This window comes from Ruegeria sp. AI3 (assembly GCF_056541245.1).
The window spans coordinates 110,125-167,795 of sequence record NZ_JBQFYA010000012.1 but is presented as its reverse complement, the minus strand read 5'-3'; the positions used below and the strand labels follow the sequence as shown (position 1 = coordinate 167,795).

Sequence of the window (57,671 nt, the reverse complement as noted above, 5' to 3'; positions counted from 1 at the left end):
GGTCCTGGCATCGATCCAGAAGGCGACGACCCTCCTCCGTCAAGCGCACCTGGCGCGTCGTTCGCTCAAACAGTTTGGTGCCCAGATGGTCCTCTAACTCTGCAATCCTTCGGCTGACACGGCTGAGCGGGATCCCCAGACGCTCCGCAGCTTTGGAAAAGCTGAGATGGTTTGCGACGACGGTAAACAGGGCAAGGTCGTTGTAGATCATTATTCTATTTTTGGGATTATTCCTTCCGATATCAACTATTATCATTCGATAGCGTGACTACTACCTTCTGCGCAACAGAAGGAGACAGATCATGCCTTTCGCTATTGAAATCACCCAGACCGGTAAACCAGATGTTTTGCGCGAAACCAACCGTGCGACCCCGACCCCGAATGCCGGGGAAATCCTGATCCGCAACAAAGCCGCGGCAGTCAATTTCATCGACACAATCATCCGTCGAGGTGAAATGCCCGAGGGGATGATGCCTGAGCTACCTCATGTGCCCGGGGTCGAGGGAGCCGGAGTGGTTGAGGCGCTGGGCGAGGGGGTCGAAGGATTCTCTGTCGGGGACCGCGTGGCGTGGATGGGGCCGATTGGTGCCGGTGGATACGGCACCCATTCCTTGATCGGTGCGCCCTATGTTTCCCGGTTGGCCGATACTGTCGAGTTCGAAACCGCAGCCGCAATTCCCGTCAATGGGATGACCGCCCACCACATGCTGGTCAATCTGGGCGGCGCGGCAGCTGGCAAATCTGTACTGGTTCACGCTGCGGCCGGGGGTGTTGGCACCATGGCGCTACACATTGCCAAGCAACTGGGCATGACAGTGATCGCTTCGACCAGCACCGACAAGGTTGGGTATGCAAAGGATCAAGGTGCCGATCACGTCATCGACTATCGCACCGAGGATGTCACCGAGCTGGTGATGGACCTCACCGAAGGGCGCGGCGTTGATCTGACGCTCAACCCGATCTCGGGTGAAACCCTCAAGTCAGACCTCGACGCTCTGGCGCCTTTGGGCACTGCAGTTCTGTTTGGTTTCCTTGCCGGTCCGCCCGCAGGCAGTTTTGCCGAGGATTTGGCGAAGCACTTTCAGAAGTCGGTCTCGGTCCGGGTTAGCGACATATACAGCTATTTCGTCAACCGCCCCGATCAGTTCAGCGCAGATATGGCCACGGTGTTTGAATTGTTGCAAGCGGGTGTTCTGCGCCCGCAGGTGAGCATCCTACCCATTGCCCAAGCCGCCGAGGCGCACCGTCGTTTGGAAGCCGGTGAAACCACCGGCAAACTGGTTCTAAGCATAGAGTGATCGAGCCCGGCAAGAACGAGGCACGGAAAGGCGTTTGGATCTAATTGAAAAAGACCTTTAGCCCCACATAGGGCCCTTGCTGCGTGACATCATAGGCGAACGGGCCGGTTGACGTTGAATCACTGTAGTCGACACTGAAATATCGATAGCCAAAGGTAATCGCGGTTCGATCCCACGGCTGATAGTCAAAGCCGATATTTGCGCCGACTTGCAGATCGTTGCCTCCGGCTCCGAACCCGCCAAGTTCCAGCGATGCGATGGTGGTCCACCGGTCGTTGAGACGCCACATGCCCCGGGCACCCACAACGGGCTCAATCCAGCCTTCGTCACCGCCTTGGGTGGGCGGGTTCGTCGGCCCCGGAGTCGTGAACCTGATTTCCTGCCGGATCGAGTTGTAGCGAATGCCGCCTTGCAGATCGACGGCGTATCGCTGGTTGTTGGCACCATAGGTCCCATCCGCCACGCGATAGGCACCCATGACCGCAAACCATTTTTGGCGCACATCTACATCCACTGCAGTGGCGGCGGGGCCGGGGAGAGTGGTGTCCTCTCCGATGCCTACATAGTTGGCGTCAACGATGATCCCAAAGTCTCCGTTCCAGGCCTCATACCGCCCGGCCGCTGCGAAATCGAGAACATCCAGCACGTCGCCAAGATCGAGGTCGATATCGGCTGAAACGCCCGAGACGGTTGACGTTCCATGCGTGCGGAGCGGGGTGAACAGGTAAAAGCCAAGAGTGTGTCGCCAGCCCTCTTCGGTCTGACCCGGTGCAGGCAGGGACTGAGCGTATGCTGCGCTCGACAATAGACAGGACAGGGCCGTGGCGCCCGCTATCGCGGCAGTGGATCTGATTGCCATAGGTGAATCTCCTTACTTTCAAATTTCGCGACGACCTTGCTTCAAGGCGTCAGTGTCCGGATATACGATCATCTGCCAACAGAAGACTGTTTGAGCAGAAAGGCCTCGACAGCGGCTTCGGTTTCAGGTCGCAGGTTTTCGATGCCTTCATAGGGAACACCACGGGCTGGTTCGATGTCTGGATACTTTTCCTTGCGTTTTAGATGACGCCCCAGAATGCGGACAAACTCTTGCCCGCCCCAAGCTCCAACCTCGGTCGACACCGGGTATTTTTCGTGGGTATCGCGGTAAACATCGAAGAAATCGGCTAGAATCGCGCTCTCTCCGGCTCCGGGAATGCGCAGCTTTAGTTGATCCTTGATGACCGCGCGGGGTGTGTGGACGGAATAGACGATCAGATGATCGCGCCGTCCTTTTGTCTCGCCCAACAGCAGCAGCGAGGATTGGTCGACCCCGTCCACCAACCGATCCCGAGGAATACCGCTCTCGGCCCCGGCGAACCGCGCGAGCGTGGTATAGAGATCCGAGACGTGTACGATATCTCCTACGATGCCGTCGGCCTCGATCATGCCGGGCCAGCGGATGAAGCTGTCGACCCGAATGCCGCCCTCGGACACATCACCTTTGCCACCGGCGAAAACCATCGGGGTGAAGCCTGATTGCGGCGAATACTTGGTGAAATGGCCGTTGTCGCCCATCACGATGACAATGGTGTTGTCGGCCAGGCCAAGCGCCTCCATCTCGTTGAAGATATCGCCGAGCCAGCTGTCGAGCTGCTGCATCTTGTCGACATAGAGCCCTCCGTTCGGCGATTGCGGCCCCGAACGACCTGCGCGCGTGTTGTCCAGCGGAATGAGTGGCCAATATTGCAGGAAGAAAGGCGCGTCCCCGCCAGCCAGCTCGCGCATTTTTTCAAGCGTCTGGCCCTGGTAGCGCTGGTTCATTTCGTCATATTTTTCGGCGGTCCAGCGCTCGCCCGCGGTCATGTCAACTTCGCGCGCAAGACCCCCGCGTTCAGCTTCAAGGCCGGTGACCATCGCGGCAGGGTCGGGGCGAAAGAAGTCGTCCAGAACGAAACGGTCATCGAAATCCGCGATCCCGACCGAGACCTGTTCCTTGATCGCATCGTCGTTGTAGATGGTCAGTTGGCCCTGCTGATGAACCGGGAACCCCGCCCAATCGAAGCCTTGGTTATGGGGCCAGGCCTCGGGGATATCGCCCATGTGCCACTTGCCCACATGCACAGTCGCATAGCCCGCATCTGACAGGATCTCGGCCAGCGTAACTTCGTCGGCGGGCAGGCCGAACCCGGCGATATCCACGGTGGTGTCGCCCATGCCCATCCGAACCGGAAGCCGCCCGGTCATCATCGCAACCCGTGTGGGTGTGCAGGAGGGTTCGGTATACATGCGCACCATGCGCATCGCTTCGTCCGAGAAGGCGTTGATATGAGGCGTGGAATACCCGCGAACTGCGTTGAGTTCAGGGATACCAAGATCGCCAAAGCCGATATCGTCAATCAGGATATTGATGATGTTGGGTGGCTTGCCGTCGTTCGAGCTTCGGAAGTCTTCGAGCAACTGGTCAACCTCGGCATTGTCCTCGGCCCATTGTTCGGCATTCTGCGCTTCGAGGATGTAGTACTCTGCATCATGGATGATCGGCGCGTCCTGAGCAGTTGAGATCGTGGCCGATAGACAGAGCAGCACCGACATTCTGGATAGGGTTTTCATTTCAACAATCCTCATTCGCTTTGGGCGGGGGTCTGGCGGGGGTCAGGTGTGGTGTGGGACGGGCCGGAGCGGTTGATATCCGTGCCGGGGAAGAACTCGACCCAGACATGCCAGAACATGCCCGATCGAAGGGTCTCAACGCGGGTCAGTTGACCGCAATCCGCGTTTCCGAAGAAATCGACATGGGTGATGGGCGCGCCGCTGTCATTGTACCAGACGCCAACGCTTTCATAGATTGGGTCGTAGGAAACCACGACGTCACGCCCGCCAACCGTGGCGTTGATCAGCCCTTTATTTTCGGCCAGGAAATCATCGGTCCAGCAAACTGCGTCGTCACCGATCGTGATGCCCCAGACATAGGTTTTGTTGGGCAGACGGTTGTCGCTGTGGCTCATGTTGTCCATGACGGGCGCTTCTTCTTGGTGCTGCTTGGCGATGCCCGAGGAGAAAACGGTTTCAGTAAAGGTGTCGAACAACCTGAGAAGCGGGTTCGAGGAGGGCTTGTTCAGAAAGACCTCACCATCTGGATAGGCCTTTTGAAATCCCCGAAAGCTCATCCGAAAGGTGGGCCATGGCTGCATTGCCGCTGTTCTCGAGGCGTCGCTGTCGAAGCGGCCATAGATCTGCTGGATCGGCTCTCCGGTGGTGTTGTCGCGCAGTATCAGGTTGTTGCCGTGCTGGGCCATCACCTCAAGATCCAGACGTTTGCCGCGGATCTCGGGTTTGTAGGCCTGCCCCAGATTGGCCATGGCACAATAGGTCATGACGATGTCATCGCCGCCCAACCCCTTATCGTTTCCGGCCAGATGAGGGCGCATCAGTTGGGCGTCGGAATGCGCCCGCGCGTGGCCGTTGTTTTCGATCACGAGAACACTGGCGGATGGGTTGATGAATTGTTGCGCTTCGGAGATCGGATAGTAGCGGGCGGTGTTTTGCTGGTTGCGCAGGCCGATATGGACCCAAACCCATGGAAACACGAACAGGAATACGATCACCAGAGTCACTGCAGGCACGCCGAGGAAAAACAGCCAGCCGGGACCGCCGCCAAAAAAATGCCCGACAAGCATCAGCGCAAGCCCGGCGAATCCGGCGGCAAGATAAGTGTTCTCATTCCGGATAAAGCGGATCATGTTATTGCGCTTGACCTTCAGCACCATCTGGCTGACGTCACCGAGATCGCGGAAATACATGAACCCGATGGTCAACGACATGATGAGCCCGACGTAGAATAGAAGATTGGCCAACATTTGAATCGCCTTTTTTGCGTCTTGATTAGCCCTCGGGCGGGGTCGAGTGGGACGAAAGGTAAGTTTTTATTTCGTCCTCGAGCCCTCGGAGGCTGTCGATGAGATCAGAATTTCTTGGGTCACTTGCATCGCAGGGAAGAAGAGCAGCCAGGCTTTCAAAGTCAGCGCAGATTTGCGCAAAGACCGTGTCCGCGCTTCGCAGGCGCCGGATGTCATTCGCCTGATCAGGAAAGTGTATCGACAAGCAAGCCATCATAAGCCTCACGGTGTCTGAACCCAGTTGTGCCCCCGCGATGAGGTCCGTTCCCCTCCTTTGCTAATCATTGTGTCCGAAATTCATTTACACATTCAGGTATCTTAACGTATGTTACGGGGTAACATGTTATTTTTCAAAGACTTGAAACCAGTCAGCGGTTAACGAAAGCGATGTCAGACGCCAGCGTAAAGTCAGAACCAGCCCAAAAAACGCTCTCGGATGAAGACATTCAGCGGGCACTGAAGGCGGTCCTGGACAGCCCGGAATTCGATGGGGCCGAGCGACTGCAGTCTTTCCTCAGTTACGTTGTCGACAAGCTTCTGGCAGGCCAGTCCGAGGATATCCGCGCCAAGTCGATCGCCGAGGATGTTTATGGAAGGGCGCTGGATTCTGGGGGTGACCCCATGGCCGTCGTGCGGGTCGATGCAGGGCGCATGCGTCGGCGATTGGCGAGCTTCTATTCGAACTCCGGCAAGGATCAGAGGCTGCGCATCCATGTAGATCCGGGTGGTTATGTCCCCCGGTTTGAGGTTTTGGACATCGATATACCCTCGGACCGAGCGCGTCCCTCCAAGATGGTCTGGGTCTCAGTGGCGGTTTTGGGCGCGTTGGCTATCGCAGGCGGCTTGATGCTCTTCTCCCGATCGCCCCAGTCACCGCCCAGCCCGATCGCCGTCTCAGCAAATGCCAATCAGGAACAAGCCATCAGAGAGGCGCTGTTCTCGACAAACCCGACCAAGCTACAAGCCGTTAATCTGGCGACTGAGGCGCGCCTGCTGATGTTCCCGGTTCTGGACCGCGATAGGCTGCAAGCCGTGCGCGGCATGTTCGAACGCGCCATGGCGCTTGATGAGACGTATTTTGGCGGCTACGCCGGTTCGGCGCAGGCGATCAGCATCCTTGCCTTAACAACCCCGCCCGGAGCCGAAAAACAGGCGCTTTTGGTCCTTGCTAAAACTCGCGCGCAGCGGGCACTAGAACTGGCGCCAGACGAAGGTTGGAGCCATTCCGCCCTTGCCCTGGCTTCATTTTGCTCGCGCGAGCATGAGGCAGCACTTGCACAGTCCACGCGCGCAACACGGCTTGCCCCTGATGATATCCACGTCACGAATTTTGATGCCCTGTTCGCGCTGTTTGGTGGGGATTTCCAGCGCGCTATAGCGTCCGCCAATCGGGCGCGGGGTGCCAATACGACAAACGGTAGATTTCCCTATCGCAGCGTGTTGGCCTCCTCCAGCTATCACTTGGGGGATTACCAGGCGTCGGTAGACCAGTTCAACGAGGCGGTCAGGCTGGGTGATCCGGTCAGCGCGATCTCGATCGGTTATCTGGCGGCAAGCTATCAAAGGCTCGGAGACGATGAGCGCGCGCGGGCCACAATTCTGTTGTTGGACGAAGCCTGGCCCGGCTACCCTCTGGCGGCGCTGTTCCGGACTTTGTTTGCCGATCCGGATCATGCCGAAGACATCATCAGCGCGCTTGACGAAATAGCGGCTTTGCAATCCGACTAGGGTACGGGATTAGAGAAAGAGGCTATTCCCGGATTTCCGACGGATCGACGCCCCAGAGGTTGGCTTTCAGCGTCCACCCCTTGTAGCCCCCCGCCGAAATGCGACACCAGTCCAGCGAGCACGCGCCAAGACGGGCGACCACTCCGGTTTCGAAATGCGCGTTGACGGTCGAGTTCGGATCGGGTCGGGCATAAACGGGCAGCATCTCGGATTCGATCAGCACCGTGCGCACGCCAGACAGCAGGGCGTAGTGAACCCAACCTCCGGCCCCGTCGCGATCCTGTACCTTGCGCCAGTTGCCGTATTCCGCAGTGATTTGCAGCGGCATACCGCGCCGCTTGAAGACCCAATCGATTCGGTGGGTCAGGGACGGACCGCGGCGCACATTGCCTTCGGCTGCCTTCATCGAGACATAGCGCGGAAGGGGCAGGTTGGTGACCGGGCCGCGCACGTCTTGGGCTGCGACCGGCGCGGAGCCGAACGCAATGAGATACGCGGATAGGATCGCCAAACAAAGGCGTTTCACCGGTAGAAGACCACTCACTGACTGCCTGCTCTTGTGCCTGTTGATCTGCTTTCGAAAAAAGGTCGACTCAATGCCTTTGGGGTTCTTGTGCCCCGCCTTATCCTGCGCCACGATGCCATGACGCAAGCGCGTTTGCAAAGCAGTGGGAGGGCGGAAGTGCCAAGAGAACGTCTGAGTGTTGTTGTTACGCGACGGTTGCCGGAAGCAGTGGAAACGCGACTGAGTGAGCTGTTTGATGTTCGCCTGCGCGACGATGACACCCCCATGACTCGTGAGGAACTGGTCGCTGCGGTGCAAGAGGCCGACGTGCTGGTGCCGACGGTGACCGACACAATCGACGGTGGTTTGCTGGGGCAAGCTGGTGAAAAGCTGCGCTTGATAGCCAATTACGGGGCAGGGGTCGACAATATCGACGTCTCAACCGCGCGTCAGCGTGGCATCCTGGTCTCGAACACTCCGGGTGTTCTGACCGATGATACGGCCGACATGACCATGGCGCTGATCCTGGCGGTGACGCGTCGTTTCCCTGAGGGCGTTGCGCTGATGCAGCAGGGCGATTGGTCCGGCTGGGCTCCGACCGCTTTGCTTGGTGGCCGGATCGGAGGGCGCCGTCTGGGTATTCTGGGCATGGGCCGGATCGGTCAGGCTGTCGCGCGCCGTGCCAGCGCGTTCGGTATGCAGGTTCACTACAACAACCGCCGCCGGTTGCGCCCCGAGATTGAACAGGATCTGGATGCCACCTATTGGGAAAGCCTTGATCAGATGGTGGCACGGATGGATGTGATCTCGGTTCATTGCCCCTCGACCCCGTCGACTTTCCACCTGCTGAACGCGCGGCGGCTGAAGCTGCTGAAGCCCTCGGCTGTGGTCGTCAACACGTCGCGTGGTGAAGTGATCGACGAAAACGCGCTGACGCGGCTGATCCGGTCCGGGGATATCGCGGGTGCCGGGCTGGATGTGTATGAACACGGCACGCAGGTGAACCCACGCCTTCGCAAGCTGCCAAACGTGGTGCTGCTTCCGCATATGGGATCGGCTACACTGGAGGGGCGGATCGAGATGGGTGAGAAAGTTATTATCAATATCAAGACCTTCGAGGATGGGCACAGACCGCCGGATCAGGTGGTCCCATCCATGCTGTAACCTTTCCCAGGAGCACATTATGCGTATCAACCGGGTTTCAGGACTACTTCTGTCTGTCATGGCCTTTACTGTTCCGGGTTTTGCCCAGGAAACAGCGGACTCCGTGGCCCCCGAAGGCGCGAGCGAAGGTCAGGTGCAGGCTCTGACCGATGAGTTAATCGCGGCGCTTGAGGCCAAAACAAATGGCGTGCCCGTACAGTCCGAGAATTGGATGGTCGCTGCGGCCAACCCCTTGGCAGTTGAGGCCGGGGCGAAGATCCTTCGGGCGGGTGGGTCCGCTGCGGACGCCATGGTCGCCGTGCAGGTTGTTCTGGGCTTGGTCGAGCCGCAATCCTCGGGCCTTGGGGGCGGGGCGTTTTTGGTCTGGTACGATGCCGCCACCGGACAGCTCACGACACTGGATGGGCGCGAAACGGCCCCATTGGACGCCACGCCGATCCTGTTTCAGGATGAAAACGGCGAACCTTTGCAGTTCTTTGATGCCGTCGTCGGAGGGTTGTCCGTTGGCACGCCCGGCACGCCTGCATTGCTGGAAGAGGCGCACCGCCGCTGGGGCCGCTCGCCGTGGCCCGGTCTTTTCACCGATGGTATCCGGCTGGCGGATGACGGGTTTTTGGTCTCGCCTCGTCTGGCCAGTTTGGTCGCAAACGACGCCGAGCGCCTGTCGCGATTCCCTGCAACGGCTGAATATTTCCTGCCTGAAGGTGAGCCACTGCAACAGGGTCAACGCCTGATGAACCCGGCCTATGCGGATACACTGCGCGCTCTGGCCGAGGACGGTGCCGCCGGGTTCTACGGCGGGCAAATCGCGTCAGATATCGTTCGGACCGTCCGCACCGCGCCGGGCAACCCCGGCGTATTGTCGGGAACCGATCTGGCCCTTTATCAGGTCATTGAGCGCGATCCGGTCTGTGCGGCTTACCGCGTCTATGAGGTCTGCGGAATGGGTCCGCCTTCGTCCGGGGCACTGACCGTTGGGCAGATTCTGGGTATGCTGAACAGCTATGATCTGGCCGCGATGGGGCCTGAGAGCATGGAGGCATGGCGCCTGATCGGCGAAGCGTCACGCCTCGCCTTTGCGGATCGGGGGCGGTACATGGCCGATAGTGATTTCGTGCCGATGCCGACCATCGGGCTGGTCGACCCGGACTATCTCGCGCAGCGTGCGGAGCTTTTGAATGCCGAGGGCGCACTGACCGAGGTCGCTCCGGGCAATCCCGAGTTTGATCATGCGATGCACTGGGCTGATGACGAGTCATTGGAGCTGCCTTCGACCTCGCATATCTCGATCGTCGACAGCTACGGCAATGTCTTGTCGATGACGACGACGATTGAAAACGGCTTTGGCTCGCGCCTGATGACGAACGGGTTTTTGCTGAACAACGAACTGACTGATTTTTCGTTCCGCACCCATCGCGACGGTGTGCCCATCGCCAACCGTTTGGAGCCTGGCAAGCGCCCGCGTTCGTCCATGAGCCCGACCATCGTCATGCAGGACGGCGCGCCGGTTTTAGCCATCGGGTCACCCGGAGGCAGCCGTATCATTGGCTACGTTGCCAAGTCGATCATCGCTTGGGCGGATTGGGATATGGACGTACAGCAGGCGATCTCGCTGCCGCATCTGGTCAACCGGTTCGGGACCTATGATGTAGAGGTGGACACTGCGGCCGAAGGCTACGCAGACGCGCTAATCGAGATCGGGTTCGAGGTGAACCCCCGCGATCTGACCTCGGGCCTGCATGCGATTGAGATTGGCGAAACTCTCAGCGGTGGAGCGGACCATCGGCGTGAAGGGATCGCGCTGGGCGAATAAAATCTGGGTCTTGCCCGGCTCGGGCGGGTCTATTCGACACATTGGGAAGGGCCCGTGCAACTGGCGGGCAGAAAAGGGGTAGCATGGTTCAGGCGACGGCTTTGCCGAGAAATGAGGCCGGGATTGGAACGGCGCTCGGCATCTTGAAGCAACAGTTTGGGGATCGTCTCCAAACCGGTGCAGCCATCCGCGAACAGCATGGCCACACCACAACTTGGATCACCAATCAAAGCCCCGACGCGGTGGTGTTTCCCCACACCACTCAGGAGGTCGCAGAGGTCATCAAAACCTGTGCCGCGCATAAGGTGCCGGTGATCGCGTTTGGCACGGGCACTTCGCTTGAAGGGCATGTGAACGCGCCTGCCGGTGGGGTGTCGGTCGATCTGACCCAGATGAACAAGGTGCTGGCGGTGCATGCCGAGGATCTTGATTGCGTCGTGCAACCCGGTGTCACACGGGAAGATCTGAACAGCCACCTACGCGATCAGGGCCTGTTCTTTCCGATCGATCCCGGTGCAAATGCCTCACTCGGCGGGATGGCTGCGACCCGCGCGTCCGGAACCAATGCGGTGCGCTATGGCACCATGCGGGACAATGTATTGAGCCTTGAGGCGGTGATGCCCGATGGGCAGATCATCCGGACCGGCAATCGCGCCAAGAAATCCTCGGCAGGGTACGATTTGGCGCGGCTGTTGATCGGGGCCGAAGGCACGCTGGGCATCATCACCGAATTGACCCTGCGCCTGCATGGTATCCCCGAGGCGGTTAGTTCGGCCCGCTGCTCTTTCCCAACCGTCGATGCCGCCTGCCGGGCGGTGATGATGACGATCCAATACGGCGTACCTGTCGCGCGGATCGAATTGCTGGATGAACTATCCGTCAAAGCCGCCAATGCTTATTCCGGCCTGACCTTGCCCGAAACGCCACTGCTCCTGTTAGAGTTCCACGGCTCGGACGCAAGCGCAGCCGAACAGGCCGAGACCTTTGGTCAGATCGCAGAAGAGTTTGGCGGCACAGACTTCGCCGCAACCTCAACCACGGAGGAACGCAACAAGCTCTGGCAGGCGCGTCACGACATGTACTGGGCCAGCCTTCAGTTGCGACCGGGCGCCAAGGGGATCTCGACCGATGTCTGCGTACCAATATCCCGTCTGGCGGAGGCCGTAGGGGCCGCTCAGGACAAAGCGGCCGAGCTTGACCTACTTGCGCCTATCGTTGGGCATGTCGGCGACGGGAACTTTCACACGCTGCCCCTGATCGACATGGACGACGCCGAAGAAGTCCACCGGGCCGATGAGTTCGTCGGTTGGCTCAACGATCTGGCCATTTCGATGGAGGGCACTTGCACAGGCGAGCACGGCATCGGGCAGGGCAAGCGCCCCTATCTTGAGAAAGAACTGGGGCAGGCAACACACTACATGGCCGCGATCAAGGCGGCGCTGGATCCCGACAACATCATGAATCCGGGAAAAATACTGGCCGATCACACCTAGCAGTTTCCGCGATCTTGTCCGCTTTGTGCCCACAAAACGTCTAGGTGATGTGGTGTCATGCGGCGAAAGACGAACAGGTGATCGACATGAGTGCAAAATATCTGGCGGGCTTTGTTGCGGTGGCCGGGCTGGCGGTTGCGGGGCTGGACTACTATCAGAAAGCCAAAGAGTCGGGTGACGGGCTCAGCGCAAGCGACTATATCGCAGCCTTCACTGGCGGGTCCGAGGATGAACCCGCAAGCGTTGACAGCACACCGAAAGCTCAGGAACCCGAAGCCACTGAACCGCCCGGCAAGCTGGTCTGCAAGACTGTCGGAAACACCAAGCGGTGTCGCTCGGAAGGCTGACGGCTGTTTCTAAGTCGCCATTTAACGACCTGCATCTCCCGTGCGGGTCGTTTTTCTTATATCACTGGTCGGATGGCTTCCGCGATTGATTTCGGAATCAAGCCATATGGTGGCAACAGATTCCAAGGGGAGACACCCGGTTATGAAAACCCAAGTCAAAGCACTGGTCGTTGGCGGCGGCGCCGTCGGAACCTCGATTGCCTATCACCTGGCCAAAGCGGGCTGGGATGATGTGATGTTGATCGAGCGGGACGAGCTGACCTCGGGCTCGACCTGGCACGCGGCTGGCCTGCTGCCGCTGTTCAACATGTCTTACGCGACAACCCACATCCACAAGTATTCGGTCGACTTCTACAAGCAGCTTGAAGAAGAGACCGGCCTCAACGCGGGCTTCGCCGTGGTCGGCAACCTGCGCATGGCGCAGACGCAAGAGCGTATGGACGAATACATGCTCTATGCGTCTACAGCTGAGACCTGCGATGTGGCTTACGAATGGCTGACACCCGAGCAGATCAAGGAACGCTGGCCGCTGATCGAAACCGGCGACCTGAAAGGTGCGATCTATCACACCGAAGATGGCTATATTAACCCTGCTGACGTGACCCAAGCGATGGCCAAAGGTGCCCGTCAGCGCGGCGTCGACATCGTTCGCAAGATGCAGGCGGATGCCTTCCACTGGAACGGCACTCATTGGGAAGTCACCTGCACCAAGATGATCGAGCAGGGCGGCAACCTTGTTCCCTCCGACGAGCAGGTGGTGATCACCGCCGAGCATGTCGTGACCGCATCGGGCAACCACGCGCAGCGCACCGCCAAGATGTTGGGCATCAAGATGCCCGCGATCCCGGTTGAGCACACGTTCATCGTCATGGACAAAGACCCTGAGCTGGTCAAATGGCGTGAAGCCGGTAACCCCGAGCACCCTGTTGTGCGTGACGCCGACAACGAGTCTTATGCACGTGAAGAACGCGGTGGCTGGATTCTGGGCATCTACGAACACGGCGCGCCAGCACGCTTTGAACATGGCGTGCCGGACAGCTTCCGGGCTGACCTGTTCCCGCTGGATATTGACCGGATCGCAGACCAGTACATGGCGATGGCTGAGCGCGTGCCCTCCTGCGCCGAATCTGGCCTGAAAGACGATTTCAACGGCCCGATCTGCTACACCCCAGACGGCAACCCGCTGGTCGGCCCCGCACCGGGGCTGCGCAATATGTGGCTGGCCGAAGGCTTCTCGTTCGGGATCACCGCCGCGGGCGGCACCGGCTATTACCTGGCGCAGATGATGGTCGATGGCGAAGCCGAGATCGATATGGCCTCGCTGGACCCCAAGCGCTACAGCAGCAACTGGATGACCACCGAATTTGCAGCGCGCAAGAACGAAGAGTGCTATGAACACGTCTACATCCTGCACCACCCGGATGAAGAGCGTGAAGCCTGCCGTCCGCTGCGGACTGTTCCGGCCTATGACCGTCAGAAAGCGCGTGGCGCGCAGTTCGGTTGGGTGAACGGTTGGGAACGTCCGAACTATTTCGGCCCTGTCGATGCGCCGGACAATTTCGACAAGGAAAGCCGTTCGTTCCGCCGTGGTGGCTGGTGGCAATATGCAGTCGAAGAAGCCAAAGCGGTCCGTGAAGGCGTTGGCCTGATCGACGCGTCGGCCTTCACCAAGCATGTCGTCAAAGGTCCCGGTGCGACCCAGTTCCTGGATTGGTTTACGTGCAACAAGCTGCCCAAGGTCGGTCGTATCAACCTGACCTACGCGCTGACCTCGCATGGCACCACCCGCACCGAGTACACCATCGTCCGCAACGGCGAGAACAACTACTACATCGTCTCTGCCGGTGCCTGGACCGAGTACGACGCCGACTATCTGCGCAAGGCGGCCGAGGACAAGATGGAGGAGTTCGGCTACATCGAAATCCAAGACGTGACCACTCAGTGGGGCGTCTTTGCCATCGCCGGACCCAAGTCGCGTGACGTTCTGAAAGAGGTCATCAAAGACGCCGATCCGGAAACCGCGCTGTCCAACAAGCGCTTCCCGTGGCTGTCGGCCCGCCAGATCGAACTGGGCATGTGCCCGGTCAACGCGATCCGCGTGGCCTATACTGGTGAGTTGGGTTGGGAATTGCACCACCCGATCGAAATGCAGAACTACCTGTTCGACCTGCTGGAAAAAGCCGGTGAGAAACACGGTATGAAGCTGGTCGGCGCCCGCGCCCAGAACTGGCTGCGTCAGGAGAAATCCTATCGCGCCTTCGGTACCGAACTGGGCCGCGACGCGACCCCGCTGGAAGCCGACCTACCGCGCTTTGTCGACCTGTCGAAAGACTTCCACGGCAAGGCCAAGCTGGAAGAGACCGGTGTGCGCTTCAAGTGCTGCACCCTACTGATCGACGGACCAGACGATTCCGACCCGTGGGGCCGCGAGGCGCTGTACACGCCGGCAGGCGCACGCGTGGGTCGTCTCACCTCGGGCGGTTACTCGGTGGCGTTCGAGAAATCCATCGGCATGGGCTATGTGACGCCTGATCTCGCGGTTGAAGGCACCAAGCTGAAGGTCAAGATTCAGGACAAGCTGTGGGATGCGGTCGTCACCTGCGACAGCCCCTACGACCCGAAGAACGAAACCATCCGCAAGGACGGCTGACATCTTGGGGAACTCCGGCGGCGCGAGTGAATGCGCCGCCTGCGGCGACACATGCCTCCGGCGGAGGTATTTTCAAACAGAAGAAGCGGGGGCTGGTGCAAGATCCAGCCCCCCTGCTTTTGGCAAGGGGGGCCTTCTCCTGTTGCGGTCATCGGCGCCTCCGCCTGTACCGCAAATCGACAGTCGCATATCAGAGTTAACGGTCGGTTACTTCTTCTGTTCAAAAATACCTCCGCCGGAGGCAAGCCTGCGCCAGCAGGCTTTGATCGACCCAATCGCTGGTCAGGTTTTCGGTCTTTGAGCAACAAACGCCAGATTGTTGGAGGGCATTTCGACCAAGTGAAGCAGTTGCAGACCGTAGCGCTGTAGGCAGGCTTTGATCTCTGTGTCGTTCTTGTACCCGATCTCTGGATCTTGTGAGACCAGAGCTTCGTGAAATTTCTCGTCACCTGGGCTGGTCAAAGCGCCGTCTCGCTTGAAGGGGCCGTAAATGATGAGGCGACCTGCCGGACTCAGAGCCTTTGAGGCCTCGCTGAGAAACGTGTCAGCTTCTGGCCAAGAGATCAGGTGCAGCAGGTTAATCAGAATGATCAGGTCCTGCTCTTGGAATGCCGCGCGCCAGCCTGCGGAGGTTGCATCCAGATCGGTGGCGGGAAGGATATTGGAGACGTCCGTCGCATAGGCGTCGATGCTGGCGCGGCGTTCGGGGTCGATTTCTGTGGGTTGCCAGACCAAGTCGGGCAGTGTCTTTGCAAAGGCGGCAACATGCTGGCCGGTGCCGCTGGCGATTTCCAGTGCGCGGCCCGTGGCAGGGGCCATCTTGGCCAGCAAGGCGCATAGCGCGTCCGAGTTGCGGCTTGCGGCTGGGGCGATCATTCGAGCCCCATCGCCTTGTGTCGCGACGCTGGCATTCGAAGGCAGAGCGCGTTTGGTCATTATCGCAACCTTTCCACATGCAACTGATTGACAATGTCCTGAGGCAGTTCAGACGGCGTGCACGTCACAAGGCTGGTCAGATGGGACGAGGCAGCCGGCGATGTCTGGAACCCGTATCCACCCTGACCCGCACACCAAATGAACGAGCGGTCCTGCGGGTCTGGCCCCAGCACCAACGTGCCATCCGCCACGAAACTACGCAGACCGGCCCAGTTCGCCTCGAGCCGCGTGACAGGGGTTGTCACCATCGCCTCATACCGCGCCAGACCTTCTGCAAGAACCATATCGTCGGCATAGGCGTCATGAGGCGTTGTCGGCTCGGCTTCGGAGGGCGAGACCAGATACTTCCCCGCATCAGGCTTGGCGTACCAACCTTCCCCCGGACCCATCAGCATGGGCCAGTTGGATACGTCATGCCCTCCGGGTGCGGGAATGCGCGCGATGGAGCGGCGTTTCGGCACGATGCCAATAGGCGGCAGACCAGCCATCGCGGCGACCTCATCCACCCAAGCGCCAGCTGCATTGACCAGGTTCCGGGCCTCGAACACATCGCCCGCCTGAACGACCCAATGGCCGGTTTTGCGGATATCTGTGACGGCCTGGCAGGTCAGGACCGCGCCGCCATTGCCTCGGATCACGCGCGCGAAGTCCTGCATCAGGCGGTCGGTATCGATGTCGAAGGCGTCCACACTGATGGCGGCATGGGCCAGAACGTCCGGGTTCAGGATCGGGACTTTGTCGATGGCTTGCTGCGGTGAAATGGAGCGTACGTTCAATTCTTCGACGTCTTTGGCAAACAGGTCAGCCTGATCGTGGCCTGCAACCAGCATGAGGCCTCGGGGGGTCAGGTAGCCTTCGTTCGCTGATCGCAGGTAATCGACCCCGGCCCGATTGAGCGCAACCACCGAGGGCGGGCCGTAGTTTTCCTCGAACATCGCAGCCGAGCGACCCGATGAGTGATAGCCCAGAGCGTCCTCGCCCTCGAGAACAGTGACAGAGCCATGAGCAGACAAACGCGCGCCCGCGCTGAGGCCCGCGATGCCGCCGCCGATGATTAGAAAGTCGATCATCGCAGGGTGACCGGGATGGATTGTGATGAAGCAGATGTCATAAGGGTCTTGGTGCTTGTTATAAGAATATGCTTGGATTTCGGGAGACTATAAGCAGGCTTGAATTTGGCGATCAACCCGGCCAAAGACGCATCATAGAAAAGAAGGAGATTAAGGTGACTGCAGCGGACCTCCATCCCATGGCCACGGGACATATCCCAAAATATGTCGTCGCAGCCGATGGGAGCGACTACCTCTTTTCGGCAATGGTCGTGTTTTTTGTCGTTCTGGTTGTGTTGATTGGTGTCGGATATCTGACGCTGCATTCGGTGCCCGAGAAAATGGCGCATGAGAACAATCACCCTCAGTTCCAGTTGGTAGGAATTTTGGCGCTTCTGGCGCTGTTTACACATAACGGCATTTTCTGGGTTGCAGCCGTTCTGGTTGCCGGTTTCCAATTCCCAGATTTTGCGACCCCGATGCGAAACATAGCGGATGCCATTCGCTCACTTGGACAGTCTCTTGCGCCTCAGGCACCTGCTGAACTGACGCCTCCGGCACCGCAAACCTCTACGACGTCGGAGCAGTAAGTCATGATCGAAACGATGCTCTGCGCCCTGATTACGGTGCTGCCGGATTTCCTGTTCCGACGCTTTGTCCAAGGCAAGCGGATCGGGCATGAGATCACCCTTTTCACCATGTGGTACGAGCTGCGCTGGGGCTTGACCACCTGTGCCATTCTGGCGCTGTCCGTGATCACCACGCTGTTCTACTTTCATCCGGCCTCCAGCACGGCGGCCTCGTATTTCCGGACGGTCACGATCCTGCCGCAACTGGGCGGGCGGGTGTCTGAGGTCTATGTCAGCAACAACGATACGGTGACAGCGGGCCAGCCGATTTTCCGGATCGAAGATTTCACCCAGCAGGCGCAGGTTCAGGCCGCCCATGCACAGATCGCGCAGGTTCAAGCCTCACTGAAAGTGGCCGAGACGGACCTGGCGCAGGCGGATGCCGGGATCGCTGGTGCGCGCGCGGCTTTGGCGCAATCGGTCGAAGACCTAGAGCGTAACACCACACTGCGCGACGAAGGCTCCAGCGCGGTGCGTCTGGCCGAGATCGAGCGGTTGGAGAATCTGGTGGCTGAGCGCGAAGCGCAGGTCACTGCCGCCCAGTCACAACGCGCCGCCGTGGTGCAGCAGATTGAGGAGCTGATCCCAGCCCAACTGGCCAGTGCCAATGCGCAGCTGGATGCGGCCCTGACCGAGCTGGACAAGACGGTGATCAGCGCGGGCGTTACAGGTCGGATCGAACAGTTCGGTCTGCAGGTTGGTGACTATGTCAGCCCGCTGTTGCGCCCGGCTGGCATTCTGGTGCCTTCGCACTCGGGCCATGATCGTTTTCAGGCTGCGTTCAACCAGATGTCTGCTCAGGTCATCAAACCTGGAATGATTGGAGAACTGGGTTGCATGACCAAACCCTTCACGGTGATCCCGATGGTTGTGGTCGAGGTGCAGGACGTCATCCCCTCAGGTCAGATTCGTCCAACAGACGAGTTGCGGGACGTCCAGCACAACAAAGTGCCGGGTTCGATTCTGGTGTATATGGAGCCGTTGTATAAAGGCATGGCGGATGACATCCCTCCGGGCAGCAACTGTCTGGCGAATGTCTATACCGACAACCACCACAAGCTAGAGGATGAAAGCCTAGGGTTCTGGAACAAGGCGTTCCTGCATGTGGTCGACACGATTGGAGTGGTTCATGCGGCCGGTCTGCGGTTGCGTCTGATCCTGATGCCGGTGAACACCTTGGTGCTGACGGGGCACTGAGGTTTCAAACCTTGATCTGGGCAATGTAGCCCAAAAAAAGGCCCGCTAAATGCGGGCCTTTGGTTTTTCGATACGCCCTGCAGCTTACTGCGGGATCTCGCCTTCCAGACCTTCGATGTAGAAGTTCATACCTGCCAGCGTTCCGTCATCTGCGACCTCACCTTCGGCCAGCCAGTCGCTGCCGTCCTGCTTTTTGATCGGGCCGGTGAAGGGGTGGTATTCACCTGCAGCCATGGCCGCTTTCAGCGCCAGAGCCTCTTCTTTGACATCAGCGGGAACTGCATCCGAGATCTCGCCGATTGCGACCATACCCTCGCGGATGCCGTCCCATGTGTTGGCGCTTTCCCAGGTGCCATCCATGACAGCTTTGGTCCGTGCGATGTAGTAGGGTGCCCAGTCATCGATGATCGAAGATACGCGCGGGAATGGGGCGTATTCGCTCATGTCCGAGGCTTGGCCGAACGTGACAACATTGCCCGCCTCTTGCGCAGCCGCCTGAGGCGCGGTCGAGTCGGTGTGCTGCAGGATCACGTCTGCGCCCTGTTCGATCAGAACGGTCGCGGCGTCAGCCTCTTTTGCAGGGTCGAACCAAGTGTAGGCCCAGACGATCTTGAACTCGACATCCGGGTTCACCTTCTTGGCATGCAGATAGGCCGAGTTGATGCCACGGATCACCTCAGGGATCGGATAGGAACCGATATAGCCGATGATGTTCGACTTGGTCATCTTACCCGCGATGTGGCCCTGAACGGCTCGGCCTTCATAGAAACGGGCCGAGTAGACAGCGACGTTGTCGGCGGTTTTGTAGCCGGTGGCGTGTTCGAATTTCACATTCGGGAATTTCTTCGCCACGTTAATGGTCGGGTCCATGTAGCCGAACGAGGTGGTGAAGATCAGGTCAGCGCCTTCCAACGCCATTTGCGTCATGACGCGCTCGGCATCCGGGCCTTCGGGAACGGATTCGACAAAGACGGTTTCAACCTTGTCGCCGAACTCTTCCTCAACCGCCAGGCGGCCTTTGTTGTGTTCATAGGTCCAGCCGCCGTCGCCCACCGGGCCGACATAGACGAAGCCGACCTTGGTCTTGTCGTCGGCAGCCATGGCCCCCGAGGCCAGACCCAGCGCCATGGCGGCGCTTGCCAGAAGTGTCGTGAATTTCATGTGTTACTCCCCAAGTTGGTTCAGTTGGCCCCTAGTGCGAGGCGTGGAAAATCCGGCCCAGTGAGGCAGGTGCGCTGCTCTTGTCGGCCGAAAGGATCACAAGCACAAGGATCGTGATGATGTAGGGCGACATTGCCAGATACTCGACAGGAATGGCAACGCCCGCTGCCTGCAAATTAAGCTGCAACACGGTGATGCCGCCAAACAAATAGGCACCCAGCAAGGCACGCCATGGCTTCCAGCTGGCGAACACCACTAGCGCCAGAGCGATCCAGCCGACACCGGCGGTCATACCCTCGGTCCACTGCGGGACCCGGATCAGGCTGATATAGGCGCCGCCCAGCCCGGCGCATGCCCCACCGAACAGGATCGCCATGATGCGAATTTTGATGACTTTGTAGCCCAACGCATGCGCCGCATCGTGGTTTTCACCCACCGCGCGCAGGATCAGACCGACGCGCGTGTATTTCAGTGTGGCCCAGACACCCGCCGTCAAAGCGATGCCGACATAGAGGATCGGGTCATGCTGGAAGAAGATCGGCCCGATAACAGGGATATCGCTGATCAGAGGGATATGAATATCCCCCATGCTCGGCGGTTTGACCCCCACATAGCTTTGGCCCAAAAGGGCACTGAACCCAAGGCCGAAGAGCGTTAGTGCAAGGCCACTGGCCACCTGGTTGGCCAAGGCAACCTGCGTCAGCAGTACGAACAGCAGAGACAGTACAGCCCCACCGATCGCTGACGCGATAAAGCCAAGCCAAGGCGAGCCGGTCTCGACTGAGATCGCAAAGCCGCTGATTGCGCCCACGATCATCATGCCCTCAACGCCGAGGTTCAGAACGCCTGCTTTCTCGACAACAAGCTCTCCGATCGCGGCCAGCAGCAAGGGGGTCGCGGCAACCATGAGCGAGGCGACCAGAAGGACGGGATTGATTTCACCAAGATCCATTACGCTACCTCGCTACGGGCCGCACGGATGCGGTAGTTTGTCAGAAGATCGAATGCCAGCAGGAAGAACAGGAGCATCCCCTGGAACACCTGAATGGCAGCGGCAGGCAGGCCGAGCTGAGACTGCGCGATTTCACCGCCGATATAGGTCAGCGCCATCAAGCCACCGGCCAGCAGGATACCCACCGGGTGCAGGCGGCCAAGGAAGGCCACAATGATCGCGGTGAAGCCATAGCCCACGTTAAAGTCGATGCTGACCACGCCCGAGGGGCCCGAGACTTCGAACATCCCCGCCAGACCGGCCAGAGCGCCGGACAGGCCCAGACAAAACAGGATCAGGCGGGCAGGGTTCACACCGGCAAACTTTGCAGCACGCGGAGCTTCACCGGTCAAACGGATGTGAAAGCCCAGCATGTGCCGGTTCAAAAGAACATAGGAAAAGATCACCGCAATGAGGGCCGTCACGACACCCCAGTGCATCCCCGATCCGGCTATCAGTTCGGCATTATGCGCGCTGTCATAGGATTGCAGGTTACGCGAACCGGGAAAGCCAAACCCCTCGGGGTTCTTGAGCAAGCCCAAAGACACCGAGGCCAGCATCTGCTCGGCCACATAAACCAGCATCAGCGAGACAAGGATTTCGTTTGTGCCAAAACGAACCTTCAGAAAGGCCGGGATCATCGCCCAAAGCCAGCCGCCAAAGGCCCCTGCGATCACCATGATCGGAAAGATGTAAAAGGCGTCCAGAGGATAAAAGGCCAGCCCGGCCCCGGCCCCGAAGATGGCACCCATGATGTACTGCCCTTCGGCCCCGATATTCCAGATGCCGGCGCGGAAACCCAACGCCAGGCCGATCGCAATCAGCACCAATGGCGCGCCTTTCACCAGCAGTTGCGGGCGGTAGTAAAATGCGAACTCGCCGAACAAGGGCTCCCAAAAGATGGTGCCGATGGCCTCAATCGGGTTTTTGCCCAGAATGGCGAACAAGATGCCGCCGAAGACCATCGTGGCAATCACCGCCACCACGGGGGTCGCATAGGACCACGCTTTCGACGGTTGCGGCCGTTTCTCCAACACAATCATGTACTTATTCCCCGCCCGTCTTCGTCTTTTTCCAATACTCTCGCCGTAGGCGACGCGATAGATCACACATGCGCCACCTCCATGCCATGGGCACCGCCCATCATCAGGCCGATCTCATCAACGGTCAGGCCTGTTGTCTCCCGAGGCGCGCTCAACCGCCCTTCGTTCAGGGCCGCAAAACTGTCTGAGATCTCCATCAACTCGTCCAAGTCCTGACTGATGCAGATCACCGCCGTTCCCTTGGCCGCCAGATCCAGAATGGCCTGCCGGATCGACGCAGCCGCCGCCGCATCCACACCCCATGTCGGTTGGTTCACCACCAGCACCTCAGGGTTCTGCAAGACTTCCCGACCAATCACGAATTTCTGCAGGTTCCCGCCTGACAGCGACCGTGCCGCGTTTTCAGGGCCGGGCGTTCTGACGTCAAACGCGCTGATGATCTTTTCAGCGAAGCTTTTGGTTTCGGACCATTTGAGGAACCCTTTGTTCTCCAAACCTTCGCGCACCGACCCGGTCAGCAGAGCATTCTCGGTCAAGCTCATATCCGGCGCAGCGGCATGGCCCAAACGCTCCTCAGGCGCGGTCAGCACACCCAGTTTCCGGCGGGCGGTCGGGCCGAGTTTGCCGATCTGCTGACCATTGAATTTGATCGCATCGGCAGGGGTTTGAATCTCACCGGACAGCACGCCCAGCAACTCATCCTGACCGTTGCCAGCGACACCGCCGATGCCAAGAACCTCACCCTTGCGGACCGTCATATGGACGTTCTTCAGCGCCGTTCCAAACTCCGAAGGTGATGGCACCGACAGACCGCTGACATCCAACGCAACCTCGCCGAACTCACGACCTGAGCGTTCCGGCGTTTGCAACGTTGATCCCACCATCATTTCGGCCATATCGCGTGCGGACGTCTCGGCCGGAATGCACTCGCCGACATTCTTGCCCAGGCGCAGGATCGTGGCGTGGTCACACAGCGTGCGAATTTCTTCGAGTTTATGCGAGATATAGAGGATCGAGGTGCCCTCAGACCGCAATTTGTTCAGCGTCTCGAACAGGATTTCGACCTCTTGCGGGGTCAGCACGCTGGTTGGTTCGTCCATGATCAGCAGCTTGGGGTCTTGCAGTAGGCAGCGGATGATCTCGACGCGCTGACGCTCTCCCGCAGACAGATCGCCGACCGTGCGGTACGGGTCCAAAGGCAAGCCGTAGGTCTCGGACACTTCGCGAATCCGCGAGGCCAGATCGCCCATCGGCGGTGGGTTTTCCATCCCCAACGCAATATTCTCAGCCACGTTCAGCGCGTCGAACAGTGAGAAGTGCTGGAACACCATCGCAATCCCATCCGCCCGAGCCGCGCGGGGTTCCGCTGGGGCAAAGGGTTGGTCGCGCAACATCATGGTGCCGCTGTCCGGCTTCACCAGCCCATAGATCATCTTGACCAGCGTGGATTTCCCTGCGCCGTTTTCGCCCAACAGCGCATGTACTTCGCCTTCGCCGATGTCGAACGACACCTGATCATTGGCCACGACGCCGGGATAGGCCTTGGTCAGCCCTTGCAGGCTTAAGAGTGGAGTGGTCACGCGCTCAGGTCCTTCTTCAACTCAGTCTGTTGGGCCGGACGCAGAAGCTGCGCGGCGACGCCAACGGCGATCATTTGCGGGTGTTTGCCCAGAGCGGGATCGCCGATTGGGCAGGTGATCCGGCTGATCTGTTCAGGCGCATGCCCCAGAGCTGCCAGCCGCGACCGGAATCGCGCCCATTTCGTAGCCGAGCCGATCAGCCCCGCAAAGCGGAAATCATGCGAAAGCAGCTGGTTGCATAGTTCCAAGTCCAGATTGTGTGAATAAGTCAGCACAAGATGCTCGGCATTGGGCGGTGCATGGCGAACCAGCTTGGCTGGTTTGGTCGCTGGAACTGTGGTGACACCTGCTGGGACCGAGGCCGGGAAGCGTTCAGGCCCGGTGTCGACCCAGGTGATCGCGATGTCGGGCAGGGGAGACAGCACGTCCACCAGTGCTCGACCTACATGTCCCGCACCCCAGATCCACAGGTTTCGGGTTGGCTTGTGAACCGGCTCAACCATCCAGCCGTCGATCAGCTGCGGTTCGGGGGCGATCCCCTGACCGCGCGCAGTTGTCAGCAACCGTTTCACGGAGAGAGGCATTTCGCCTGCAGAAGCGGACCGCGCTATGACCGTGTCGTCGAGTGCTTCAACCGCCTTTTGATCAAAGACCTCGCTGAACAGTGAAACTGCACCGCCGCAGCATTGGCCCAACTCGGGGCCAAGCGCGTGATGGGTCAGGCGGGTGGGGGCGGATTGGGACCGCGCGGCTTCGGCGGCCTGAAACTCCAACGTGCCACCGCCGATCGTTCCGCTTTGCCCGTTTTTCCAGACCAACATCGCGGCACCAACCTCACGTGGGGACGAGCCCTTGATTGCGGCGATGACCACGCGAGTCACCTGTTCGTGGGATTTGACCGCCTCCCTCAAAGCATCCAGGTCGAAGCCCATCAGATGCCTCCTTTCATCCGCTGGACGCCGCGCCAGACTTCTTCGGCCGTAGCGGGTGCATCCAGCGCCGGATAGCTTTCACCACAGGCTGCGACCGCGTTCGATAGGGCCAACCACGCCGATATACCCAGCATGAAGGGCGGCTCACCCACCGCTTTCGAGCGATAGATCGTATCCTCGCGGTTCTCGCCATCCCAAAGTGATACGTTGAAGATGTCGGGCCGGTCCGAGCAGGCAGGGATCTTGTAGGTCGAGGGCGCGTGTGTCCGCAAATTGCCCTTACCATCCCAGACCAGCTCCTCGGTCGTCAGCCAGCCTGCGCCTTGAACGTAGCCGCCTTCGACCTGTCCGATATCGAGCGCCGGGTTCAGCGAGGCCCCTGCGTCATGCAGGATATCGGTGCGCAGTATGCGGTTCTCGCCGGTCAGCGTGTCCACGGCCACCTCGGTCACCGAGGCCCCATAGGCGAAGTAAAAGAACGGACGCCCCCGGCCTGCGATCCGGTCCCATTCGATCTTGGGCGTTTTGTAGAAACCCGTTGCCGACAGGCTTATGCGGCCCTGATAGGCCAGTGCTGCGGCTTCGGCGAAGGTGTAACGTTCTTCGCCGATCGACACATACCCATCCGCGAAGGTGACTGCCGAGGGGTCGGCCTGATGACGCTCGGCCAGATAGTCGGCCATGCGGTCGCGGATCGTGTCGCAGGCGGCTTTGACCGCCATGCCGTTCAGGTCGCTGCCCGAAGACGCCGCCGTGGCCGAGGTGTTGGGCACTTTGGCCGTATCAGTCGCGGTGATCTTGACCATCTCCAGCGGAATGCCAAAGCGCGACGCAGCGACCTGTGCGACTTTCTGGAACAGGCCCTGTCCCATCTCGGTGCCGCCATGGTTCAGATGGACCGAGCCGTCCTGATACACATGCACCAACGCACCTGCTTGATTGAGGTGGGTCAGCGTGAATGAAATCCCGAACTTGACCGGAGAGAAGGCGATACCCTTCTTGATCACGCTATTCTCTGCATTCCACTTTTCGACAGCCGCTTTACGCGCGGCATAGTCGCTGGATTTTAGCAGAGCTTCGGTGATGCCATGCAGTTCGAAATCGCTTACCTCCATACCGTAGGGCGTGGTGTTTCCGCCTGCAGGCAGAGGGCGCATGGGCGCATCGCCCATCTCAACTGCGCCCCGGCTTGTCAGGTCTTCATGCGGGTCAGGGTGCCCCAATGGTTTTTCCGCCGGTGCCGCCTCAGCAACCTTGTGGGCGGGTTCGTAGTAGTTACGGCGGCGCAGTTCGACCGGGTCCAGACCCAGCGCATGCGCGGCGTGGTCCATCACGCGTTCGACCCCGACCATACCCTGAGGGCCCCCGAACCCGCGATAGGCGGTAGCGGATTGGGTGTTGGTCTTCAGCCGGTGGCTTTCGATCCGCGCATTGGGCAGCAGGTAGGCGTTGTCCGAATGCAGCATCGCACGGTCGGCGACGGGCAGAGACAGGTCCTGCGCCCAGCCGCAAATCGCGTGGTGCAGGAACGAGACGCCCTGAATGTGGCCGTTTTCATCGAACCCGGCCTTGTAGGAAATGCGGAACGCGTGGCGTTTGCCGGTGATGATCATGTCATCATCGCGGTCATAGCGCATCCTGCAGGCCTTGCCGGTTACGCGCGCGGCGATAGCACAAGCCACGGCCAAAGCATTGCCCTGACTTTCCTTGCCACCGAACCCGCCGCCCATCCGACGAGTCTCAACCCGAACCGCGTGCATGGGAACGCCCAGTGCATCGGCCACCTTGTGCTGGATCTCAGTCGGGTGCTGAGTTGAACTGTGGACCAGCATATCCGCGCCTTCATTCGGCACGGCCAAGGCCGCCTGACCTTCAAGGTAGAAATGCTCTTGCCCGCCAAGCTCGAAGCTTCCTTCAATGATATGGCGCGCGCTAGCGATTGCGGCGTCTGCGTCGCCCTTGGCGTAGATGCGGGGGCCATCCTCGAACCGGCTGTCGGCGGCCAGAGCGTCTTCGATGGTCAGGATCGGGGTGTCTTCGACATAGTCGATTTTGCCCCACCGCGCGGCCTTGCGAGCGGCGAGATGGCTGGTGGCGACGACCAGAAACACCGGCTGACCGATATAGTGCACCGTACCATCCGACAGCAGCGGTTCATCATGTATCGAAGGAGAGACATCGTTGGCAAAAGGCAGATCCTCGGCCGTCATCACCTGCACCACGCCATCCGCAGCTTTCACTGCCGACAGGTCCATCGCACTGATTGTACCTTTGGCAATCGGGCTCAGACCAAAGGCCAGATGCAGGGTGCCCTTTGGCGTCGGGATGTCATCCACATAACGTGCGGCACCGGCCACATGCAGCGGGGCCGCGTCGTGGGGGAGGGGTTTGGTCACGCTCATGCCGTCACCTTCAGCACGTCTGTCACTTCGCCCTGATCTTCCAGGAAATACCGTTCCAGCATCGCTTTGGCGGTCTCCAACCGATAAGTTGCCGAGGCGCGCATGTCCGTGAGTGGTGAATAATCCTCGGCAAAGCTGGGCAGCGCGGCGTCGATCACCTCGCGCGTCCAGGGTTTGCCGATCAGTGCGGCCTCGACATGGGTTGCCCGTTTCGGAGTGCCCGCCATACCACCAAACGCAATGCGCGCTGCGGTGACGGTGCCGTCCGACACGGTGATATTGAAACACCCGCACACGGCCGAGATATCCTGATCGAACCGTTTGCTGAGTTTGTAAGCCTTCAGTCGATCCGCCTGACGCGGGAAACTGACGGCCTCGACAAACTCGCCGGGCGCGCGGTCTTGTTTGCCGTAGTCGATGAAGAACTCTTCCAAAGGAAGGGACCTGCGGGCGTCGCCTTTGCGAAGGTGTAGAGTTGCACCCAAAGCGATCAGCGCAGGCGGGTTGTCCCCGATGGGCGAGCCGTTGGCGATGTTGCCTCCGACGGTGGCTGCATGGCGCACTTGGACACTGGCATAGCGACGGATCATTTCGGCGTAGGAGGGGTGGAGATCAGCAATAGCCTCGCCCATCCGGTTCATGTCGACCATTGCCCCGAAGCGGATTTCGTCGTCGGTGATTGTGATCTGTTTGAGGTCTTCGCAGCCGTTGAGGAAGATCACCGGGTCAAGCTCACGCAGTTGCTTGGTGACCCAAAGGCCGACATCGGTTGCACCGGCGATGAGTGTCGCGTTGGGGTGCCGTGCATAGACTTCCGCCAATTCGTCGGATGACGTGGGGAGGAAGGGGGGCTCTGCCCCCTGGCCTGTGGCCTCCCCCCGAGGTATTTTTGAACAAGAGAAGGAATGGTCGTCGGTGATCCATTGCGGGACGGGCTGCGCTTCGGCGGCTTTCGCGGCGCGGATGATCGGGGCGTAGCCGGTGCAGCGGCACAGGTTGCCGGCCAGTTGGGTGTCGTGGTCGGTTGCACCATTTGCGTGACCGGCAACCATCGACATCACAAAGCCGGGGGTGCAGAAGCCGCATTGTGAGCCGTGCAGGTCAACCATTGCGCTCTGGACCGGATGAGGTTCATCGTTTGGGCCGCTTGCGCCCTCGACGGTGCGGACGGCTTTGCCGTGCAGTTGGGGCAAGAACAGGATGCATGCGTTCAGGGCCTTGGCGCTGCCCTCTTCGGTGACCATCACGGTGCAGGCGCCGCAATCGCCTTCGTTGCAGCCTTCTTTGGTGCCGGTCAGGCCGCGATCTTCGCGCAGCCAGTCCAGCAGGGTGACCGTCGGACTAACATCCGACAGCTGCACTGTCTCTCCGTTCAGAAGAAACGTGATGTCCATTCGTGAAACCCGTCGCCTTACCCGGTTGCGCCCGTTGGGCCCTCCTTCGATGCGACGTAGAAAGAGTGGCGGGCGAAGTGCTTGCCGTCAGATGTTAGAAACAGCGCACCTTATCTGGCAAGAAAAACTGCCTATATGATGCACCATTGGACCGGAACGACCTGTGAATATTGCAGTTGTTTAGAAGTCAGGCACTTGTAAATAAAGACCATTTTTGAAGCGGTGCTGAGTCTGACCCGAAGCACCTTCTAAAAAATCAGAATAATCGCTGCTGATTTTTTAAGCAGTCCACAGAGTCGGTTCCCGCTTTTTCGTCGCTGCTGACTGGGATAGCGTGCGGGGTATGAGCAGTACCCCTCGATTCATTCACCTTCGCGTTCACACTGAATATTCCCTGCTGGAAGGCGCTGTGCGGCTGAAAAAACTGCCCGGCCTTTGCGAGAAGGCAGAGATGCCCGCCGTTGCGGTGACCGACACCAACTCGATGTTCTCGGCGCTGGAGTTTTCAGTCACCGCCAGCGGGGCCGGGATTCAGCCGATCATGGGGTGTCAGGTCGATCTGACCTATGTGCAGCCGCAACCCGGTGAGAAGCCGAAAGCGCCTGCGCCTCTGGTGCTGCTGGCGCAGTCCGAGGTTGGGTATGAGAACCTTATGAAGCTGAGCTCCTGCCTCTATGTGGACAAAGGCGGGCAGTTGCCGCAGGTCACGTTGGAGGAGCTGGCGGATCGGTCGGAGGGTCTGATCTGTTTGACTGGTGGACCAGAAGGCCCAGTGGGAATGTTGCTGCAGCAAGGTCAGCGCCCTGCGGCTGAGGCTCTGGTCGACCGGTTGGCGGGGATGTTCCCGGATCGTTTGTATATCGAACTGCAACGCCATCCGGGCGAGGACGGCCAGCCTGAGGCCGAGCGCCTGACCGAGCGCGGTCATGTCGAGATGGCCTATGCGAAGAACCTGCCTCTGGTCGCCACCAATGACGTCTATTTTCCAACCTCGGATATGTATGAGGCGCATGATGCGCTGATCTGTATCGCCGAGGGGGCCTATGTCGATCAGCAAGCCGGTCGCCGCCGTCTGACCGCGCAGCATTTTTTCAAGTCGCAGCAGGAAATGGTGACCCTGTTTGCAGATTTGCCCGAGGCCATCGAGAACACGGTCGAGATCGCGCGCCGTTGCGCCTTTATGGCCTATCGTCGTGATCCCATACTGCCCAAATTTGCCGATGATGAAGTGGCCGAACTGCGCCGCATTGCGAATGAGGGTCTGCAGAAACGTCTGGCCGTGATCCCTCATGCGGTGACGCCCGAGGAATATCAGGAACGTCTGGATTTTGAGCTGGGGATCATCGAAGGCATGGGATTCCCCGGCTACTTCCTGATCGTTGCCGACTTTATCCAATGGTCCAAGGATCATGATATTCCGGTAGGACCGGGTCGAGGCTCGGGTGCGGGGTCTCTGGTAGCCTATGCCCTAACGATCACTGACCTTGATCCGTTGCGCTACAGCTTGCTGTTCGAACGGTTCTTGAACCCCGAGCGGGTCTCGATGCCCGACTTCGACATCGATTTCTGTATGGACCGCCGGGAAGAGGTGATCCGCTACGTGCAGCAGAAATATGGGCGTGACAAGGTGGGGCAGATCATCACCTTTGGTGCGTTGCTGTCAAAGGCTGCCGTGCGTGACATCGGGCGGGTTTTGCAGATGCCTTATGGGCAAGTCGACCGGCTGTCCAAGATGATCCCGGTTGAGGGGGTTAAACCCGTCTCAATCGAAAAGGCCCTGAAGGATGAGCCGCGCCTGCGCGAAGAAGCGCGGAATGAAGAGGTGGTGGAGCGTTTGCTCAACTATGGCCAACAGGTTGAAGGGCTGTTGCGGAACGCCTCGACCCACGCGGCGGGTGTGGTGATCGGCGACCGGCCGTTGGATGCGCTAGTGCCGCTCTATCAGGACCCTCGGTCCGACATGCCTGCGACCCAGTTCAATATGAAATGGGTGGAACAGGCCGGGTTGGTGAAGTTCGACTTTCTGGGTCTGAAAACGCTGACCGTGATCCAGAACGCGATGGATCTGATCTTCAAATCCGGGCGGCCTCTGCATGTCGCGGCGGACGGGACCGAGCTCTATGAACCAGCTGAAGGGGCCGAGAACCAGATCAACGCCATCCCGCTGGATGATGAGCCGACATACAAGCTCTATTCCGCGGCCAAGACAGTGGCGGTGTTCCAGGTGGAATCCTCGGGCATGATGGACGCGCTCAAGCGCATGAAACCTACCTGTATCGAGGATATCGTGGCCCTTGTGGCGCTCTATCGCCCCGGTCCGATGGAGAACATCCCGACCTATTGTGAGGTCAAAAACGGGTTGCGGAAAATCGAATCCGTGCATCCGCTGATCGATTATATCCTTGAGGAAACGCAGGGCATCATCGTCTACCAGGAACAGGTGATGCAAATCGCTCAGGTGATGGCCGGGTATTCCCTCGGCGGCGCTGACCTGCTGCGCCGCGCTATGGGTAAGAAGATCAAAGAGGCGATGGATGCCGAACGCCCGAAATTCGAAAAGGGCGCCGCAGAGAATGGTGTGGATGCCAAGAAAGCCTCCGAGGTGTTCGACCTGCTGGAGAAATTCGCCAACTACGGCTTCAACAAATCCCACGCGGCCGCCTATGCGGTGGTCAGCTATCAGACCGGCTGGTTGAAGGCGAACCATCCGGTTGAGTTCATGGCGGGCGTCATGAACTGCGATATCCACCTGACCGATAAACTGGCCGTTTACTTTGAAGAGGTCCGCAAGGGGCTGGACCTGCCTTACATCCCGCCTTGTGTGAACCGCTCTCAGGCCACGTTTGATGTGGACAATGGGCATCTTGTCTATGCGCTGGGCGCGTTGAAAAACGTGGGTGTCGAGGCGATGAGCCTTGTGGTTGATGGTCGGGGTGATAAACCCTTTGTCAACCTGTTCGACTTCGCGCGCCGGGTTGATCTGAAAAAGGTCGGCAAGCGCCCGTTGGAGATGCTGGCACGGGCCGGGGCCTTTGATGAACTAGACAAGAACCGCCGCCGCGTGTTCGAAAGCCTCGATCCGCTAGTGCAGTATTCGGCGGCGATCCACGAACAGAAGAACTCGAACCAGGTGTCATTGTTTGGCGAGGCGGGGGACGACCTACCCGAACCGCGCCTGTCGCCGACGCCGGATTGGCTGCCTGCTGAACGCCTGAGCGAAGAGTTCAAAGCCATCGGTTTCTACCTGTCGGGCCATCCGCTGGACGACTACATGCCTGCACTGAAACGCAAACAGGTGCTGACCTTGGATGAGGTGACGGAAAAGGCGCGCTCTGGCCCTCTGATCGCGAAGATGGCCGGGGTTGTTGCCGGCCGGCAGGAACGGAAATCGGCCCGCGGCAACCGCTTTGCCTTTGCGCAGCTTTCGGACCCGACTGGTGCGTATGAGGTCACGCTGTTCTCGGAAACGCTGGAGAAATCGCGCGAATATCTTGAGACGGGCGCGCAGGTGGTTCTGACCGCCGAGGCGACGATGGAGGCAGATCAGCTGAAACTTCTGGGTCGTTCGGTTGGTCCGGTAGATTCGGTTGTGGCCGAGGCGGGTGCGACCGGCCTGCGCATATTCGTCGATCAGCCGCAGGTGCTGCCCACAGTGGCAAGCGTGCTGGCGGATGCCGCCAGCGCTGCGAAGGGGGCTGCAAAAGGGCCGATCCAGCTGTGCCTGATGGACCCAGGACTGCCGGGCGATGTCGAGATGGATCTGGGGCAGGACTTCCCGATCAACCCGCAGATCAAAGGCGCGATCAAGTCGCTGGATGGCGTTCTGTCAGTGGAAGAGGTCTGATCCCGGCTTTATTGCCACAGCGATGTCCCCCGGCTAGGCTGTAACTGCACATTCTGTGACAAATGAAACAGGAGGGTTAGGGTTTGGCTCTTTCAGCTATGGGCTCCAAAGCGTTGGTATTGGCGGGGGCGATCTCGCTTTCCGTGGCGACTGCGGCTTTTGCGGACGACAAAAAGAAGAAGCAGACAATCGAAGGTGCGTTGATCGGCGCCGGAGTTGGGGCCCTGATCGGTGACGGCAAGGGCGCGGCAATCGGCGGTGTGGCCGGTGCGATTATCGGACATAACTGGAAGTGATTGCGATGCGGATGAAAACTCTCAAGCCTGTTGTGTTGGTATCACTTTTGGTGACTCCGGTGTTTGCTTTGGCCGACGAAGCCGCTCAGCAGATGGTGCAGGATGCCTTGCCTGTCATGCACTACACCTGCGCCTCAATCGCCGAAGAGGCGGACGGGGATGAGGCCTTTGTTGTTGAGGTCGTGGGCAAGATGACGGCCCTGTCGCTCTATAATCGTCAGATCAATATCGAAGACCACGCCGCCACGGATGAAGACAAAGCGCAACTACGCGAAGCGTTCATCGCCGCTCTGTCTGAGGGCTGTGCTGCGGATAAAAACGCCCTTCTAGGCGGGGTCGTCGACAACGCGGTGAAAGCGTCGCTGGGGTTGTGAGCCTGGATACTCTATTTAGCGTCCCGACGCGGGCAAATCGTGGCCGAATTTCAGTTGCTTGATCTTAGAGCCGGTAAACCCACGCCAGTGCTTTCGAACCCGCCATCGGACGCGATCACCTGACCCGTGACGTAGCTGGCTTTGTCCGAACAAAGGAAATAGATCACTTGCGCGATCTCATCCTCCGAACCGTATCTGTTCAGTGGGATAGCGTCATGATATGCGGCGATGATTTCGGGCGAGTGGACTGCCATCGCAAGCTTGGTACGGACCGGGCCTGGACACACACAATTGGCGCGTATACCGAATTCTCCTAGTTCGGCGGCTTGTTGCTTGGTCAGGTGGATGACGCCCGCCTTAGACGTTCCGTATGCTATCCGAAGTGTGCTGGCCCTCAGTCCCGAAATCGATGCGATGTTGACGATAGCACCGCGGCTTTTGCGAAGGGCCGGTATAGTCGCCTGGGATACCAGAAACACGCCATCAAGGTTGGTTTCCATAACGCGACGCCACACCTCGAAATCGTGTTCTTCAATTGGTCCGAAATCTGCGACACCCGCGTTGTTCACCACAGCATCAATGCGATTGAACTCGGTGAGAACGGCCTTGACCAGGCTAACAACCTGATTTTGATCTGAAACGTCCGCGACGAACGCAACCGCACCGTCTAGATCCTTTGCGGCAAGAGAAAGCGCCTCAGAGTCACGATCGATCATCGCAACGTTCCAGCCGTTTTGTAGAAACAGTTTTGTTGTCGCCAGCCCGATGCCACGCGCGGCACCTGTGACAAGAGCAAGTTTGTCGGCCAATGAACGTCTCCTGCCAGTGAACTGATGTTAAAGTATTAGCCTACCAACAAGATTTCGGAAGGTAACCCAGTGATTAGTATTGGATGTGACCAGCAAGAACCGGAAAAGCAGGCAGCAACATCGAAATCTGTCTCAATAATGCGGCGGGCGTTCGTCTCCAAACACGACCCCGCCCGAGCCTTCCTGCGGCCGTTCGGCCTCGCGCTGCAGCAGCATTTCGACGCGGCGGGTCAGGCGGTCGATCTCGGATTGCTGGCGTGTGACGACGGTGTTCAGCTCTTCGACCGTGCGGGTCATATGGGCGATCTGTTCTTCCAGATGCTGCATTGGGGTCTCCTTCAGGGACGGTCATAGCGGGTCAGCAAAGCCAAGACCAGCGAAAGCGCGCCTTGCCCCGATGCGGGCCATGGGATAGACCGCGCGCGGAACATGACCCGTGAAGGACGCCCCCGATGGCCAAGCCCAAGAAACAGCCCCGCCCCAAGGCCGTAACGCCGAAAGGGTTCCGAGACTATTTCGGCGAGGAAGTCACGCAGCGCACCGAGATGCTGCGGACGATTGCGGGCGTCTATCATCGGTATGGGTTCGACGCTTTGGAGAGCAGCGCGGTCGAGACCGTCGAGGCGCTGGGCAAGTTCCTGCCCGACGTGGATCGCCCGAACGAAGGCGTGTTCGCATGGCAGGAATTTGACGAAGGCGGCAACGGAGATTGGATGGCCTTGCGCTATGACCTGACCGCGCCTCTGGCCCGCGTCTATGCGCAGCACCGCAACGACCTGCCGACGCCTTACCGCCGCTACGCGATGGGTCCGGTCTGGCGCAACGAAAAGCCGGGTCCGGGGCGGTATCGTCAATTCTATCAGTGCGATGCGGACACTGTCGGCACCGCCTCGATGGCTGCGGATGCCGAGATCTGCGCGATGCTGTCAGACACGCTGGAGACCGTCGGCATTCCGCGCGGCGATTACCTTGTGCGCGTCAACAACCGCAAGGTTCTGAACGGTGTGCTTGAAGCGATGGGTCTGGGCGAAGACGCCGCCGCCCGCGACAACGTTCTGCGCACCATCGACAAGTTCGACAAGGTCGGTGAGGCCGGTGTCCGAGAGCTGTTGACCAAGGGCCGTCTGGATGCCTCGGGTGCGTTTATCGACGGTGTGGGCCTGAGCGAAGATCAGGCCGAACCGGTGCTTGCTTTCCTGACCTCCAAAGCTGCTGATACCGCCGGAACGCTCGCGAACCTGCGTGCTGCGGTTGGCGACAGCAAGATCGGTGCAGACGGCATTGCAGAACTGGAACAGATCGGTTCGCTGCTGGATGCGGGCGGCTACGGTTCGGACCGGATCGAGATCGACCCGTCGGTAGTACGCGGTCTCGGCTACTACACCGGCCCGGTTTATGAAGCCGAGTTGACCTTTGAGATTTTCGACGAAAAAGGCCGCAAGCGGCAGTTCGGTTCCGTCTCAGGTGGTGGTCGTTACGACGATCTGGTCAAGCGCTTCACCGGGCAGGAGGTGCCTGCAACTGGTGTCTCCATCGGTGTCGATCGCCTGTTGGCCGCTCTGCGCGAGAAGGGGCGTCTCAGCGCGCAGGCAACAGGTCCTGTGGTCGTCACTGTCATGGATCGCGACCGTATGGCTGACTATCAGGCGATGGTGGCTGAGCTGCGGAATGCCGGTATCCGGGCCGAAGTCTACCTGGGCAATCCGAAGAACTTCGGCAATCAGCTGAAATATGCGGACAAACGGAATTCTCCCATCGCGGTGATCGAAGGGGGTGACGAGAAGGCCAATGGCATCGTTCAGATCAAAGACCTGATCCTTGGCGCCAAAATCGCCGAAAGTGCCACGCTGGAGGAATGGAAAGAACGTCCCAGCCAATTCGAAGTGCCGCGCGGTGATCTGATCGCAAAGGTCCGTGAAATTCTGGACAGTCAGGACTGAGCCATGGCCAACCGTTCCAAGATACAGGCCCGCGCCGCGATGATGCGCGTCCGGTTCGAGGCGGCAGGTGCGCAGGTGGTCGATACGCCTCTGCTGCAACCGGCCGAGACACTGCTGGATCTCTATGGTGAAGACATCCGCGGGCGGGCCTATGTCACGTCGGACGCTTTGCGGGGCGAGCAGATGCTGCGCCCGGATTTCACTTTGCCAGTGGTGCAGATGCACATGAGCGACGGCGCAGAACCCGCGCGCTATACCTATTCTGGAGAGGTCTTTCGCCGTCAGGAGCATGACCCGGACCGGTCGAATGAATATATCCAAGTGGGCTATGAGGTCTTTGAACGCGACGACCCATCCGGCGCGGATGCCGAGGTGTTTTCGCTGTTTGCGTTGCAGTTGCGGGGCCTGCCTCTGCGGGCGGCGACCGGGGATATCGGAATTCTGACCGCAGCTGTCGAGGGCCTTCGCACGACCGAGCGTCGTAAGACCGCCCTGATGCGACATCTGTGGCGCCCCCGCCGGTTCCGTATTCTTCTGGATCGATTTGCCGGCCGCAAACCCGGCCCCGAAGGGCGAGACGCGTTGCTGAATGCCGCAGATCCTTTGGACAACGACATTCCGATGATCGGTAAGCGTCGTGCCTCCGAGATCGAGGCGCGGATCGAAGCTTTACGTGAAGATCGCGACACGCCGCCCATCTCAGACAACGAACTGGCCGGGTTGGAGACGCTGTTGAATGTGCGCGAGACCATGCCATTTGCGCTGGAACAGCTGCGCGATGTGGCGGTCGACCTGCCGCAGATCACGCAAGCGCTTGATCGGCTTGAAGCCCGGATCGCAGCGATGCAGGCGCGGGGTGTGGATGTTGAACGGTTGGATTTTGAGGCTGCGTATGGCCGGACCTCGATGGAGTATTACGACGGGTTCGTCTTTGGCTTCTACGCCGAAGGCCGCCCTGATCTGCCTCCGATCGCGACTGGCGGGCGCTATGATGCGCTGACCCGGCAGTTGGGCAATGGCGAAGAAATTCCGGCTGTTGGCGGTGTCATCCGCCCCGACCTGATGCTCGAGATCGAGGAGGACGCACAATGAGCCTGAAACTGGGCGTGCCCTCGAAGGGCCGGTTGATGGAGAAGACTTTCTCGTGGTTCGAAAAGCGCGGCATCGCTCTGTCGCGCAGCGGGTCGGACCGGGAATATGCGGGTAAGGTCGAGGGGATCGATGATGTCTCGCTTATCCTGCTGTCAGCGGGTGAAATCCCGCGTGAGCTGGCAGCAGGTCGTATCCACCTAGGGGTCACGGGCGTTGACCTTGTGCAAGAAAAGCTGCCGCGCTGGGAACAGCAGGTTGAAGAAATCGCCGCGCTTGGCTTTGGCAAGGCTGACCTGATCATCGCCACGCCTGCCTGCTGGGTCGATGTGGATACGCTGGATGACCTGGATGCAGCGGCGGCTGCGTTCCGCAGAACACACGGTCACCGGCTGCGGATTGCGACCAAGTACCACCGTTTGGTTCGTGAGTTTCTGACCGATGCCGGGGTGGCCGACTATGCTCTGGTTGACAGCCAGGGCGCGACTGAAGGCACCGTGATGAACGAAACGGCCGAAGCCGTTGCCGATATCACCTCGACCGGTGAAACACTGCGGGCCAATCACCTGAAGATCCTCTCGGACGGTCTCATCCTGCAATCGCAAGCGACCCTGTGGCGCAGCCGTGTGGCGAGCTACGATGCTGGCGACAAAGCGGTTTTGTCCGAGCTGTTGGATCGCCTGCGCTGACTACAATATGCCGATTTCGGCCAGAGCGCGGTTCAGATCGTCGGGTAGGGCATCGTCCTGCTCGCGCGATTTTGGGAGATCGGCAGGGGTGTCTTCGGGTTTCAGATAGCGCCAGCCCTGAAAGGGGCGCTTCAGGGCGTTCTGGGTGCGATGTACCTCGGGGTCGAGAACGATGGCGCAGCGGCGGATACCGTCTTCACCGCGTACCTCGTCAAGGCGCAGGATGCGCTGGCGGCATTGGATCACGCCTTTGATCACCCAATAGATCGAACCTCCGTTCAGGATCTCGGCCTCGCGCTTGGGCCACATACGCGTCACGTGGCGCGGGCAGCCATCCGCATAAAGCGGCTTGCGGCTGTCCTGCCACGCCATCAGCGTGTCGACGCTCTCTGACCCGACCGAAAGTTTGACGAGGTTTACGAATTTATCCACAGTTTACCCACAGAGTCGCCCCAAAGGAATTGGTTAAGAAGGTAGGGTTAACGGGTTATTGCATCAAGTCATAGTAGCGCTAGGTGGCTAATTTGGTCTATCTTGTATGCCTCGCAGCTGAATAGGAATCACCAATGAGCCGCTTTGCCGCCCCCATCGCCGAGCAGATCTGGGATATGAAATACCGCTTTAAACAGGCGGATGGCACGCCCATCGACCAGACGGTCGAAGACAGCTGGCGACGTATCGCGCGCGATCTGGCGCGGGTCGAGAAAGACCCCGCCTATTGGGAAGAAAAGTTCTACGCCGCGCTGGAGGATTTCAAATATTTACCTGCCGGTCGCATCACCGCAGGCGCTGGGACCGCGCGGCAGGTGACCTTGTTCAACTGCTTCGTCATGGGCACCGTACCCGACAGCATGGGCGGCATTTTCGATATGCTGAAAGAGGCCGCGCTGACCATGCAGCAGGGTGGGGGGATCGGTTATGATTTCTCAACCATCCGCCCACGCGGGGCGGATGTGAAAGGGGTTGCAGCGGACGCCTCTGGTCCGCTGAGCTTTATGGACGTTTGGGACGCCATGTGTCGGACGATCATGTCCGCAGGCTCGCGCCGGGGCGCGATGATGGCGACGATGCGCTGCGATCACCCGGATATCGAACAGTTCATCACTGCCAAGTCTGACCCGGCCCGTCTGCGCATGTTCAACATGTCGGTGCTGGTGACTGACCCGTTCATGGAGGCGGTCAAGGCCGACGGCCCGTGGGAGCTGGTGTTCGGTGGCAAGGTCTATCACACAGTTCAGGCGCGGGACCTGTGGAATAAGATCATGCAGGCGACCTATGACTATGCCGAGCCGGGCGTGATCTTCATCGACCGCATCAATGCGGCCAACAACTTGAGTTATGTCGAGACGATTGCCGCAACCAACCCCTGTGGCGAGCAACCTTTGCCGCCCTATGGCGCGTGCCTGTTGGGCTCGATCAATCTGGCCCGGTTGGTGGCTGAGCCTTTCGAAGACGCGGCGCATCTGGACGAGGATGCTCTGAAAGATCTGGTCGCCACTGCTGTGCGCATGATGGACAATGTGGTGGACGCGTCGAAGTTTCCTCTGCCCGAACAGGAGGCCGAGGCGCAGGCCAAGCGCCGCATCGGGCTGGGTGTGACAGGTCTGGCGGATGCGCTTTTGATGTTGGGCCTGCGCTATGGCTCTGACGAGGCGGCGCGTCAGACCGAGCGCTGGTTGCACACGATTGCCCGCGCCGCTTATCTGGCCTCAGTGCAACTGGCGAAGGAGAAGGGGGCTTTCCCCTTGTTCGATGCCGAGAGGTTCCTTGCCAGCGGCACGATGCAGCAGATGGATGACGATGTGCGCGATGAAATCCGCGCGCATGGGATCCGTAACGCGTTGCTGACCTCAATCGCGCCGACGGGCACGATCTCTCTCTATGCGGGGAACGTGTCGTCGGGGATCGAGCCGGTCTTTGCCTATGCCTACACGCGTAAGGTGTTGCAGAAGGACGGCTCGCGCACCGAAGAAGAGGTGGTGGACTATGCCGTGCAGTTGTGGCGCGACAAGTTTGGCGACAAGGACCTGCCGGAGTTTTTCGTGAATGCGCAGACGCTGTCTCCGTCGGATCACGTCAAGATGCAGGCCGCAGCACAGAAATGGATCGACAGTTCGATTTCGAAAACGATCAACTGCCCTGAGGACATCAGTTTTGACGCGTTCAAAGATGTCTACATGCAGGCCTGGGATCAGGGGTGCAAAGGCTGCACCACCTATCGCCCCAATGACGTGACCGGATCGGTCCTTACCGTTTCCGAGAGTGCGGATACCGCACCGGGCGAAAGCGCCGCCGCCCCGCATGAGGTCGATGGCGGCGACGTCGTCTACATGTCCGAGCCGCTGGACCGCCCGCAGTCGCTGGAGGGGTCGACCTACAAGTTGAAATGGCCCGACAGTGAGCATGCGATCTATCTGACGATCAACGATATTGTCATCGGGGGCCGCCGCCGTCCGTTCGAGGTGTTCATCAATTCGAAGAACATGGAGCATTACGCCTGGACACTGGCGCTGACCCGTATGATCTCGGCCGTGTTCCGGCGAGGCGGGGATGTTTCGTTCGTGGTCGAAGAGCTCAAGGCCGTGTTCGACCCGCGCGGGGGTGCCTGGGTGAAGGGCAAATATATCCCGTCGATCTTGGCAGCGATTGGCGGGGTGATCGAGCAGCACATGGTCAATATCGGCTTTCTCGAGGGAGAGGGGATGGGGCTAAAGTCCGACCCTCAGGCGCAGGTCGTCAACATGGATGCACCACGGGGCAAAGCATGCCCGTCATGTGGGCAGTATGACATGGTGATGATCGAAGGCTGCATGACGTGCAGAAGCTGCGGTCACTCGAAATGTGGCTGAGGTGAGGGCGCGAAACCCGTTGTGAACCGCAAGGCAATAAGAACCCATCTCGTCAGTATTGTCGCCCATACGCAAGGTCATTTGCGCCCACAATCCGAAACTCTTGGGTTTCTAGGGAAGAAATGGCGCCGGGTCTTTGATCGCCGAGACCTTTATGTGCGAGTTGGGAAGTACACACCGAAATCTCGCGAGTTTTGTACCAACAACAGAACATTGGCCAGCTGCTCGGATCGCATCTGTAGGCATCATTCCCTGACGGACTAGCACGTCAACTTGCGGCAGCTTCTGAACTATTTCCTCTTGCTTGTGTCTCTTGTTCGACATTCGCGGTCCACCGTTTCTCAAACAGAACGGTGGACCAAATCAAACGAAGCACTCCATCGCGTCAATTGTTGAAGAACTCTGCCACTGCATCGGTCGACGCTTTCACGGCCTCGGGCTTATAGTAAAAGTCTACGTGGCTGAATTCATCGAATGCCAACTCTTTGTGGTCATTGGTCAGTTTTTCGACAAATGCGGTCGAGCAGATCGCTGTGGAGGCATTTGTGCCGTAGATGGTCAGCGACGGCTGCACGATTTTGTCTGCATAGGCTTCACAAATTGAGAACAAAGACTGCATTGCCTGATCAGCAATGTGCATGTTGGTATAGTTGGGAACTACAACCGGCCCCTTAGCACCATCACGGCCGTAATAGTCATAGGTTTCGCCAGCCATGTCTGGGTAGGCGGCCGCTTCCGTGAACTCTTCACGAGACATTTCGTCGTTCAAGCCGAACGGTGCAACGTAGTCTGGCTCGCCGGTTTCATATTGCTTCTGCATCGAGGCATTTGCTGCGTCGATCATCTGATTGGCCATATCGCGATCGGTCCACTGGAACGCGTCCGAGGCCATCATACCCGACACCATCGCGATTTTCTTGATACGGTGGTCTGTCACCGCTGCCGATGCGATGGTCTGACCGCCCTGACAGACGCCCAGGCCATAGATTTCTTCGACGAAGGGTAGCGTACCCAGGTACGAAACCGCGTCCCAGGTGTTTTCGATCAGGCGGAAATTGTAGCGCGATTGTTTGAATTCGCCGGGCAGTGCGGGGCTATCGCCCATGCCCAGATAGTCGAAGCCGAGATAGATGAAGCCGCGTGCCGCCATTTCGGGGCCGTAGGTCGCTGGTATTTGATCCTTAACCTGCGGGAACGGGCTGGCTCCCACGATGGCCTTGTAGGTTTTGGTCTCATCAAAACCTTCGGGCAGGTAGAGATCACCGGCCAAATCCACGCCAAAAGATTTAAAGGTCACTGCGTTTTTGCCAGCGATGAAAGTTTGGGGGGTCATGGTTTGGGTCCTTTCGAGGTCGAGCAGGATTGCACCTTGCTAAAGTAAATCGCTTTGTTTACTTATGTTGAGGAGGTGAATTTTGTAAACGCAATTTTTTACTTTTTGAGGCGAAATCCGTGAAACGTACTGAAAAGAAAAGAAAAGATATCATCGATGCAGCAATCGATGAGTTTCGGGAACAAGGATTTCTAGGGGCTAGGACGACCTCAATCGCCCAAAAAGCAAATGTTTCGAGCCGCACGCTCTACAACCACTTCGAAAGCAAAGAGGCCCTCTTCGAAGCAATCTCAGAAATCATGTTGGAGCAGAACCGGAGTATGCAGCCGGTTGCCTATGACCCAAGTCGTGACTTCGTTGAGCAGCTGAAAGACGCTCTTTGGGGGTACATCTCGATCATAACGGAAGAGACAGCAATTGGTCTAAACCGCATGGTCCTTTCAGAGCTGATCCGCGACCTCGATCGTTCTCGGAAATTCTTCACGGAGACAGAAGCGCACGACTACCCAATGACGCAGTTGATCGGTGAAGCCATGGACGCGGGCGTAATCCGAAAAGCCGATCCGGTCTTCGCGACCAACCAGCTCTTGGGGCTTGTCAAAAACTTCTTCTTCTGGCCGGAGTTTTTCCTGGGCGAGAACCCGATCCCCAATGGCGTAATGGACGATTGCATCGCCATGTTTATGGCGCACTACAAAATGGGCAAGTGAACCGCTGGTGAAGCGCTAAGTGCTGGTCGTCACGATGGCAAAACAATCGAAGCCGAAGGTCACCCACCGAAAAGATCGCTTATGCGCGGACCTTCTTTAAACGGCTGACGGCTTCCGACATCGATCGCATACCTCCGGTATTCAGAAGTTGCAGCGTTCTTCAGTCCAGAACTGTCTTTGGAAAGTAGAATGAGACCGTCCAGTTTGGGATATCCACGATCTCACTGATGCGCAGATCGCCGCAGACCGAGCAGAGCATGTAGGCATCAAGCGCGGACATCCCCGTCGTGGCCGAGATCCAGTCGACCATGCCCGCCACCGCATCGCGGGCGGCCTGCATGAGATCCTCACCGATGCCTGTCGTCGCCTTGTAGCCGGAGGTATCGAAATGGCGGGTGACGGGACCGTCGGTTTCAAACCGGGGATAGGGCAAGTTCTCGCCTTTGAGAAGGTCGATTTTGATGGCCACGTCCATAGGGCTTTCGATGGCTGTGCCGCAAATCTCGCCATCGCCTTGCGCCGCATGGGTGTCCCCCAGAGACAGCATCCCGCCCGCTACTTCAACCGGGAGGTAAAGCGTTGTCCCTACGCAATTGTCGCGGATGTCCAGGTTGCCCCCAACTCGGCGTGGAGGCACGACGGAATGCAGACCCGGCTCGGCCAGCGCCAGCCCGATTGTGCCGACGAACGGCTTCAGCGGTACCTTCCCGCCGGGGCCGAACAGGGCAGGGGTCATCGCGTTGGCGTCATAGTTCCAGATATGCAGGGCTGCGTCGGGAAACTGATCGGTCAGCAGGCCAAACCCGGGGATGTTGGCGGTCCAACCCCAGCCCGAAGGTTTGAAATCAAGAAAGGTCACGGCAACGGTATCACCGGGCTCGGCCCCTTTGATGTGGATCGGTCCTGTGACCGGATTGACCGCGTCAAAGGACAGCGCACCCAGGTCAGCCACGGTCGAGGAGGCGTTCAACTGCCCGCCCGAGCTGTCGATGGTTTCGACCTCGACGGTCTCGCCGGGGTCGACGCTCAGGACGGGTTCGATGGAGTTGTCCCAGCCGAAATGGTGGTTGTGTTTGTGAATAGTGTGGTTGCAACCCATGACTTACTCCTGTTTTTTCAGAACCAGGTCTTCGATTTCTTGATCACCCATGATACCTCCGGGACGCAGGGCCATAGTCAGTACGATGACAGTTCCCAGTGCAATACCCGACAAGCCGAGCACTTCGGGCAGGTCGATGCCCAGCAAGACCGGGCCGGTTTCCAGCCATCGCACGCATTCCAACCCGAACGAGATCAGAAGCGTGCCCAGAACCGCACCTGTGACTGTCCGCATTCCCCCAAGGATCAGCATGGCGAGTGTCAGAAAGACGTGGTTGAAATAGAAGGGCCGTGCGCTGATCGTGCCAAGGAAATAGGCGTAAGCAATCCCGGCGACCGCAAGCAGGATGGCTGACAGGACCCAGGCAATCAGGCGTAACCGGCGAATATTCACGCCCATTGCGGCGGCTCCGACCTCATCATCGGCGCAGGCGCGTAGTTGGATGCCCCAACGGCTTTCGCGAAACAGGCGCACTACGAAGACAACGAACACGGACAAGATCACGATTGACGTCAGTGAAAACACCTGCGGAATGCCGAAAAACGCTTGGTTTCCTTTGAAAATGTCGGTGCGGTACAGGAATACCGAGTGCACGATGACCAGGACGGCAAGGGAAAAGATGGTCACGCCAGATCCCGTCAGGCGCACGACAAACAGCCCAACGATCAGGGCCAGAACGGCGGTGATCACAATGGCAAGCAGGGCCGAACTGACCGGATCCAGCGAAAAGGCATTCAACCCCCAAGGCGCATCCGGAAGAGAGATGGATTTGACCGTTACCGGCGTCACGCAGATCGCGGCCACATAGGCACCGATCCCCATAAAGGCACTGTGGCTGAGGTTGGTCAGGCGCGCATTGCCCATGAATATCTGCATGGCCAGAACAACCAGTAGGTTCACGTAGGCGCTGTAGACCAGCCGAAGCTGATAGCGAGAGCCGAAATAGGTCACGATCAGCCCAATCGCGATCAATACGGCGGCCAGGATCGCAGCGCCCACCAGCCCGCGTCTCTGACTAGGGTTCAGGATCATATCTTGTCCCCCTTCTCAGTCGGGGGTGACAGGATGCCATCCGGCCTCCAAACCAGAACAAGGGCTATGATTCCAAAGACAAAGGCGTCTTTCATGCCGCCATATTCCTGCGGCAGAAGGACCAGCATCGCGACCTCGATGGCGCCGAGAAGGAAGCCGCCCAGCACGGCTCCGGGCAGGCTGCCGAACCCTCCGACGACGCAGGCCACAAAGGCCTTGAGGACCGGGTTGAACCCTAGGTGCGGATCAACAGACCCGCGCCGCGCCATGATGAAGATACAAGCTAGCCCGGCTAGAAGGCCCGACACCATGAAGGCCACTGCAAACACTCTGTTGGATTTGACGCCAACCATCCGGACCATCTCAAAATCCAGCGAGGCGGCGCGCATGGCCAGACCCAGTGTTGTGCGTTTGAGAAACAGCATCAGTCCGACGATCACCAGCACAGTCGTCACCGCCTCGAACACCTGAAGGGAGGATACCTGAACGCCGAAAAGCTGCACTGGCCAATCGAGGAAATACAGCGACGTCACAGCCACGGGGCGTGGTGAGACCGCAAGCAAGAACACGTTCTGCAAAATGATTGAGACACCAAAGGCGGTCAGCAGACCCGTTGTTGGATCTGCGTATCGCACGGGTCGGAACGCCACTCGTTCCAGCAACAAGGACATCAGGATCGCAGCGGCGATAGCTCCGCCTATAACGATAAAGGGGTTGTTCAGCGCCAGTGCAGCAAAGGCCACCATCGTGTAGCCACCGACCGCGATCACCTCACCATGGGCAAAGTTCACCAGCCCCATGATCGAAAAGACAATCGCCAGGCCGAGTGCAATCAGCGCATATTCCGCACCAAAGGCGAGCGCGTTCATCATCTGCTGGGCCACATATTCCATGTCAGGCGATCCCCGTCAGTTCCGCCATAAGCGCGCTGCTTTGGCCCAGCGTTTCCTTGGTGCCCTCGGCCACGATCCGCCCGTTATTCAGAAGGTAGGCGTAGTCCGACAGGCGAAGCGCCTGCGTTGCGTTCTGTTCTACCAGCATGATCGTCATTCCCTGCGCTTTCAGCTGTTCGATCATCTTGAAAATCTGGCCTACGATCTTGGGGGCCAGACCCAGGCTAGGTTCATCCAGTAGCAGGATCTTGGGGCGAGTCATCAAGGCGCGGGAAATGGCCAGCATCTGCTGCTCTCCGCCCGACAAGGTGCCTGCGGGTTGGTCTCTGCGTTCGCCAAGGATCGGAAAGGTCTCAAGCCAGTGGGCGATGTCGGCGTCTTTGGCCGCGCGGTCAGATCGCGTGGCACCGCCCAGAACCAGATTTTCTTCGACGCTCAGGTTCGAGAAGATGCGGCGTCCTTCGGGGGCCACGGACATACCCGCCTGTACGCGGGCTTCCACAGGCAACGCAGAGATATCGGCACCGTCAAAGGTGATCCGGCCCGAGGACTTGACCACACCCATCAGTGCCGAGATAGTCGAGGTCTTGCCCGCGCCATTGGGGCCCAGCAAGGACACACAGCGGCCCTTGTCCACGGCGAAAGAGATGCCGTGCACGGCCTCGATCGGACCGTGAGAAACTATTAGGTTTTCAACATTCAGCATGGGATTGGAAACGGGGGCTGGAACCGCCCCCGTCTTTTGGCTCAGTTCCAGTCTTTCGGTGTGTTTTCGGGAATTTCGTTCGAGATCAGAACCCGCTTGCCATCTTTATAGCCAATCACAGGGATTGTGCGCTGGGCGTAGGTTTTCGTGTCTTTGAACGAAATGCTGTCGACTGTCAGCACTGGGATCGAGTCGGCTGTACGGATTGTCTCTGCAATCACCGCCGGATCGCTGCTGCCAGAGGTTTCGACCGCCCAGGCAACGGCCTTGACCGTATCAGCGCCGGTGGCCGGGAACAGGCCGGGCACATCGTGGCCCAATTCCTTGCAGTCCGCCATGAACTTAACCACGGCGCTTTCGTCATGGCTGGGGGCCAGTGTGGCAAAGAACACCTTGTCGAGGATTGCAGGATCATCAGCTGCGACAGCATCCAGGGATGGATCGTCAAACCCATCCGAGCCGACCACCCACGCGTCAATACCTGCGCTGCGTAGCTGTCGGACCAACACACCGATATCGGGCATGATCGAAGAAATATAAACGGCGTCGATCTCTTCACCCAGTGCTTTCATGTCGGCGATCTGAGGTGACCAGTCCGATGTGCCAAAGCTGAAATTCATCTTGGCCAGCACCTTGCCGCCGCCTTCCTCGATCACTTGACCGAACCAAAGCGGGGTACGCGCGGACCACGACCCGCCTTCGTCTGAGGTCAACAGAACCACATTCTTGACCCCTTCGCTAAGCGCGTGGTTGGCAGCTGCCGTTGCCGTGAACGGGTCAGGCGAGACGCCGGTAAAGAAGTTGTCCACGATGCCCGCATGCATCTCGACCTGCGTGGATTGTGGCTGGAAGATGGAAACGCCGTAAGGTTGGGCGATCTGAGCAACCGGGATCATCGTGTCAGAGAACGGCGTGGTCCCCAGCATCACAACGCCTTCGTCCAGAAACTTTTGCGCCAACGAGATCGCCGCCTGCGTATCACCTGCGGAATCCTGAACCAGAACTTCGATCTTCTTGCCGCCAGCACCGCCGTCGGCGTTGATCATATCGGCCATACAGCGCGCGCCCAGGTATTCGGAATAGATGGCCAGATCACCCGTCATCGGTACGCCCAGCCCGATCTTAATTGTATCTTCAGCGACCGCGGGTAGGGCGAGGCTCATGGCGGTCAGAGTCGTAAGGGTCAACTTCTTCATACTTGTTCTCCTGTTGAAAGCCGCCTGCGTCACGCGGCACGTTCATCGGTTTCGCCAAGATAAGCGTCGATAACCTCTTGGTTCTTGGTTATTTCTTCGGGTGCGCCTTCGGCAATGATGGCACCCATGTTCAAAACAGTGATCTTGTCGCAGAGCGACATGATGAATTTAAGATCGTGGTCGATCACCAAAATCGCGCAGTCCGAATGTGTCCGCACCCATGTCAGTGACCGGCCCAGAGCGTCCGTTTCCTGTTCGTTCATCCCTGCGGCGGGTTCGTCCAGCATCAGGACACGCGGGTTCAGGGCCAGCGCGCGAACGATCTCCAGCCGCCGAAGCTGCCCATATGCCAACGACCCGGCATTGTGGTTGAGCTTGTCCGACAGGCCGAACTCGGGGATCGCGGCGTCGACGATTTCGGCGCCGCGGCCAGAATAGCGGGCGACGTCGATGTTTTGCGCGACGCTGAGGCTTGGAAAGACCCGCAGGTTCTGGAACGTCCGCGCCACACCGCGCGCCGCGCGTTCGTGGGCGCGCAGGTTGTCCAGTGGCTCGCCATCCAGCGAAAGGCTGCCTGCCGAGTGGGTCAGCAGGCCAGAGATCAGGTTGACCAGCGTCGTCTTGCCTGCGCCATTGGGGCCGATCAGACCGCGCACCTCGCCCGGTGCGACGGACATGGTCACATCCTCGACGGCGTGGACCCCGCCAAAGGTCTTGGTGATGCCGTTCAGATCAAGCACCGGCCAATTCCTCGACCAGTTCTTTTGTGGTGACCTGTCGGCAATAGCCTTTGATCGCGCGCAGAGAATTGTCGTGCCGGTCCTGCGTATGAGTCAGGCAGGCATCTTCGACCTGAGTGACAAGGTAGCCCAGATCACATGCGTCCCGGATGGCGCTTTCGACGCATTGATCCGTCAAAAGGCCGGACAAAACGACCTGACGAACGCCAAGATTGCGCAGGATGTAGTCAACATGCGTGGACACAAACACTGAAGAGGACGTCTTCGGCAGCACGATCTCATCGCCTTGGGGCGCGATCTGGTCAATGACCTTTCCGTCCCAGCTGCCCTTGGGAACATGAAAACCCGTTATCTTGTAGTCCAGTGACCGGTCCCGCCCGTCGAGCGTCAGGCTTTCGATATTGGTGTACATGACCTCGACGCCGGCAGTGCGGCAGGCGGCCTGTATGGCCTGCATGTTCGGGATCACGCGGGTGTCCAGCTGATCGAAAAACCAGCCGTATTTCTCATTGAATTCGGCCTCAGGCAGTTCTTTGAATTCGGCTCCTTCCCGGTGTGCCGAATAGTTCTGCACGTCGATGAACAACAGCGCGGATTGCGATGGGATAAGTGGAACATTTCGGGTCAAACTCACGTCTTGGTCTCCAATATCCGGGTAAAGGCCTCGGCGAGAAGATGCGCCCAATCCTCAACGCCTTTTGCATCGCGGATCAGGTCATTGCGGATCTCGACCAGCGAATGTGCCAGTCCACGCGGTTCGGCGAAACGCGGTATGAACCAGTCGCTTTCACTGTCGATCTGATAGGGCTGGTTCAACGCCATATGCAGATCGGGACGCAGGGCCGAGATATGGTCGATAGCGGCCTGCCCCGTGGTCGGGTCAACGCGGGTTAGAAATCCGGCGTGCCAAGGCCGCGCCTCACCATCGACCTGTGCGGCGAAGGAATGGATCGACACCGCAAGCACGCGCGGTGCCCGGTCCAGCATATCTTCAATGGCACCGTTCAGTGGGGCCATAATCTCGCGCTGGCGTACAGCGCGATCCGCAGCGGTCAAGTTCAGATTGGCTGGGATCTGCTCTCCAAAGCTGTTTGGCGGAATCGAATCTGGGGCTTCGATCGGGCGGTTGCAATCAATCACAAGGCGGGAATAGCGCTGCAAGACCAAAGGAGCCCGTAGGAGGTCAGCCAATTGCCGGGCCACGGCCTCGGCCCCGATGTCCCAACCGCGATGGCTGGCCTGCACCTCTTCCGAGACACCAAGATCACCGAGCTTTTGCGGGATCGCGCGCCCGGCGTGTTCGCAGAGCAGCGCGATCTTTGCATCACTGTCACGATTCACCCATTCCACCGGGGCGGGATCCCCGGCGACAAGCAATTCTTGGGTTGCGGTTGATGTATTCATGTGGCCCACGTTAGAGAACAAGTTTTTTCAGAGTCAATAAAAAATAGATTGACTGAAATTTTTATTCCATGCGATCCATTCAGATTAGGAGGTGCCGCTTGCTGGTTAGGCAGAGAATTGAAGCGAAGGCGGAAAACATGACGGCGAGCGAGCGCAAGCTGGCCGCTGCCTTGCTCAGCGACTACCCCTATGCGGGTCTGGTCACGATTCAGGAACTCGCGCGCCGGGCCGAGGTCTCGGCCCCGTCGATCTCTCGGTTTGTCACCAAGATCGGACTGGGCGGCTATCAGGAATTCCAACGTGCTCTCTTGTCGGAATTGAAAGAAGGCCAACGCTCGCCCACCGATCTGCACGGGGAAGGGCGCAGTGTTGATGGAGGGTTCTTACGTGATTTCATCGCGCGCGCCTCGTCTCAGATGGCGCTGTCGGCAGAAGGTATCACCGAGGCTCAGTTTCAGCGCATATGCTCGGTACTGAGCCAGCCAAAAAGCGATGTCTATATTTTGGGCGGTCGGATCAGTGATACCATCGCGCAGCACCTGTCTTTTCACCTGCGCCAAACCCGCAGCGGCGTGTATCATCTTCCGGCCAACAATGAGGTCTGGCCGGAATACTTGCTGCGGATGAAGCCTGCCGATATCCTGTTTCTCGTCGATTTTCGCCGCTACCAACCCGCGCTGGCGCGATTGGCCGCGACTGCCGCGCAGGACCGAGGGGTTCGCGTTGTCCTCATGACAGACAAATGGCTGTCTCCCATATCCCGCCATGCGGCGGAAATCTTGCCAGTTCCGATCGAAAGCGGCACGCTCTGGGACACGTATACAGCGGCCCTTGCCGTGACCGAGGCGCTCGTGACGCGTATCGCCGAAGACAACTGGGACCAGACGAAATCCCGCATCGAAGCCTGGGATGCCATGCGATCCCACAATCAGGACCCCAACCCATGATGCCCAAAACCCCCTTGATGTTTGTCGCCACCTCTGACCTTGCCGGGAAATTACGGGGCAAGGCCTTTCCGGCGGATCAACTGAACAAGCGGTTGCAGCGTGGGGTCGGGTGGACACCAACGAACGTTCAGATCAACTGCTTTGACGGAATTGCCGAAAGCCCGTTTGGCGCGCTGGGCGATCTTCTTCTGATCCCGGACGCCACGGCCGAGGCAAAGGTCGAGTTCGGCGAAGAAACTGGCCTGCACTTTCTTATGGGCGATATCGTCACGCTGGATGGAGACCCGTGGGACTTCTGCACGCGCAGTCTTTTGAGGGCGGCGCTGGAGCGGCTGCACAAGGTCTCTGGGGCAAATTTATTGGCTGCGTTCGAGCATGAGTTCCAGCTGAAAGATCCGCCAAGTCAGGCCAACGAAGCCTATGGTCACCGGGGCTTTGGCCTGCAGCGGGATCTGTGCGAGACCTTGATCAACGCGATTTCTCAGGTCGGTCTGAAGCCGGATTCGATCATGAAGGAATATGGCCCAAACCAATATGAGGTCGTCATCGGCCCCGAGCTGGGTGTTCGCGCGGCGGACGCGGCCATCATGGTACGCGAACTGACCTATGCGACTGCACAGGCCTATGGCGAGCGGGCTACCTATACCCCTATTCGAGATGTCGCGAGCGTTGGGAATGGGGTCCATATCCATATGAGCTTTGTGGATGATCATGGCGCGCCGTTGACCTACGCCGAAGACGGCCCCTGCGGCATGTCGGATCTGACGAGTGCCTTCGCTGCTGGAGTATTGAAGTATCTGGATGCGATCCTGGCCCTGACTGCGCCTTCGGTGATCTCGTATGAACGCCTGACACCGCATCGTTGGTCTGCGGCTTTCAACAATCTGGGCTTTCGCGACCGCGAGGCTTCCTTGCGGATTTGTCCTGTGACCGCAAAAGACCCCGCCTCAATCGCGGGGCAGTTCAATATCGAATACCGTGCGGCGGACGCTGCAGCTTCGCCTCATCTGGCGCTTGCTGCGGTTGTCATGGCCGGGGCGAAGGGGATCGAAGAAGGGCTACCCGCGCCCGTTCCAACTGAAGAGGATCTTTCGCTTTTGGACGTCGCAGAACTGAACCAAAGAGGGCTGGTGCGCTTGCCTCAGACCTTGGAAGACGCGCTCGACCGGTTCGTTTCCAACCCGGTTGTGACCGGCTGGTTCCCCGAAGGCTTCGCCGAGGTGTACCAAGCTCACAAACAATCCGAGATCGCGACAACCGCACACCTGGACACAGACGCACGCTGCCGATTGTACGAAGAAACATATTGACCTGAGCGGCTCGTCTTGCCGAAGCTCGCCCAATGCGACCTCTGGGGCGTCGTTTGGGTAATCTCGCGCCGTATGACGCGGCGCAAGCTGTTTAGCTCAGGATAGGGATGGATCATGAACCGTTCAGAAACCGATGCCATCTTGAATGTGCATAGGCTGGCTTTTGGCGAACCGGAAGGTGAAGAAATCGCTCAACTCGCCGAAGATCTCCTTGAGCATCCGGAAACGATTTCAATCAGTGTGAGGCGTGACGGGCAGATCGCGGGCAATGTCATGTTCACCCCGTTTGTCTTCCAGGATCACCCGGACGTTAAATGCTATCTTCTGGCGCCCTGCGGTGTCTCGCCCGAGCATCAAGGCCGCGGAGTTGGCAGAGAGATGATGGAGACCAGCATCAAGCACTTGAGGTCCATTGGAACAGACGCTGTCTTTGTGTTGGGCGTGCCGACTTTCTACCCCTTATTCGGGTTTGTCCCGACTGACAAAGAGACGCCATATCCGGACCTTCTGACGATCCCCGAGGCATGGATGACGCTTGAGCTCACTGCAGGATGTGTTGAAAAGCTGGCGGGCAAAACACTTGCGATTGCGCCCTTCATGCACGCGCATTTGTGGGACACATCACAACACGGGTGAATTCCGTTTTTTTGTTCTTGCCTCAAGCTGTAGCCCTGTTTCAGGTTTCCATTTCTGCTGGGCATGTCTGTTTTGTTTCTGGAAATGTCGCAAGGCTTTCAGCCGCGAATTCATCCCCGCGTAGGTTGCGCGTGTGAGGTGCTGCTGTCTGATTCTCGGGCGGCAGAGAATTGGGAAGCCGGTGCAATTCCGGCGCTGCCCCCGCAACGGTAAGAAAGGTCAGGTTCGACAGGTAACCACTGGGACGAGGATCCCGGGAAGGTGTCGAAACCGGGCGTAAGCCCCTTTCAAGTCCGGAAACCAGCCTTGCATATATGTCAAACCGCGGGTGGCGGTGGGGGCACAAGTTTCGGACGTGATCCTCGCACGGCTCCGGACTGGCCTCTGATGTCATCTGCCCAAGCTAAGCCGCGGGGCGCGGCAGGAGAGCCAGAAGTGAGCAACGTTCAAAGCCTGTTGGCGCGTCGAAACCCGGCCTATGCCCTTGAACAGGCATTCTATACAGATCCAGATGTATTTCAGGCCGATCTTGAGGCCATCCACTACCGCGACTGGCTATTTGCCATTCCGGCATGTGAACTGGTGAAAACAGGCGACTATGTAACCTACACTGTGGGCGCATACCGCGTGATCATCGTGCGCGGTGCGGACAATCAGATCCGGGCCTTCCACAACACCTGCCGCCATCGCGGGTCGATCATCTGCAAAGCGGCCAAGGGGAACTCGCCCAAACTGGTCTGCCCCTATCACCAGTGGACCTATGAGCTTGACGGCTCATTGCTGTGGGCGCGTGATATGGGGCCTGATTTCGACCCCAAACAACACGGGCTGAAAACCGTCCACTGCAGGGAACTGGCCGGGCTGGTCTATATCTGTCTTGCAGATGTAGCCCCCGATTTCGACACCTTCGCCAATAAAGCACGGCCCTATCTGGAGCCGCATGATTTGAACAACGCCAAGGTCGCCTTTGAAAGCACGATCATCGAAAAGGGCAACTGGAAGCTTGTTTGGGAAAACAACCGCGAGTGCTATCACTGCGGCGGCAACCACCCTTCGCTGTGCCGGACCTTCCCTGATGATCCCTCGGTAACCGGTATTGAAGGGGGTGAAGCCCCGGCCTTCATGCAAGCTCACTTCGACCGTTGCGAGGCTGCAGGGATGCCGTCGCAGTTCTATCTGCATGATGACGGGCAATACCGTCTGGCGCGGATGCCGCTGAAGGAAGGGGCGGAAAGCTACACTCTGGACGGCAAATCTGCGGTGCGCCGCTTTCTGGGCCGCGCGCCCTTTGCCGATGCGGGGACGTTGCTGAAGTTCCACTATCCCAGCACATGGAACCACTTCCTGGCCGATCACTCGATTGTCTTCCGCGTCACTCCGGTCAGCCCGACCGAGACCGAAGTCACCACGAAGTGGCTGGTCAACAAGGATGCGATCGAAGGGGTCGATTATGACGTCAAGCGCCTGACTGAGGTCTGGATGGCCACCAATGATGAAGATCGCCGCGTGGTGGAAGACAACCAGATGGGCATCAACAGTCCGGCCTATGTGCCGGGGCCGTATTCGGGGGTCCAGGAATCCGGTGTTCTGCAATTCACTGATTGGTATTGCAGCGCTTTGGCGCGTCACTTTGCGCCCAACACGATGGCGGCGGAGTGACGGAGATGAAAGACCTGAACGCTGTTGCCTCGATCTGGCAGGATGATGAGAGGCTGGAATGCGTCTCGGTCGTGCCCGAGACGCCAAACACCGCCAGCTTTACGTTCCGCGCCCCGTCCGGGGCTTTGTTTGCCTACCATCCGGGTCAGTTCCTGACGCTCGAGATTCCGGCACCGGGGCAGCCGGGAGGCGTTGTGCATCGGACCTATACGATCTCGTCATCCCCATCACGTCCGCGATCCATTACGATCACGGCCAAGGCGCAGCCGGACAGCATCGGTACTCGTTGGATGCTGGACAATCTGAAGCCGGGTATGCGGATGCGGGCAATTGGCCCGGCGGGTCTGTTCACCAATGCTGAAAGCGTCGCCGCCAAGTATCTGTTCGTCTCGGCGGGGTCGGGCATCACGCCTATGATGTCGATGACAACTTGCATGTGGGACGAAGGCCGCGATCTGGATGTAGTCTTCATCAATTGCGCCAAGCGCCCGTCCGAGATCATCTTCCGCCAACGGTTGGAGCAGATGGCAAGTCGGACGCCGGGTCTGGATCTGAAGTTCGTCGTAGAGGAAGCGGATCGTTACAGCCCCTGGACCGGCTACCAGGGTCAGTTCAACCAGCTGATGCTGGGCCTCATGGCCCCAGACTATCTGGACCGTGAGGTCTATTGCTGCGGTCCGGAGCCGTTCATGCAAGCTGTTCGGGACGCTCTGTCGGGTCTTGGCTTTGACATGGACAACTATCATCAGGAAAGCTTTGGAGCTCCGGTTGAGACCGAAGCGGATCAGCCCGATCTGGATGATATCGTTCCTGACGATGACAGCGCCGCCGAGATCGTGTTTGCGACCTCGGGTGTCACTGCTAAAGTCGCCGAGACAGATACGGTTCTGGCCGCCGCACGTGCCGTCGGGTTGAGCATTGCCTCGGGCTGTACGTTTGGCGTTTGCGGCACCTGCAAGGTCAAAAAGACCTCGGGTGAGGTGCACATGGTTCACAACGGCGGTATCTCCGAGGATGACATCGCAGCAGGCTACATTCTGGCATGCTGTTCAAACCCGATCGGCAAGGTCGAAGTTGAGGTGTGAACGGGAAGTCTCATGCTGAAACTGCAGGACGGCTGCGGCCGCCTGCGGTTTCAGAATTTTAAGTATTTGCATTGATCTCAGATACTTATCGCCCCAATACGCGCTTCGGGAAGTTTGGATAGCACAGGTTCGATCACGGATAGTTGATTCTATTCGGCAACATTCATGTGATTGCTCAAATTCTGTCTCTTTTCCGCCGGAATCTCCCCTGATAAAGCGGGTTGAGTACTGGGTGGGGTGTTGATAAGTGCGAGCAGGTATATGAGAGCCGGATATAACGGTCGTGTAGCCATTTCATGGAATCAAACCGAGCTTGATGGGCTTGAGGCAGCGCCTTTGGCCTTTTTGGCGGTCGGGTCCGCATGGTCCTGGCGTGGTCAGGCGCTGGTGTTGGGCGAAGTGGCAGAGCAAAATCTTGAGCAACTGGGACATATGGGTGCGACCGCTGTGCGCACCCGCGACGCGTTCTCAGCCCCGCAAGATATCTCGGGCGAGTATTGCGGTACGGTCACATTGACCAATGGGGCGCGACGCTTTGCGGCAGATTTGATCGTAGCAGATGACGAACAATGGCCGACCCTGGTGTTCAACACTGGCTGTCCGCCTCGGGATCAGGATTTCTGGATCAGCGAAGTAACACATGCCGGTGTCGACCTGCAGAGCGTACCGCAACCGACTGCACAGGTGGTGGCGTTTCCGGGAAAATCCGCGCCGGGTTTCTTTTCATAGGTTTGGTTACCTAGCTGGCGCTGAACCCGTTGGCCTAAAAACCCTTCAAGAATTTTGAGCAGGGGCGTCGGGACGTGTTGACTCTGACAGTTCCGCAGATATAAGCGCGGCTTCATTGGTGTTGGTGGCCCCCGCAAGGGGATGCCTGTCATGGGGGAAACCTCAAGAGGACAACGCCCTTTATAACCCGGCACCACGCCTGGTCTGAACTGGAACTGCCCGGTCCGAGCGGAGACGCTATTTCGGCCCGAAAAGTGGGAACCGGTTTTCGGATCAAGCTGAAATGCCACTTTAAAGGAGATCAGCCGTGACCAAACGCACGTCTGCCAAGTACAAAATCGACCGCCGGATGGGCGAAAACATCTGGGGTCGTCCGAAATCCCCGGTCAACCGTCGTGAATATGGCCCCGGCCAGCACGGCCAGCGCCGCAAGGGCAAACTGTCGGACTTCGGTCTGCAGCTGCGCGCCAAGCAGAAGCTGAAAGGCTACTATGGCGACCTGACTGAGAAGCAATTCCGTCGCATCTACGCCGAAGCTGAGCGAGTAAAAGGCGACACCGGTGAAAACCTGATTGGTCTGCTGGAGCGCCGTCTGGACGCCGTTGTATACCGCGCCAAGTTCGTACCGACCGTCTTTGCTGCACGTCAGTTCGTGAACCACGGCCACGTCAAAGTGAACGGCAAGCGGGTCAACATCCCGTCCTACCGTGTCAAAGAAGGCGACGTGATCGAAGTGCGTGACAAGTCCAAGCAACTGGCAGTTGTTCTGGAAGCTGTTGCTCTGGCCGAGCGTGATGTTCCTGACTACATCGACGCCGACCACTCGAAAATGACCGCGACCTTCGTACGCGCACCGGGCCTGAGCGATGTGCCTTACCCAGTCATGATGGAACCGAACCTGGTTGTCGAATTCTACGCGAAGAACTAATCTTCGCTCACATTCCAGATTACAAAGGCCGCGCTTTCAGCGCGGCCTTTTTAGTTTCTAAGCTATGCATTTTGACCCGATGTCCCGACGAGGTGGCACTCCGAATTTGCGCGAGTATTCCCGACTAAACTGGGTCGGGCTTTCATAGCCAACCTCAAAAGCTGCTTGCGTCACACTGAGCGAACCGTGCGACAATAGCCTGCGGGCTTCCAGCAGCCTGAGGTCTTTTTGGTACTGTAGTGGAGAGGTGGCTGTTACCGTTTTGAAATGGGCGTGAAAGGCAGAAACGCTCATGCCAGCGCTTTGTGCCAGATCGCAGACGGGCAGGGCTGTTCGAAAATCCGCGCGGATGATGTCGATGGCGCGCGCGATACGGCTGGCGGCACTGTCGCGCCATAGCATTTGCCGCAGCATGCCACCGTGATCTGCCTGTAGGAGTCGGTAGTGGATTTCACGGCTGATCATCGGTGCGAGAATTTTTGCATCCGTAGGGTTTTGACTGGCGTGAAACAGGCGAGTCATAGCGTCAATCAGACCGGGCGAGGCTTTTGATGCGGCAAGGCTTTGGACTGTTTCGATTTCAGTAGGTTCTGAGCCGACAGAGTCGTAGAGACCACGTAAGATGGACAAGTCCAACGAGAATACGAGGCCGACATAGGGCTTTTCCCGACTTGCTTCGGTGACAGCGGCCAAAACCGGAAGTGAATGGCTGACGATCAGGGAATCGCCTGCTCCGAAGTGAACAAGGCGATCTCCGATACGTGTTTCTTTCTTCCCCTGTAGAACTAGGCAGACAATCGGTTCATACACCTGCGCTTCTATTGACTTCGTTTTGACGTCATGAAGAAGGCCGAAACCGTCCAATGCGGTCGGGTAGAAAGCAGCCTCTTCTGCCCGTCCGCCCACAGCTTCGCAGATTTTTTCAACTAAATCATGTTGTGTCATGGTATCCCCACTGCCTCATTCAGCATATTTCGCGCAAGAGGTCAGTGCTAGCCAGAATCCTGACGGTCAGAGAATTAGGCAGATATTGAGGAGAATTCGGCAGGCGCATCGCGGTTTTCTAACCTATCTAGTGGTCAGGCTAACAATTGCGGAGAATGACCATGGCACAGACTATCCTCATAACTGGCGCTTCATCGGGTATCGGCAGAGTTACGGCTGAGCTGTTTCACAGGCGGGGC

General features: G+C 58.8%; 52 protein-coding genes and 1 riboswitch (2 of these 53 only partly in view). Of the genes, 25 read left to right on the top strand and 27 right to left on the bottom strand.

The window, feature by feature from the left end; translation table 11 throughout:
- Positions 1-211 carry the start of a LysR family transcriptional regulator gene (locus ACRZ95_RS17845; RefSeq protein ID WP_480555322.1) on the bottom strand. Its footprint begins 626 nt before the window's first position, so the window shows 211 of its 837 coding nt (coding positions 1-211); the start codon lies at positions 209-211; its stop codon lies beyond the left edge, outside the window.
- A gap of 91 nt (positions 212-302) precedes the next feature.
- Between ACRZ95_RS17845 and ACRZ95_RS17840 the strand changes: the two genes are divergently transcribed.
- On the top strand, positions 303-1,298 hold the full coding sequence (locus tag ACRZ95_RS17840; protein ID WP_170680253.1) for a zinc-binding dehydrogenase: 996 nt from the start codon (positions 303-305) through the stop codon (positions 1,296-1,298).
- A gap of 40 nt (positions 1,299-1,338) precedes the next feature.
- Here the strand turns inward: ACRZ95_RS17840 and ACRZ95_RS17835 are convergent, their stop codons facing one another.
- The 3 genes from ACRZ95_RS17835 to ACRZ95_RS17825 all read right to left on the bottom strand — a co-directional run bounded on the left by ACRZ95_RS17835 (position 1,339) and on the right by ACRZ95_RS17825 (position 5,137).
- Positions 1,339-2,157 carry a hypothetical protein gene (locus ACRZ95_RS17835; RefSeq protein ID WP_170680255.1) on the bottom strand — a complete coding sequence of 273 codons (819 nt, stop codon included), beginning with the start codon at positions 2,155-2,157 and terminating at the stop codon, positions 1,339-1,341.
- A gap of 68 nt (positions 2,158-2,225) precedes the next feature.
- Positions 2,226-3,890 carry a sulfatase-like hydrolase/transferase gene (locus ACRZ95_RS17830; RefSeq protein ID WP_170680257.1) on the bottom strand — a complete coding sequence of 555 codons (1,665 nt, stop codon included), beginning with the start codon at positions 3,888-3,890 and terminating at the stop codon, positions 2,226-2,228.
- A gap of 11 nt (positions 3,891-3,901) precedes the next feature.
- A complete protein-coding gene (locus ACRZ95_RS17825; protein ID WP_170680259.1) occupies positions 3,902-5,137 on the bottom strand; it encodes a DUF3179 domain-containing (seleno)protein in 1,236 nt (411 codons plus the stop codon).
- 426 nt (positions 5,138-5,563) lie between these two features.
- On the opposite strand from ACRZ95_RS17825, the gene ACRZ95_RS17820 reads away from it, so the two are divergent.
- Positions 5,564-6,904, top strand: coding sequence for a tetratricopeptide repeat protein (locus ACRZ95_RS17820; protein ID WP_170680262.1), 1,341 nt, complete (start codon positions 5,564-5,566; stop codon positions 6,902-6,904).
- Positions 6,905-6,926: 22 nt separating this feature from the next.
- Here the strand turns inward: ACRZ95_RS17820 and ACRZ95_RS17815 are convergent, their stop codons facing one another.
- Positions 6,927-7,415 carry an SH3 domain-containing protein gene (locus tag ACRZ95_RS17815; protein ID WP_425085188.1) on the bottom strand — a complete coding sequence of 163 codons (489 nt, stop codon included), beginning with the start codon at positions 7,413-7,415 and terminating at the stop codon, positions 6,927-6,929.
- Positions 7,416-7,586: 171 nt separating this feature from the next.
- On the opposite strand from ACRZ95_RS17815, the gene ACRZ95_RS17810 reads away from it, so the two are divergent.
- The 5 genes from ACRZ95_RS17810 to ACRZ95_RS17790 all read left to right on the top strand — a co-directional run bounded on the left by ACRZ95_RS17810 (position 7,587) and on the right by ACRZ95_RS17790 (position 14,876).
- Entirely contained in the window at positions 7,587-8,573 is a 987-nt protein-coding gene (locus ACRZ95_RS17810; RefSeq protein WP_170680264.1) for a 2-hydroxyacid dehydrogenase, read from the top strand.
- Between the two features lie 19 nt (positions 8,574-8,592).
- Complete coding sequence (gene ggt, locus ACRZ95_RS17805; RefSeq protein WP_170680266.1) at positions 8,593-10,386, top strand: gamma-glutamyltransferase; 1,794 nt, start codon at positions 8,593-8,595, stop codon at positions 10,384-10,386.
- 83 nt (positions 10,387-10,469) lie between these two features.
- Positions 10,470-11,879 (top strand): FAD-linked oxidase C-terminal domain-containing protein, encoded by a 1,410-nt coding sequence (locus ACRZ95_RS17800; protein ID WP_170680268.1) that lies wholly within the window; start codon positions 10,470-10,472, stop codon positions 11,877-11,879.
- An 86-nt stretch (positions 11,880-11,965) separates the two neighbouring features.
- Entirely contained in the window at positions 11,966-12,226 is a 261-nt protein-coding gene (locus ACRZ95_RS17795) for a hypothetical protein (RefSeq protein ID WP_480555319.1), read from the top strand.
- A 142-nt stretch (positions 12,227-12,368) separates the two neighbouring features.
- Positions 12,369-14,876: a GcvT family protein gene (locus tag ACRZ95_RS17790; protein ID WP_170680270.1), complete on the top strand. Its 2,508-nt coding sequence runs from the start codon at positions 12,369-12,371 to the stop codon at positions 14,874-14,876.
- 282 nt (positions 14,877-15,158) lie between these two features.
- Here ACRZ95_RS17790 and ACRZ95_RS17785 read toward each other — a convergent pair whose 3' ends face one another.
- Both ACRZ95_RS17785 and ACRZ95_RS17780 read right to left on the bottom strand, forming a co-directional pair.
- Entirely contained in the window at positions 15,159-15,812 is a 654-nt protein-coding gene (locus ACRZ95_RS17785; RefSeq protein WP_170680272.1) for a DUF938 domain-containing protein, read from the bottom strand.
- Positions 15,812-16,882, bottom strand: a complete 1,071-nt coding sequence (locus ACRZ95_RS17780; protein WP_170680274.1) for an FAD-dependent oxidoreductase — start codon at positions 16,880-16,882, stop codon at positions 15,812-15,814. The genes ACRZ95_RS17785 and ACRZ95_RS17780 overlap by 1 nt, the downstream gene beginning before the upstream one ends.
- Positions 16,883-17,037: 155 nt before the next feature.
- Here ACRZ95_RS17780 and ACRZ95_RS17775 point away from each other — a divergent pair, with 155 nt between their 5' ends.
- Positions 17,038-17,451 (top strand): hypothetical protein, encoded by a 414-nt coding sequence (locus ACRZ95_RS17775; protein WP_480555316.1) that lies wholly within the window; start codon positions 17,038-17,040, stop codon positions 17,449-17,451.
- Positions 17,452-17,454: 3 nt separating this feature from the next.
- Positions 17,455-18,687: an HlyD family secretion protein gene (locus ACRZ95_RS17770; RefSeq protein WP_170374469.1), complete on the top strand. Its 1,233-nt coding sequence runs from the start codon at positions 17,455-17,457 to the stop codon at positions 18,685-18,687.
- A gap of 84 nt (positions 18,688-18,771) precedes the next feature.
- Here the strand turns inward: ACRZ95_RS17770 and ACRZ95_RS17765 are convergent, their stop codons facing one another.
- From ACRZ95_RS17765 to xdhA, 7 genes are all read right to left on the bottom strand, one after another.
- Complete coding sequence (locus ACRZ95_RS17765; protein WP_170374472.1) at positions 18,772-19,848, bottom strand: BMP family ABC transporter substrate-binding protein; 1,077 nt, start codon at positions 19,846-19,848, stop codon at positions 18,772-18,774.
- 31 nt (positions 19,849-19,879) lie between these two features.
- Positions 19,880-20,800, bottom strand: a complete 921-nt coding sequence (locus ACRZ95_RS17760; RefSeq protein ID WP_170374475.1) for an ABC transporter permease — start codon at positions 20,798-20,800, stop codon at positions 19,880-19,882.
- Positions 20,800-21,882 (bottom strand): ABC transporter permease, encoded by a 1,083-nt coding sequence (locus ACRZ95_RS17755; RefSeq protein WP_170374478.1) that lies wholly within the window; start codon positions 21,880-21,882, stop codon positions 20,800-20,802. The genes ACRZ95_RS17760 and ACRZ95_RS17755 overlap by 1 nt, the downstream gene beginning before the upstream one ends.
- A 62-nt stretch (positions 21,883-21,944) precedes the next feature.
- Positions 21,945-23,462: an ABC transporter ATP-binding protein gene (locus ACRZ95_RS17750; RefSeq protein ID WP_170680276.1), complete on the bottom strand. Its 1,518-nt coding sequence runs from the start codon at positions 23,460-23,462 to the stop codon at positions 21,945-21,947.
- Positions 23,459-24,394, bottom strand: coding sequence for a xanthine dehydrogenase accessory protein XdhC (gene xdhC, locus ACRZ95_RS17745; RefSeq protein ID WP_170680278.1), 936 nt, complete (start codon positions 24,392-24,394; stop codon positions 23,459-23,461). Before xdhC ends, ACRZ95_RS17750 begins: the two co-directional genes overlap by 4 nt.
- Positions 24,394-26,796, bottom strand: a complete 2,403-nt coding sequence (xdhB, locus tag ACRZ95_RS17740) for a xanthine dehydrogenase molybdopterin binding subunit (RefSeq protein ID WP_170680280.1) — start codon at positions 26,794-26,796, stop codon at positions 24,394-24,396. The genes xdhC and xdhB overlap by 1 nt, the downstream gene beginning before the upstream one ends.
- Positions 26,793-28,190, bottom strand: a complete 1,398-nt coding sequence (gene xdhA / locus ACRZ95_RS17735; RefSeq protein ID WP_170680282.1) for a xanthine dehydrogenase small subunit — start codon at positions 28,188-28,190, stop codon at positions 26,793-26,795. The genes xdhB and xdhA overlap by 4 nt, the downstream gene beginning before the upstream one ends.
- Before the next feature lie 343 nt (positions 28,191-28,533).
- Here xdhA and dnaE point away from each other — a divergent pair, with 343 nt between their 5' ends.
- From dnaE to ACRZ95_RS17720, 3 genes are all read left to right on the top strand, one after another.
- A complete protein-coding gene (dnaE, locus tag ACRZ95_RS17730) occupies positions 28,534-32,034 on the top strand; it encodes a DNA polymerase III subunit alpha (RefSeq protein WP_170680284.1) in 3,501 nt (1,166 codons plus the stop codon).
- Between the two features lie 83 nt (positions 32,035-32,117).
- Positions 32,118-32,330, top strand: coding sequence for a YMGG-like glycine zipper-containing protein (locus tag ACRZ95_RS17725; RefSeq protein WP_419738497.1), 213 nt, complete (start codon positions 32,118-32,120; stop codon positions 32,328-32,330).
- A 5-nt stretch (positions 32,331-32,335) separates the two neighbouring features.
- On the top strand, positions 32,336-32,704 hold the full coding sequence (locus ACRZ95_RS17720; RefSeq protein WP_170680286.1) for a YmgD family protein: 369 nt from the start codon (positions 32,336-32,338) through the stop codon (positions 32,702-32,704).
- A gap of 50 nt (positions 32,705-32,754) precedes the next feature.
- Here the strand turns inward: ACRZ95_RS17720 and ACRZ95_RS17715 are convergent, their stop codons facing one another.
- Positions 32,755-33,513 (bottom strand): SDR family NAD(P)-dependent oxidoreductase, encoded by a 759-nt coding sequence (locus ACRZ95_RS17715; RefSeq protein WP_170680288.1) that lies wholly within the window; start codon positions 33,511-33,513, stop codon positions 32,755-32,757.
- 132 nt (positions 33,514-33,645) lie between these two features.
- Positions 33,646-33,840 (bottom strand): SlyX family protein, encoded by a 195-nt coding sequence (locus ACRZ95_RS17710; protein WP_170680290.1) that lies wholly within the window; start codon positions 33,838-33,840, stop codon positions 33,646-33,648.
- 125 nt (positions 33,841-33,965) lie between these two features.
- On the opposite strand from ACRZ95_RS17710, the gene hisS reads away from it, so the two are divergent.
- Genes hisS through hisG form a run of 3 tightly spaced genes read left to right on the top strand, consistent with a single transcriptional unit; the run spans position 33,966 to position 37,231 of the window.
- On the top strand, positions 33,966-35,453 hold the full coding sequence (gene hisS, locus ACRZ95_RS17705; protein WP_170680292.1) for a histidine--tRNA ligase: 1,488 nt from the start codon (positions 33,966-33,968) through the stop codon (positions 35,451-35,453).
- Between the two features lie 3 nt (positions 35,454-35,456).
- A complete protein-coding gene (locus ACRZ95_RS17700; RefSeq protein ID WP_170680294.1) occupies positions 35,457-36,545 on the top strand; it encodes an ATP phosphoribosyltransferase regulatory subunit in 1,089 nt (362 codons plus the stop codon).
- The gene (gene hisG / locus ACRZ95_RS17695) at positions 36,542-37,231 is read left to right on the top strand and encodes an ATP phosphoribosyltransferase (RefSeq protein WP_170680296.1); all 690 of its coding nucleotides are present in this window, start codon (positions 36,542-36,544) and stop codon (positions 37,229-37,231) included. The genes ACRZ95_RS17700 and hisG overlap by 4 nt, the downstream gene beginning before the upstream one ends.
- On the opposite strand, the gene ACRZ95_RS17690 is transcribed toward hisG, so the two are convergent.
- On the bottom strand, positions 37,232-37,663 hold the full coding sequence (locus ACRZ95_RS17690) for a DUF1489 domain-containing protein (RefSeq protein WP_170374510.1): 432 nt from the start codon (positions 37,661-37,663) through the stop codon (positions 37,232-37,234).
- A 134-nt stretch (positions 37,664-37,797) separates the two neighbouring features.
- Here ACRZ95_RS17690 and ACRZ95_RS17685 point away from each other — a divergent pair, with 134 nt between their 5' ends.
- On the top strand, positions 37,798-40,080 hold the full coding sequence (locus ACRZ95_RS17685; RefSeq protein ID WP_170680298.1) for an adenosylcobalamin-dependent ribonucleoside-diphosphate reductase: 2,283 nt from the start codon (positions 37,798-37,800) through the stop codon (positions 40,078-40,080).
- Between the two features lie 385 nt (positions 40,081-40,465).
- Here ACRZ95_RS17685 and ACRZ95_RS17680 read toward each other — a convergent pair whose 3' ends face one another.
- Positions 40,466-41,413 (bottom strand): alpha/beta hydrolase, encoded by a 948-nt coding sequence (locus tag ACRZ95_RS17680; RefSeq protein ID WP_170680300.1) that lies wholly within the window; start codon positions 41,411-41,413, stop codon positions 40,466-40,468.
- 119 nt (positions 41,414-41,532) lie between these two features.
- Between ACRZ95_RS17680 and ACRZ95_RS17675 the strand changes: the two genes are divergently transcribed.
- Positions 41,533-42,123 carry a TetR/AcrR family transcriptional regulator gene (locus tag ACRZ95_RS17675; protein ID WP_170680302.1) on the top strand — a complete coding sequence of 197 codons (591 nt, stop codon included), beginning with the start codon at positions 41,533-41,535 and terminating at the stop codon, positions 42,121-42,123.
- 160 nt (positions 42,124-42,283) lie between these two features.
- On the opposite strand, the gene ACRZ95_RS17670 is transcribed toward ACRZ95_RS17675, so the two are convergent.
- Genes ACRZ95_RS17670 through ACRZ95_RS17635 form a run of 8 tightly spaced genes read right to left on the bottom strand, consistent with a single transcriptional unit; the run spans position 42,284 to position 49,193 of the window.
- Positions 42,284-43,222: an acetamidase/formamidase family protein gene (locus ACRZ95_RS17670; RefSeq protein WP_170680304.1), complete on the bottom strand. Its 939-nt coding sequence runs from the start codon at positions 43,220-43,222 to the stop codon at positions 42,284-42,286.
- Between the two features lie 3 nt (positions 43,223-43,225).
- Positions 43,226-44,254 carry a branched-chain amino acid ABC transporter permease gene (locus ACRZ95_RS17665; protein ID WP_170680306.1) on the bottom strand — a complete coding sequence of 343 codons (1,029 nt, stop codon included), beginning with the start codon at positions 44,252-44,254 and terminating at the stop codon, positions 43,226-43,228.
- Positions 44,251-45,147 carry a branched-chain amino acid ABC transporter permease gene (locus ACRZ95_RS17660; RefSeq protein WP_170643166.1) on the bottom strand — a complete coding sequence of 299 codons (897 nt, stop codon included), beginning with the start codon at positions 45,145-45,147 and terminating at the stop codon, positions 44,251-44,253. The genes ACRZ95_RS17665 and ACRZ95_RS17660 overlap by 4 nt, the downstream gene beginning before the upstream one ends.
- Before the next feature lies 1 nt (position 45,148).
- A complete protein-coding gene (locus ACRZ95_RS17655; protein WP_170680308.1) occupies positions 45,149-45,853 on the bottom strand; it encodes an ABC transporter ATP-binding protein in 705 nt (234 codons plus the stop codon).
- Between the two features lie 41 nt (positions 45,854-45,894).
- Complete coding sequence (locus ACRZ95_RS17650; protein WP_170680310.1) at positions 45,895-47,049, bottom strand: ABC transporter substrate-binding protein; 1,155 nt, start codon at positions 47,047-47,049, stop codon at positions 45,895-45,897.
- Positions 47,050-47,078: 29 nt separating this feature from the next.
- Positions 47,079-47,789 carry an ABC transporter ATP-binding protein gene (locus ACRZ95_RS17645; RefSeq protein WP_170374558.1) on the bottom strand — a complete coding sequence of 237 codons (711 nt, stop codon included), beginning with the start codon at positions 47,787-47,789 and terminating at the stop codon, positions 47,079-47,081.
- Positions 47,782-48,423 carry a cysteine hydrolase family protein gene (locus ACRZ95_RS17640; protein ID WP_170680312.1) on the bottom strand — a complete coding sequence of 214 codons (642 nt, stop codon included), beginning with the start codon at positions 48,421-48,423 and terminating at the stop codon, positions 47,782-47,784. Before ACRZ95_RS17640 ends, ACRZ95_RS17645 begins: the two co-directional genes overlap by 8 nt.
- Entirely contained in the window at positions 48,420-49,193 is a 774-nt protein-coding gene (locus ACRZ95_RS17635; RefSeq protein ID WP_170680314.1) for an N-formylglutamate amidohydrolase, read from the bottom strand. The genes ACRZ95_RS17640 and ACRZ95_RS17635 overlap by 4 nt, the downstream gene beginning before the upstream one ends.
- Before the next feature lie 68 nt (positions 49,194-49,261).
- Here ACRZ95_RS17635 and ACRZ95_RS17630 point away from each other — a divergent pair, with 68 nt between their 5' ends.
- From ACRZ95_RS17630 to rpsD, 7 genes are all read left to right on the top strand, one after another.
- Entirely contained in the window at positions 49,262-50,140 is an 879-nt protein-coding gene (locus tag ACRZ95_RS17630) for a MurR/RpiR family transcriptional regulator (RefSeq protein WP_371811947.1), read from the top strand.
- Entirely contained in the window at positions 50,140-51,450 is a 1,311-nt protein-coding gene (locus ACRZ95_RS17625; RefSeq protein WP_170680481.1) for a glutamine synthetase family protein, read from the top strand. Before ACRZ95_RS17630 ends, ACRZ95_RS17625 begins: the two co-directional genes overlap by 1 nt.
- A gap of 114 nt (positions 51,451-51,564) precedes the next feature.
- Entirely contained in the window at positions 51,565-52,086 is a 522-nt protein-coding gene (locus tag ACRZ95_RS17620) for a GNAT family N-acetyltransferase (protein WP_170680315.1), read from the top strand.
- Positions 52,087-52,205: 119 nt separating this feature from the next.
- A riboswitch (cobalamin riboswitch) is annotated at positions 52,206-52,409 on the top strand.
- A gap of 64 nt (positions 52,410-52,473) precedes the next feature.
- Positions 52,474-53,745 carry an aromatic ring-hydroxylating oxygenase subunit alpha gene (locus ACRZ95_RS17615; RefSeq protein ID WP_170680317.1) on the top strand — a complete coding sequence of 424 codons (1,272 nt, stop codon included), beginning with the start codon at positions 52,474-52,476 and terminating at the stop codon, positions 53,743-53,745.
- Between the two features lie 5 nt (positions 53,746-53,750).
- Positions 53,751-54,830: a hybrid-cluster NAD(P)-dependent oxidoreductase gene (locus ACRZ95_RS17610; protein WP_170680319.1), complete on the top strand. Its 1,080-nt coding sequence runs from the start codon at positions 53,751-53,753 to the stop codon at positions 54,828-54,830.
- Positions 54,831-55,091: 261 nt separating this feature from the next.
- Positions 55,092-55,559, top strand: a complete 468-nt coding sequence (locus tag ACRZ95_RS17605; protein WP_170680321.1) for a hypothetical protein — start codon at positions 55,092-55,094, stop codon at positions 55,557-55,559.
- A gap of 307 nt (positions 55,560-55,866) precedes the next feature.
- Positions 55,867-56,487 carry a 30S ribosomal protein S4 gene (gene rpsD / locus ACRZ95_RS17600; RefSeq protein ID WP_170374584.1) on the top strand — a complete coding sequence of 207 codons (621 nt, stop codon included), beginning with the start codon at positions 55,867-55,869 and terminating at the stop codon, positions 56,485-56,487.
- Positions 56,488-56,544: 57 nt separating this feature from the next.
- Here the strand turns inward: rpsD and ACRZ95_RS17595 are convergent, their stop codons facing one another.
- Complete coding sequence (locus ACRZ95_RS17595; RefSeq protein WP_170680323.1) at positions 56,545-57,432, bottom strand: AraC family transcriptional regulator; 888 nt, start codon at positions 57,430-57,432, stop codon at positions 56,545-56,547.
- A 161-nt stretch (positions 57,433-57,593) separates the two neighbouring features.
- Here ACRZ95_RS17595 and ACRZ95_RS17590 point away from each other — a divergent pair, with 161 nt between their 5' ends.
- On the top strand, positions 57,594-57,671 hold the 5' end (the start) of the coding sequence (locus ACRZ95_RS17590; RefSeq protein WP_170680325.1) for an SDR family oxidoreductase. 747 nt of this gene lie beyond the right edge of the window; 78 of the gene's 825 nt are visible here — the first part of the coding sequence; its start codon is at positions 57,594-57,596; its stop codon lies off the right edge, out of view.

Bases quoted from the DNA above. Each gene is read 5' to 3' on its own strand.
- ACRZ95_RS17840 (WP_170680253.1), top strand. From the start codon at position 303: ATGCCTTTCGCTATTGAAATCACCCAGACCGGTAAACCAGATGTTTTG.
- ACRZ95_RS17835 (WP_170680255.1), bottom strand. From the start codon at position 2,157: ATGGCAATCAGATCCACTGCCGCGATAGCGGGCGCCACGGCCCTGTCC.
- ACRZ95_RS17830 (WP_170680257.1), bottom strand. From the start codon at position 3,890: ATGAAAACCCTATCCAGAATGTCGGTGCTGCTCTGTCTATCGGCCACG.
- ACRZ95_RS17825 (WP_170680259.1), bottom strand. From the start codon at position 5,137: ATGTTGGCCAATCTTCTATTCTACGTCGGGCTCATCATGTCGTTGACC.
- ACRZ95_RS17820 (WP_170680262.1), top strand. From the start codon at position 5,564: ATGTCAGACGCCAGCGTAAAGTCAGAACCAGCCCAAAAAACGCTCTCG.
- ggt (WP_170680266.1), top strand. From the start codon at position 8,593: ATGCGTATCAACCGGGTTTCAGGACTACTTCTGTCTGTCATGGCCTTT.
- ACRZ95_RS17800 (WP_170680268.1), top strand. From the start codon at position 10,470: ATGGTTCAGGCGACGGCTTTGCCGAGAAATGAGGCCGGGATTGGAACG.
- ACRZ95_RS17795 (WP_480555319.1), top strand. From the start codon at position 11,966: ATGAGTGCAAAATATCTGGCGGGCTTTGTTGCGGTGGCCGGGCTGGCG.
- ACRZ95_RS17790 (WP_170680270.1), top strand. From the start codon at position 12,369: ATGAAAACCCAAGTCAAAGCACTGGTCGTTGGCGGCGGCGCCGTCGGA.
- ACRZ95_RS17785 (WP_170680272.1), bottom strand. From the start codon at position 15,812: ATGACCAAACGCGCTCTGCCTTCGAATGCCAGCGTCGCGACACAAGGC.
- ACRZ95_RS17780 (WP_170680274.1), bottom strand. From the start codon at position 16,882: ATGATCGACTTTCTAATCATCGGCGGCGGCATCGCGGGCCTCAGCGCG.
- ACRZ95_RS17770 (WP_170374469.1), top strand. From the start codon at position 17,455: ATGATCGAAACGATGCTCTGCGCCCTGATTACGGTGCTGCCGGATTTC.
- ACRZ95_RS17765 (WP_170374472.1), bottom strand. From the start codon at position 19,848: ATGAAATTCACGACACTTCTGGCAAGCGCCGCCATGGCGCTGGGTCTG.
- ACRZ95_RS17760 (WP_170374475.1), bottom strand. From the start codon at position 20,800: ATGGATCTTGGTGAAATCAATCCCGTCCTTCTGGTCGCCTCGCTCATG.
- ACRZ95_RS17755 (WP_170374478.1), bottom strand. From the start codon at position 21,882: ATGATTGTGTTGGAGAAACGGCCGCAACCGTCGAAAGCGTGGTCCTAT.
- xdhC (WP_170680278.1), bottom strand. From the start codon at position 24,394: ATGGGCTTCGACCTGGATGCTTTGAGGGAGGCGGTCAAATCCCACGAA.
- xdhB (WP_170680280.1), bottom strand. From the start codon at position 26,796: ATGAGCGTGACCAAACCCCTCCCCCACGACGCGGCCCCGCTGCATGTG.
- xdhA (WP_170680282.1), bottom strand. From the start codon at position 28,190: ATGGACATCACGTTTCTTCTGAACGGAGAGACAGTGCAGCTGTCGGAT.
- dnaE (WP_170680284.1), top strand. From the start codon at position 28,534: ATGAGCAGTACCCCTCGATTCATTCACCTTCGCGTTCACACTGAATAT.
- ACRZ95_RS17720 (WP_170680286.1), top strand. From the start codon at position 32,336: ATGCGGATGAAAACTCTCAAGCCTGTTGTGTTGGTATCACTTTTGGTG.
- ACRZ95_RS17710 (WP_170680290.1), bottom strand. From the start codon at position 33,840: ATGCAGCATCTGGAAGAACAGATCGCCCATATGACCCGCACGGTCGAA.
- hisS (WP_170680292.1), top strand. From the start codon at position 33,966: ATGGCCAAGCCCAAGAAACAGCCCCGCCCCAAGGCCGTAACGCCGAAA.
- ACRZ95_RS17700 (WP_170680294.1), top strand. From the start codon at position 35,457: ATGGCCAACCGTTCCAAGATACAGGCCCGCGCCGCGATGATGCGCGTC.
- hisG (WP_170680296.1), top strand. From the start codon at position 36,542: ATGAGCCTGAAACTGGGCGTGCCCTCGAAGGGCCGGTTGATGGAGAAG.
- ACRZ95_RS17685 (WP_170680298.1), top strand. From the start codon at position 37,798: ATGAGCCGCTTTGCCGCCCCCATCGCCGAGCAGATCTGGGATATGAAA.
- ACRZ95_RS17680 (WP_170680300.1), bottom strand. From the start codon at position 41,413: ATGACCCCCCAAACTTTCATCGCTGGCAAAAACGCAGTGACCTTTAAA.
- ACRZ95_RS17670 (WP_170680304.1), bottom strand. From the start codon at position 43,222: ATGGGTTGCAACCACACTATTCACAAACACAACCACCATTTCGGCTGG.
- ACRZ95_RS17665 (WP_170680306.1), bottom strand. From the start codon at position 44,254: ATGATCCTGAACCCTAGTCAGAGACGCGGGCTGGTGGGCGCTGCGATC.
- ACRZ95_RS17660 (WP_170643166.1), bottom strand. From the start codon at position 45,147: ATGGAATATGTGGCCCAGCAGATGATGAACGCGCTCGCCTTTGGTGCG.
- ACRZ95_RS17655 (WP_170680308.1), bottom strand. From the start codon at position 45,853: ATGCTGAATGTTGAAAACCTAATAGTTTCTCACGGTCCGATCGAGGCC.
- ACRZ95_RS17650 (WP_170680310.1), bottom strand. From the start codon at position 47,049: ATGAAGAAGTTGACCCTTACGACTCTGACCGCCATGAGCCTCGCCCTA.
- ACRZ95_RS17635 (WP_170680314.1), bottom strand. From the start codon at position 49,193: ATGAATACATCAACCGCAACCCAAGAATTGCTTGTCGCCGGGGATCCC.
- ACRZ95_RS17630 (WP_371811947.1), top strand. From the start codon at position 49,262: ATGCGATCCATTCAGATTAGGAGGTGCCGCTTGCTGGTTAGGCAGAGA.
- ACRZ95_RS17625 (WP_170680481.1), top strand. From the start codon at position 50,140: ATGCCCAAAACCCCCTTGATGTTTGTCGCCACCTCTGACCTTGCCGGG.
- ACRZ95_RS17620 (WP_170680315.1), top strand. From the start codon at position 51,565: ATGAACCGTTCAGAAACCGATGCCATCTTGAATGTGCATAGGCTGGCT.
- ACRZ95_RS17615 (WP_170680317.1), top strand. From the start codon at position 52,474: ATGTCATCTGCCCAAGCTAAGCCGCGGGGCGCGGCAGGAGAGCCAGAA.
- ACRZ95_RS17610 (WP_170680319.1), top strand. From the start codon at position 53,751: ATGAAAGACCTGAACGCTGTTGCCTCGATCTGGCAGGATGATGAGAGG.
- ACRZ95_RS17605 (WP_170680321.1), top strand. From the start codon at position 55,092: ATGAGAGCCGGATATAACGGTCGTGTAGCCATTTCATGGAATCAAACC.
- ACRZ95_RS17595 (WP_170680323.1), bottom strand. From the start codon at position 57,432: ATGACACAACATGATTTAGTTGAAAAAATCTGCGAAGCTGTGGGCGGA.